Raw genomic sequence first — 41,489 nt, 5'->3', positions numbered from 1 at the left:
GGGATGAATTTACCACCGAAGTAGACATCGGCAATCACATAAGTGATTTCATCCCAAGGAATTTGAACGTAGTCTTGCAACTTCGTATCGTTGTAAAATTCGAAGGCCTTATCTCCGACCATGATATTTCCGTAAATAGGCCCTTCACGAAACCAAGTTCCCTTAGTTGTGTGAGCCATTTCGGTATTGAGCGATTTAACCATACCTTGCTCCGATTAGAGTACACCAATAATGTGGAGCACAATAGCTAGAACAAAGATACCCAAAATGATAACGATTGGAGAAACTTTTCTCTTAAGAAGGTACATACAGAGGAAAGTCAAACCAAGGGCAGCAAGACCAGGAATCAATTGGTTCAAGTTATCTTGCAATGTTGTTACCTTGTTGGCTTCGAGTGATTTACCAGCAGCTTGTTCTAGGAAGGCTGCTTTAACACCGGCAATACCTTTTGGAAGTTTATCCCAATCGATATAAGCACCTTCTTGTTGTTTAACAACAGAGACAACTGGTGTGAAGGTAATGCTTACCCAACGTTGGATAAGAGAACCGATAACGAACATCCCCATCATTGATGCGCCACGAGTTACTTGTTGGAGAAGGTTACCTGACAAGTCGTCTGTAATCGCAGTACCAGCACGGTAACCAAATTCTTGAGTATACCATTTAACAGCGGCAACCATAACGTTCCAGAGAACGAAGAAGACGATTGGGCCTAGGACGTTACCTGAAACAGCCAAACCTGCTCCTAGTGAAAGGAAGATTGGACGAAGGGTAAACCAGAAGAGAGGGTCACCGGCACCTGCAAGAGGTCCCATCATACCGACCTTAACCCCTGAGATAGCCGCATCATCGATCTCAGCACCGTTGGCACGTTCTTCTTCCAAGGCAAGCGTAACCCCAAAGATTGGGTTGGCCATGAAAGGTTGTGTATTGAAGAATTCCAAGTGACGCTTAAGCGCAGCAGCACGGTCTTCTTTAGTTTGATAAAGTTTTTTGATTGCAGGAATAAGGGTGTAAGCCACACCACCATTTTGCATACGTTCATAGTTGAATGAAGCTAAAAGGAAGTATGAGCGCAAGAAAGCTTTGAAACGATCTGCTTTTGTTAATTTAATTTTTGAATCAGCCATTTTCTTTCCTCCTAATTAAAAGTCTTCCAGAATTTCACCAAGGGGATCACCTGATCCTCCATCATTTGAAGAACCATTTGAACCACTAGCTTCAAGCGCAAGGTACATAACGGCAAGACAGAGGCCGATGATACCCAAGCTAATCAAGGTCAACTCTTTGAGGGCAGCCAAAGCAAAACCAAGGAAGAAGAATGGCCAAACTTCACGACTAGACATCATGTTGATAACCATGGCATAACCAACGGCTACAACCATACCACCACCGATTGTCATACCTGATTTTAACCATTCAGGCATAGCTTCAAGACCAGATTGTACGAGGTGAGCAGGAATCAAGAGCAAGAGGAGGGCAGGGATAGCAACACGGAGACCTTGGAGGGCCATACCGATAAAGTGCCATCTTTCAACACCAGCGATATCAGCAGCTTCTGCACGGCTATCCATAATATGAGCGATGAAGACAGTTGCTGTACGGACAACCATTGTCAAGGCAAGACCGGCAACAGCCAAAGGCACCGCAAGGGCGATGGCAGGACCAATCCCTTTAGTTCCTTGACCACCCAAGATAAGGATGATTGTAGAAGCTACAGCGGCAAGTGAGGCATCTGGTGCCATGGCAGCACCAACGTTAGCCCATCCCATAGTGATCAACTGTAAGCTACCACCCAACATTACGCCGAGTTCGAGATGACCAGTAACAAGACCGATAAGGGAACAAGCCACAACTGGTTGGTATGTTTCGATTTGGTCGTTAACTGAGCTACAACCGATGATGAAAGCAACAATTACGACTAAAATAATTTGTACTAAACTCATTTATGCATCCTCCAAAATTATTTCTTCTCTGCTAATTTAGTTTCAGCTGACTTAATCAAGGCATCAACGTTTGCTGGGCTATCACTTGGCACCCCACGAACGTCAAATTTGACACCCAATGATTGCAACTCTTTGATAGCATCCACATCTGTTTGGTCAAATGAAAGAGCCTTAGTAACGTTGACTTTTCCTTCTTTATAAGCTGAAGAACCAAGGTTGATTTCTTTAACATCAACACCTGCTTTAACAGCAGCAAGAGCATCTTCAACAGATTCAAAGAGAAGCATAGCACGTGTATCTCCAAAACGTGGGTCATTGTTTGCTTTAACCATGTTTTTAATTGGGATAACGTGAACTTGAACACCAGATGGAGCGGCTTGTTTAATCATGTTTGTACGAAGTTTATCATGACAAACAGTGTCTGAAACAACGATGATACGGTCTGGGTGAGTTGAGTGAGTCCAACCAGTCGCAACCTGACCGTGGAGGAGACGTGTGTCAACACGAGCCAAAACGTATTTGATTTTTCCATCACCAAGAACGGTTCCTTCAGGAATGGTACCTTTAGGAACAGAAGGCTTAGCGTCTGCTGGTTTAGTGTCTTCTTCAGGAATAAGGCCTTCTGGAAGGACTTTAACGCCTTCTTTTGTTTCCTTATAAATGTTAGCGACAATCTCTTCAACCCCAGCATCAGGAGCTACCATACGTTCTGTATATGCTTGGATAAGCATTGGCAAGTTGAGTCCTGTCACGATAACCATCTTGCGATCAGGATTTTCTTCCTTGATTCGGCTTGCCTGGTTAAATGGTGATCCAGACCAAAGGTCTGCAAGGACTAGAATTTCGTCGTCAGCGTCAAATTGAGCAATGGCATCTTTGAAGTGAGCGTACAAGTCGTCAGGACCTTCATTTGGCATGAAAGTAACCACTTGAACTTTCTCTTGTTCACCAAAAATCATAGAACCTGATTGGTGAATACCTTCAGCGAATTTACCATGGCTAGCAATAATAATACCGATACCCATTAGTGTTCTTCCTCCTTTTATATATTGCTTCTTAGGAATAGAAAAATGATTATTGGTATTATCATTCATGACATGAAAATGACAACAATATTTTTTTAGTCCCTCGAAAATTAGAACAATCTAATTGTAAAACGTTATCATAGATTTGTCAATGCTTTTCGTAATAAAAGTGTCATAAAATTGAAAAAAATATCAAATTATCGCAAATATACTTTCTTTTCAGACAATCAGACAAAAGGTGTTAGATATAGTTTGAAGCTATATTTAAATAGAGGAAATGGGATTATGATAAAATGAGATAAATGCTTGTAATAGCTAGTAATGGCTGCTATATTTTTGTCAATTAACTGTTTAATGTTAAATCTATAAGAAAAGAGGACCTCCTTATATCAGATTTACTAAGTATTTATAAAGAATTGCAATCTAAGAAATGGGTTGACTTGACCCACAAAATTAATGCAGAAAGTCCACACTTTCCAGCTCTCCCAGCCTTGAAACAAGAAGACCTTTTTACATTAAAAGATGGTTTCCATGTTCAAAAATTTACAGTGGTTGGTCAATACGGAACGCATATTGATGCACCGATTCACTTTGTAGAAGGTGGTCGTTGGTTGGATGAGATTGCCCTCAAAGATCTTCTTTTACCACTCTATGTTATCGACAAGTCTAAAGAAGTTGCTGCCAATCCAAACTTTATTTTGAGCAAACAAGATATCTTAGACTTTGAAGCAGAATATGGACAAATTACTGAAGGGGCCTTTGTCGCTTTTCGTAGTGATTGGTCGAAGCGTTGGCCAGATCAAGATGCTATGCGCAACCTTGATGAAAATGGGGTTCAACAGAGTCCAGGGTGGAGCCGTGAAGCTCTAGAATTCTTGATTTATGAACGTCAGGTTAAGGCTGTCGGTCACGAGACTTTTGATACAGATGCTGGCATTCCAGCAGCAGAACATGGTTTGGTAAACGAATACTACCTCTTGGAACAAAACATTTATCAGGTAGAAGTTTTGAATCAATTGGATCAAGTTCCAGCCGTTGGTGCTTTGATTTCGATTGCATTTCCTCACTGGGACAAGGCGACAGGCTCCCCAGTGCGTGCAGTGGCTATTTTACCTTAATCATAAGAAAAAACACCGAAGAAATTTTCGGTGTCTTTTGTTATTTATAAGAAGAGTTCCTGGAGTTTGCGAGCAACGCCATCCTCTTCATTAGTCCACTCAATTTGTTCGTTAGCGTGGGGGAGAAGGACAGAGCTAGCATTCTTCATGGCATAACCAGTTTTAGCAAGTTCCAACATCTCTGTGTCGTTGTGTTCGTCTCCAAAAGCAATCAGATCATCCGTTGATTTGCGCATAGCCTTAAGTAAGTAGTTTAGGGCGTAGGCCTTGTTAATACCTTTAGGTGAAAACTCCAAAATATTAAGCGGGCCACCCCAAGAATCAACTTCAATTTCTTCCTTGAAGTCTTTCTTGATATCATCGGCTAGCTGGTACTTATCTTCGTGACGAGTTTGCATAAGAAGAGCATTTGGGTTGCGCGTGATTTTAGTTGGTTCTAAACGCATAGCCTCAATAATTTTATCAACACCAAAGAGTTGTGGTTGGATACGTTCTGGGTGATTCATAGTGATATAGAAGTGTTTTCGATATTCACTAGCCAGAAAATCCATCTCTAATTCATCATGGCGTTGTAAGAGGCTAATCAGATATTTCTTATCTAATTTAACCGAATGCTCATAAGCCCAGTCTTGGTCTGGAAGATTGGTCAAAGAGCCGTTGAAGGTGATGAGTGGTGTTTCTAACCCTAGTGTTTTGTAATGCTCAATAGCCATACGATAAGGACGACCTGTAGCAATAACGACTTGGTGTCCTTTGTTTTGTACGTCTTTAATCGTTTTTTGTGTAAATTCTGAAATAGTTCCATCTGGGCGTAATAACGTTCCATCAAGATCTAGTGCAATCAATTTTTTTGTCATGTTCCTATTATAGCAAAAATCTGTCCTTTGTTGGTGATTAAGAAAGAGCTTTCTAAGAACGTTCGGTTTTTCATAAGAAAAGTCTCAGGAAATAAACCTTGCACCGTCAAATGATTTCATGTAGAATAGTAATGTTGCATTCTACATGAGAATGTTCCGAAATTATTCGGATTTTGACAATATTTTTTATTAAGGAGTCTAAACTTTCATGGAAAAGTTTTTCAAATTGAAAGAACATGGTACTGACGTCCGCACAGAAGTGACTGCCGGATTGACAACTTTCTTTGCCATGTCTTACATCCTCTTTGTTAACCCAGCGATGTTGGCCCAAACAGGAATGCCTGCACAAGGTGTTTTCTTAGCAACAATTATTGGTGCGGTTGCAGGGACATTGATGATGGCATTTTATGCTAACCTACCATACGCTCAAGCGCCTGGTATGGGGCTTAATGCCTTCTTCACCTACACAGTGGTCTTTTCTTTGGGTTACACTTGGCAAGAGGCCTTAGCAATGGTCTTTCTATGTGGTGTTATTTCATTGATCATCACGGTAACTAAAGTACGTAAGATGATTATTGAGTCTATTCCAACAGCTCTCAAATCTGCTATTTCAGCAGGTATCGGTGTTTTCCTTGCCTATGTTGGGATTAAAAATGCTGGTTTCTTGAAATTCTCAATTAATCCACATACCTACACTGTAGCAGGCAAAGGTGCTGACATGGCTAAGGCTTCAATTACAGCTTCATCGTCAGCTACACCAGGTTTGGTTGCTTTCAATAACCCAACTGTAATTGTAGGTTTGATTGGTCTTGCGATTGCGATTTTCTTTATTGTTAAAGGTATTCGTGGTGGTGTTCTTCTTTCAATCCTCGTGACGACTATCATTGCTATCTTTGCTGGTGTCGTTGATCTTGGAAGCATTGACTGGCACGCAGCTAGCTTGACATCATCTATTAAGGATCTTGGTCAGGTCTTTGGTGCAGCGCTTGGATCTAAGGGATTGGGATCACTCTTTGCAGATGTTTCTCGTTTGCCTGGTGTCTTTATGGCTATTCTTGCCTTTTCATTGACTGATATCTTCGATACTATCGGTACCTTGATTGGTACTGGTGAGAAGGTTGGTATCATTGCTTCAACAGGTGATAACAACGAATCAAAAGCTCTTGACCGTGCTCTTTACTCTGACCTTGTTGGTACAAGTATTGGTGCCATTGCAGGGACTTCAAACGTTACAACTTACGTTGAATCTGCAGCAGGTATTGGTGCTGGTGGACGTACTGGTTTGACAGCTCTTGTGGTTGCTGTACTCTTTGCCATTTCTAGTTTCTTTAGTCCAGTGGTGTCAATCGTTCCAAATGCGGCAACAGCGCCTATTCTTATTATTGTAGGTGTTATGATGCTCTCTAACCTTAAGAGTGTCGATTGGGAAGACTTGTCTGAAGCTATTCCTGCCTTCTTCACTTCTATTTTCATGGGATTCTCATATAGTATTACTTATGGTATCGCAGCTGGTTTCCTTACTTATACTTTGGTCAAAATCGTCAAAGGTCAAACTAAGGATGTCCACTTTATTATGTGGATTTTGGATATCTTGTTTATCCTTAACTTCATCAGTATGGCTGTGTTCTAAAGCTTGAAAGTTAAAAGTCTGTATATTTGTCAGGCTTTTTCTTTTGCGATTTTATCTGGGGAATGTGAGAGAGTTTTTTTGATTAACTTTCAAATCTATAGTAAGTTTTACAAAATGATTTCTAATCTATGAGTGGTTGATGTGGTTAAAATAAATTGAAGATTAAAATACACATCTTAACTTCTTACTTAAATGATTCGATATTTATAAGTTTCTACTGTATTTTTACAGTGGATTCTAGTCCATATTTTTATTTTTTGATATAATGAAAACATGATTTACAGTCAAAATGAAGAAGAATTGATTAGTATCGGCCAAAAGTTAGGTCGACTGCTCGATTCTGGAGATATAATTGTTCTCTCAGGTGATCTGGGAGCTGGCAAAACAACCTTAACCAAGGGGATTGCCAAAGGTTTGGATATTTCACAGATGATAAAGAGTCCAACCTATACTATTGTAAGGGAGTATGAGGGGCGGCTGCCACTCTATCATTTAGATGTCTACCGCATTGGTGATGATCCTGATTCTATTGATTTGGATGATTTTCTGTATGGTGAAGGTGTGACCATCATCGAGTGGGGTGAGCTCCTAGACGAGAGTCTGTTAGGGGATTATCTCCTAATTTCGATATCTCATCATGGAGATGGACGTCAGTTGCTTTTTGAATCTTTCGGTCCTAGAAGTAAGGAGATTCAGGAGGAAATGGTAAATGGCTGAGCAAGAATTAGTCATTGAGGAAGCTCAAAGAGAGGATGCTGCCTCTCTAGCTCGTTTACTAGAGACTGTAGCCTTGGAATCGGATTTTCTAGCACAAGATGATAGAAGTTCTATACTGAGTGTTGAACAGTTAGCCACTTATATTGAAAGTCATCAGCATAGGCTTAATGAGATTTGTTTGGTGGCAAAATTGGGTCATGAGGTCATTGGTGTTTGTAATGTTACCTCTGATCAAGATACTAAGACCAGTCATATCGGCGACGTATTTATTGCGGTTTCTAAACCCTACTGGGGGAATGGTGTTGGCCAGTTTCTTATGGAAACAATGATTGACTGGGCAGATCATACACCAACTATCCGCCGCTTAGAGTTGACGGTTCAAGCACGTAATGAACGGGCGGTTCATCTCTATCAAAAATTCGGATTTGACATTGAAGGCACTAAGAAACGTGGTGCAAGAACTAAAAATGGAGAATTTCTAGATGTTTACCTTATGGCTAAACTCATAGATTAGGAAAAAACATGAAACTTGGACGAAAAATTTTATTGATGTTGTTGGCGATTTTTGCAACGACAGTAGTAGCTGCTGGTATTTACCTAACGACAACTTATAATTACGCCACAGGCGAATTGTCAAAAACGTTTAGGGCTTCTAAAGCAACTTCAGGGAATAGTAAGGCTATTCAACAGACTAAGCCTATAACTATTCTCTTGATGGGGGTAGATACAGGATCCAAAGAACGTAAGGAAACCTGGGAAGGAAACTCTGATACCATGATTTTGGTAACAGTGAACCCTAAGACTAAGAAAACAACCATGACCAGTTTGGAACGTGACCTTTTGACAGATATTGAGGGGTCGGGTGAAGCAAAACTAAATTCAGCATATGCTGAGGGTGGTGCTGACTTGGCTATTTCAACCATTCAAAAGGTTTTAGATATTGATATTGACTATTATACACTGATTAATATGCAGGGTATGATTGATTTGGTAGATGCTGTTGGTGGTATTGAGGTAACGAATCATTTTGATTTTCCAATTTCGATTGCAGAAAATGAACCTGAATTTCAGGCAAAAGTTGAGCCCGGAACCCATAAAATCAATGGTGAGCAAGCTTTAGTCTATTCACGTATGCGTTACGATGACCCTGATGGTGACTATGGTCGCCAAAAACGTCAACGTGAGGTTATTCAAAAAGTTGTAGCTAAGCTCTTGAAGATGGACTCTATTGGTTCTTACAAGAAAATTTTGTCGGCTGTAAGTTCAAATGTTCAAACCAGTATCGATCTTGGTGATACCAATACTTTGCGTAGCTTGATGGGTTATAGTGATGCCCTTAAAAATATTAAGTCATACCAATTGGCTGGTTCGGATGCCATGATCAATGGAGGAAGCTATCAAGTAGCCTCCACTGAGGATATTCTTAAGGTGCAAAATCGCATTAAGCAGGAAGTTGGTAAGAAGAAAGTTTCTGAATCTAATCTTAAGACTAGTTTGGTTCTCTATGGTTCTGGTAGCTCTAACTATGGCTCAGATGATTTCGTTAATTCTAAAGGAAGTGCGGCTTCGAGTGAGGCATCTTCAAATTATGAGGGCGGGACATCTGAGGCAGCTGGTGGTGGGTCAGTAAGTACCTACAATGGAGGTACTACCTATAGCAATAACTATAGTGAAAACACAGGTAATTATGTTCAGGAACAAGGTACGACAACCCCTACATACAATAATAATGGATCGGGTGTGACTACTTATAGCACTGTTCCAGCGGCACAATAAATAAGGTTGAGTGATTCCCAACCTTTTTGCTTTGAAATGATAGCAATATGGTTATTCCTTGCAATGGCTTTTGACCTATGCTATAATATAGGAAAATAACGAAAGAGAGGCGGAGTAGAAACTTCGTCTCTTGTGTGTGTAAGGAGGTCATAATGTCGCAAAAAATTATTGATCTCGTGACGGCAGTCGTAGCTCCAGCTATTCCTGAGCCATACGAACTGGTCGATATCGAGTACGAAAAGCTTGGCGGTGACTATGTCTTGTCAGTTTTGATTGATAAGCCAGGAGGTATTACTGTAGAAGATACTGCAGACTTGACTGAAATTATCAGTCCCCTCTTGGATACTATTCAGCCTGATCCTTTCCCGGATCAATACATGCTGGAAGTTTCTAGTCCAGGGTTAGAGCGTCCCTTAAAAACCAAAGAAGCTTTGACAAATGCTGTTGGTCAGTATATCAATGTTAGTCTTTACAAGGCTATTGATAAGATCAAGATTTTCCAAGGTGACTTGGTGGCCTTTGATGGGGAAACCCTAACAATTGATTACCTTGATAAGACTCGCCATAAAACTGTTGAGATTCCCTATCAAACAGTTGCTAAAGCTCGTTTGGCAGTCAAACTCTAAAACTCTTAGTGTAAATAAAGAAAGGATGCCAGTTTTAGCCTTTAGAGGCTAAAACAACAAAGAATATGAGCAAAGAAATGCTAGAAGCCTTCCGTGTCTTGGAAGAAGAAAAACACATTAACAAGGAAGATATCATCGATGCTGTGGTTGAATCGCTTAAGTCAGCCTACAAGCGTCGTTATGGTCAGTCAGAATCAGCTGTAGTTGAATTCAATGAAAAAACAGGTGATTTTCAAGTTTATACTGTTCGTGAAGTTGTAGACGAAGTCTTTGATAGTCGTTTGGAAATTAGCTTGAAAGATGCCCTTGCTATCAGCTCTGCTTACGAGCTTGGTGACAAGATTCGTTTTGAAGAGTCAGTTGATGAATTTGGCCGTGTTGCAGCGCAATCTGCCAAACAAACCATTATGGAAAAGATGCGCAAGCAGATGCGTGAAATCACTTATAATGATTATAAGCAACATGAAGGTGAAATCATGCAAGGAACAGTTGAACGCTTTGACCAACGTTTCATTTATGTGAATCTTGGAACGCTCGAAGCTCAATTGTCACGCCAAGACCAAATTCCTGGCGAAAGCTTTAAGTCACACGACGTCATCGATGTTTATGTTTATAAAGTTGAAAACAACCCTAAAGGTGTTAACGTCTTTGTAAGCCGTAGCCATCCAGAATTCATCAAACGTATCATGGAACAAGAAATTCCTGAAGTATTTGATGGAACTGTAGAAATCATGAGCGTGTCTCGTGAAGCTGGTGATCGTACCAAAGTTGCTGTTCGCAGTCACAACCCTAACGTTGATGCTATTGGTACTATCGTTGGTCGTGGTGGAAGCAACATCAAGAAAGTTGTCAGCCGTTTCCACCCAACACGTTTGGATGCTAAGACAGGTATTGAAGTTCCTGTTGAGGAAAATATTGATGTTATTCAATGGGTTGAAGATCCAGCTGAATTTATCTACAATGCTATTGCACCGGCTGAAGTGGACTATGTTCTCTTTGACGAAGATGATAGCAAACGTGCGACAGTGGTTGTACCAGATAACAAATTATCTCTTGCAATTGGTCGTCGTGGACAAAACGTTCGTTTGGCAGCTCATTTGACTGGTTACCGTATTGACATCAAGTCAGCTTCTGAATATGAAGCACTCGAAGCTGAAAAAGCTGAGGCTGCTACTGAGGAAGTTGTTGACGAGATTGTTGCAGAAGATGCTACACCTGTTGAAGTCACAACAGAAGAAGTAACTGAAACAACAGAAGCAGAATAAGAAGAACATAGAGGTGTTTGATGGCTAAAACACGAAAAATACCTTTACGCAAATCAGTTGTCTCAGGAGAAATCATTGATAAACGTGATTTGCTCCGCATTGTAAAAACTAAAGATGGTGAGATTTTCATTGATCCAACAGGAAAGAAAAATGGCCGAGGTGCTTACATTAAACTAGATAATGAAGAAGCTCTCCAAGCTAAAAAGAAACGTGCTTTTAACCACAGTTTCTCCATGGATGTTCCTGAAAGTTTTTATGATGAACTCATTGCTTATGTGGATCACAAGGTCAAAAGAAGAGAGTTAGGTCTTGAATAACACAGAAAAATTGTCAAATATGTTGGGACTAGCACAAAGAGCTGGAAAGCTTATTTCTGGCGAAGAACTTGTCATCAAGGCAGTCCAATCAGGACAGGCGAGACTAGTTTTTCTTGCCAATGATGCTGGTAGTAACGTGACTAAAAAGACGACTGATAAATGTAACTACTATAATATAGAAGTCTCCACAGTGTTTAACGCACTGGAATTAAGCATGGCTATTGGTAAACCAAGAAAAACGGTTGCTGTAGTTGATGCTGGATTTTCAAAGAAAATGAGGACTCTTATGGACTAAAGAATAGGAGGACATCACGTGTCAAAGAAACGATTATATGAAATCGCAAAAGAGGTTGGTGTAGAAAGCAAGGTTGTTGTTGCAAAAGCTCAAGAACTTGGTCTTTCTGTGAAGAGCCATTCCTCATCAGTTGAAGAAGCTGATGCTAATCGTATCACTTCAAGTTTAAAAGGGGGAACAGCTAAGGCTGAAAGCAAGCCAGCTCCTAAAGCGACACCAACTCCTAAAGAGGAAAAGGTAGCGCCTAAGGTTTATAAGGTACCTGTTGCCAAATCAGCTCCAGCTAAAGAAACATCAAAGGCTGAAGTCAAAGAAGCCCCTGCGACTCCGAAAAAACCACAAAGCCGTAATTTTAAGGCAGAACGTGAAGCACGTGCCAAGGCAGAAGCAGAGCGTCGTCAAAACGGCGGAGGCCGTGACAACCGTAATCGTAACCGAAATCAACAAGGGAACGATCAAGGTAAACGTCAGAATAATGATCGTCGCAACCAAAATGGAAATGGTCAAGGCAACCGTAATAATGGGAACCGCGGTAACAATAGTAATCGTGACCGTAATTTCCAAGGTAAACAGCGCAATGATCAAGGTCGAAATAAACGTAACGATGCTGCCCGCAACAATCAGGCAGGTCCACGTATTGACTTTAAAGCGCGTGCAGCAGCCTTGAAAGCAGAGCAAAATGCAGAATATTCACGTCAAAGTGAAACACGCTTCCGTGAAGAAAAAGCTGCAGAGCAACGCCGTGCGAAAGAGCAAGAAAAGGCAAGAAAAGAAAAACAACAGGCTGAAGTCGCTGCTCAAAAAGCAGTTGCTGAAGCTAAGCCAGCTCCCAAACCAGCACCGGCTGCTCAACCAGCTCCAGCTGCGCAAGCACAAGATACACGTCGTAAAAAGGCACGTCCAGATAAATCACGTGATAATCGTCGCGAGAATGAAGATGGACCTAAGCAAACAAGAAATAATAAGTGGAATAATCAAAACCAAGTGAGAAATCAACGAAATAGTAACTGGAATAAAAACAAAAATAAAAAAGGTAAAAATAACCGTGGTAATTCAGCTCCAAAACCAGTAACAGAGCGTAAATTCCATGAATTACCAAAAGAATTTGAATACACTGAAGGCATGACGGTTGCAGAAATCGCAAAACGTATTAAACGTGAGCCAGCTGAAATCGTTAAGAAACTCTTCATGATGGGTGTTATGGCAACTCAAAACCAATCTCTTGATGGGGATACTATTGAGTTGTTGATGGTTGACTACGGTATTGAAGCAACCAAGAAAGAAGAAGTCGATAATGCTGATATCGAACGTTTCTTTGTTGACGAAGACTACCTCAATAAAGATGCTATGGTAGAACGTGCACCAGTTGTTACTATCATGGGACACGTTGACCATGGTAAAACAACCCTTCTTGATACCCTTCGTAACTCACGTGTTGCGACTGGAGAAGCTGGTGGTATCACACAGCATATTGGTGCCTATCAAATTGAAGAGGGTGGTAAGAAAATCACCTTCCTTGATACTCCAGGACACGCGGCCTTTACATCTATGCGTGCCCGTGGTGCTTCTGTTACAGATATTACTATCTTGATTGTCGCTGCGGATGACGGTGTTATGCCACAAACTATTGAAGCCATCAACCACTCTAAGGCTGCTGGTGTTCCAATCATTGTTGCGATTAACAAGATTGATAAACCAGGTGCTAACCCAGAGCGTGTAATCGGTGAATTGGCAGAGCATGGCGTTATCTCAACTGCATGGGGTGGGGATAGCGAATTCGTTGAAATTTCAGCGAAGTTTGGTCAAAATATTGAAGAATTGCTTGAAACAGTTCTTCTTGTGGCTGAAGTGGAAGAACTTAAAGCTGACCCAACAGTTCGTGCCATCGGTACCGTTATTGAAGCGCGTTTGGATAAAGGTAAAGGTGCGGTTGCAACCCTCCTTGTTCAACAAGGTACTTTGCATGTTCAAGACCCAATCGTTGTTGGTAATACCTTCGGACGTGTCCGTGCTATGACCAATGACCTTGGTCGTCGTATTAAGACTGCAGCACCATCAACACCAGTTTCAATTACTGGTTTGAACGAAGCGCCTATGGCGGGTGACCATTTTGCCGTTTATGAAGATGAAAAAGCAGCTCGTGCAGCCGGTGAAGAACGTGCCAAACGTGCCCTTATGAAACAACGTCAACAAACACATCGTGTTAGTCTTGATAACCTCTTTGATACCCTTAAAGCTGGTGAATTGAAGACTGTTAATGTTATCATCAAGGCCGACGTACAAGGTTCTGTTGAAGCCTTGGCAGCATCACTTCTTAAGATTGATGTTGAGGGTGTTCGTGTTAATGTTGTTCACTCAGCAGTAGGTGCTATCAACGAATCTGATATTACTCTTGCGGAAGCTTCAGATGCTGTTGTTATCGGATTTAACGTTCGTCCTACACCACAAGCACGTCAACAAGCGGAAACTGATGAAGTTGAAATTCGTCTTCACAGCATCATCTACAAGGTTATCGAAGAAATCGAAGATGCCATGAAAGGGATGCTTGATCCTGAATTTGAAGAAAAAGTCATTGGTGAAGCTATTATCCGTGAAACCTTCAAAGTTTCTAAAGTCGGAACAATCGGTGGGTTCATGGTTACTAGTGGTAAAATCACTCGTGATTCAAGTGCCCGTGTGATTCGTGATGGTGTCGTTATTTTTGATGGTAAATTGGCAAGCTTGAAACACTTTAAAGATGACGTTAAAGAAGTCGGAAACGCTCAAGAGGGTGGTTTGATGATTGAAAACTATAACGATATTAAAGTTGATGACGTTATCGAAGCTTACATTATGGAAGAAATTAAACGTTAATTTTGTTAGCTTTTAAGAAAGCTTACTTAGGAGACAAAGCTAGGTCATCTGGCCTGGCTTTTGTTCCATCATAATAAGAGAGAAAGGATAAGACTATGGGAAATTCATTTCGTGTAGACCGTGTTGGTATGGAAATCAAACGTGAGGTCAATGAAATTCTTCAAAAGAAAGTTCGTGACCCACGTGTGCAAGATGTCACTATCACAGATGTGCAAATGCTAGGCGATTTGTCAGCTGCTAAGATTTTTTACACTATTCATTCAACTTTGGCCTCAGATAACCAAAAAGCACAAACTGGTCTTGAAAAGGCTACTGGGACAATCAAGCGTGAACTTGGTAAAAAATTGACCATGTATAAGATTCCAGATTTGACCTTTATTAAAGATGAGTCTATCGAATACGGTAATAAAATTGATGAAATGCTTCGTAATTTGGAGCGTAAAGACTAAGAAAAAATTCCTGTCAGTTATGGCAGGAATTTTGCGTTATAATAGAATAAAAAGGAGGACTTCAATGAAAGTAACGGTCTATTTGGGAGCTAATATGGGTGATAATCCTAGCTTTAAGAAAGCAACGATTGCCTTGGGTCAGTGGATTGCTAAAAATGGGCATACCCTAGTCTATGGTGGCAGTAAGATGGGACTTATGGGAGTTCTTGGTGATACGGTTTTGGAAAATGGTGGACAGGCTCATGGCATTATGCCACAATTCCTCAAAGATAGGGAGATAGCTTATGAGGGGTTAACCTCAATGACGATAGTAGAAACTATGGCAGAACGAAAGACTGCTATGCTAGAGCAAGGAGATCTCTTTATCGCCCTTCCAGGAGGTCTAGGGACACTGGAAGAAATCTCTGAAGCTATTGCAGCTGCTCGAGTCGGTAAGTTGGACAAACCCTGTGTTTTCTTCAATCTCAATGGCTATTATGATGCTATGAAAACGATGTTAGATACCATGGTTGCTCATGATTTTTTGGAGGCTGAAACAGCAGCAAAATTCCTCTTTACAGATGATTTTTCAGAAATTGCAGCTTTTGTCCAGTCTTATGAACCACCTCAATTGAGACGTTATCGGTAGTATTGCTTTAATTTGTAAAAATGAGATGAATTAAAAAGATTCAATGACACATCATTGAATCTTTTTAATTAAATCTTTACAAATATTTCTTAGCGACTTCAATATCGCCAGCATAGTTATCACGTTTACCATTTACGATCTGGAAGGCATCAGCACCTTTACCAGCGATAACCACAGCGTCTTTAGAGTCTGTAGTCTCAGACATTGCTGTTTTGATTGCTTCCTCTCGATCAACAATGATACGAACCTCGCGACTGATATGGCTAGCAATTTCCTGACAGATAGCAAGAGGATCTTCCTTGTTAGGATCATCAGCTGTTAGGATGACATCAACATCAGGGTAGGTATTGAGGACATGTCCAAAGTCTTTACGACGACTTTCACCTTTATTTCCTGGAGCCCCTAGAATTAGACTAATACGACCATCTTGATGGCTGGTTACGACTTGTAAGAGCTTATCTAGGCTATCCCCATTGTGAGCATAGTCAACAAATGTCTTAGCCCCATTAGTTTGGGTTAGAACCTCCATACGCCCTGGAACAGAGGTTTGAGCGATTCCTTCCTTGATGTCTTGAAGGTTAGCTCCGAGACGTAGGCAGGCCAGACCAGCAGCCATAGCATTGTCCTGGTTAAAGTCACCGATAAGTTGGATATCATAGTCACCGGCTAATTTCCCACTTGCCTTAAAGCTAAAACCTGAGCCATGTTTAACAGCATTGTCGGAGTTTTTACCATAGAAGTCATGCTCTTTATCCGCAACTTCCTCAGCGATAAAATCAAAGTGATCCATACCGCTATTAACAATAACAACTCGACTGTTTTCCAAGAGGAGACGCTTATGGTAGAAGTAGTCTTCAAAGGTTGGATGTTCAATAGGCCCAATATGGTCTGGGCTGATGTTAAGAAAGACACCTACATCAAAAGTCAATCCATAGACACGCTTTGTCAGATAGGCTTGACTTGAGACTTCCATAATCAGATGGGTCATGTCATTAGCAACAGCTTCAGCCATCATACGGAAAAGGTCCAAACTCTCAGGTGTTGTTAAGGTAGACTTGAAGAAGGTTTTTCCGTCTAGTGTCGTGTTCATGGTTGAAAGCATAGCAGGTTTATGACTTTGCTTGAGAATATTGAAGGCAAAGTAGGCTGCTGTAGTTTTCCCTTTTGTCCCAGTAAAGGCTAGCAATTTAAGCTTGTCTTGAGGGTATTGGTAGAAGGCCTGAGCAACGAGGCTCATAGCCTGCTTGATATCTGATACGATAATGGCAGGAATTCCCACTTGATAATCTTTTTCAGCCACGTAGAAACGCAAGCCAGCTTTGACAGCATTCTCTAAAAATTCAGGCTTAAAGGCAGCCCCTTTGGCAAAGAAGAGGGAAGATGGTGTGACATCACGACTATCATAAGAAAGATGATCAAAAGTCACTCCAGTCCATGAATAGTAGTAGTTGTCTTGGTCGATAATATCTCTAAAATTATGGTCCTTTTTAAGAACCTCTAGAACTTGTTCAATAGTAATCATAGTTCCTATTTTAGCCTTAATGTTCTTGTTTTACAAGTCACAGCCAAAAGTTTATAATAAACTAGATTATATTTTATTCTCTAGAAAGAAAGTTATGACTGAAACTAAAACTGATACACAGCAGCAGCAGATGCTAAGAGGGACGGCATGGATGACAGCATCCAATATTATCAGTCGTCTATTGGGGGCACTCTACATTATTCCTTGGTATGCTTGGATGGGTAAACAAGGTGACCAAGCCAATGCCCTCTTTGGTCAAGGGTATAATATTTATGCTCTTTTCCTCTTGATTTCAACAGCAGGTATTCCAGTCGCAATTGCCAAACAGGTGTCTAAATACAACACTCTTGGAAAAATGGAGACGAGTTTCTTCTTACTCAAGCGTATCTTGTATTACATGATTGGTCTCGGACTGATCTTTGGCGTTTTCATGTACTTTGCTTCGCCGTGGATGTCTTACCTTTCTGGGGGAGACGAGGATCTGGTTCGCGTCATGCGTAGTCTTTCTTGGGCAGTTGTTATTTTCCCATCCATGTCTGTTTTACGAGGCTTTTTCCAAGGCTTTAACAATATGAAGCCTTATGCCTTAAGTCAGATTGCGGAACAGATTATCCGTGTTATTTGGATGCTGTTGGCGACCTTCTTCATCATGAAAATTGGGACAGGCGATTATGTGACAGCAGTTGTCCAATCGACTTTTGCCGCTTTCATCGGTATGTTGGCTAGTTATGGGGTGCTTTTCTTTTACCTTTGGAAGGAGGGGAAACTCAAGAGTCTTTTTGGCAAGCAGGCTGTTCATCCGGATATCAATCCAACTGCAATTGTTATTGAAACCTTTAAGGAAGCCATTCCTTTCATTATCACTGGATCTGCTATTCAGCTTTTCCAACTGATTGATCAATGGACCTTTATCCGTACTATGGAGAAGTTTACAAGCTATAGTAACAGTCAACTTCAGGTTCTCTATGCTTACTTGTCTTCAAACCCAAGTAAGATTACCATGATTTTGATTGCCGTTGCTCTTTCTATTGCCGGGGTTGGGATTCCACTCTTGACGGAAAATATGGTTAAGAAAGATCTTAAGGGAGCGGCTAAACTGATTATCAATAACTTACAGTTGCTTTTGCTCTTTATTGTTCCCGCCATTGTAGGATCAGTGATTTTAGCTAAACCACTTTATACAGTCTTTTATGGTGCGCCAGATAGTCAGGCCCACTTGCTCTTTGTAGCCAGTCTGATTCAAGTTATTTTCTTGGCCTTGTATAGCGTTTTAGCACCAATGCTTCAGGCAATCTTTGAAACCCGTAAAGCTATCAACTATTTTGCGATTGGGGTTTTAGTTAAGGCAATCCTACAGTTACCATTGATTATTTTCCTAGGAGCCCTTGGCCCGGTTATTTCAACAGCCATCGGTTTAGGTGTTCCGATTGCTCTCATGTATAATCACCTCCACACTGTTACGCACTTTAGTCGTAAGACAGTGTTTAGAAAAGCCTTGCTCATCTGTATCCTTACAGTGCTCATGGCTATTCCAGTTGCGATCTTCTATTGGTTGTTCCAGTTTGTACTGTCACCAACAAGCCGTATGGGTAGTGTGATTTACTTGGTCATTGGAGGAGGCCTTGGAATCGGTGTCTATGGCGTTCTTGCTCTTGTAACTCGTATGGCTGATCAATTGCTTGGTGCCCGAGCAGCTAGCCTACGTGCTAAATTACATATTAAATAAAATCTAAACCAAGTCATGTGGCTTGGTTTTTTTCTTTTTAACAATTTCTGAAAAAAGAGTATAATGAGGGTGAAAAAATGAAATCGTTTTAATGATTTAGAATCGAGGAAAGGATTATGGTTGATTCTAGACAAGAACATATAAAATTAGGGACCTATCCTCCTGAACAAGTTTACAAAGTCTTGCAGACAAGCCCTCAAGGTTTGAGCTCACAAGAGGTTAAGGAGAGGCAGGCGACTTATGGCCCTAACCAATTGAAGGAAAGTAAGAAGGAGCCTATTTGGCTGACCTTTTTCAGACATTTTACTAGTCTTATGGCCCTCTTATTGTGGGTTGGTGGCTTTATCGCCATGCTTTCTCATAGCTTAGAGTTGGGGATTGCAATTTGGTTGGTCAACATTATTAATGGTCTCTTTAGCTTTATTCAAGAATATAGGGCAAGTCAGGCTACGGCAGCTCTTAATAAGCTTCTTCCATCCTATGCGCGAGTTCTTCGTGATGGTAAGGAGGATAAGATTCTAGCTCAGAACTTGGTACCAGGTGACTTGGTTTTCATTGAAGAAGGGGACCGTATTTCTGCAGACGGACGCTTGGTCGCTGTGACAGATTTGCAGGTTAACCAGTCTGCCCTCACTGGTGAGTCTAATCCTATTTATAAGTCAGATCAAGCGGATTTGACTCCCGACAAGACTGAGTTAGAGTATGACAATATGGTATTTGCAGGGACTACTGTCTCTTCTGGCTCTGGACATTTTATAGTATCTGCTATCGGGATGAAAACTGAGTTTGGACAGATTGCGGATTTGACACAGAATCTTGCTCAGGAAAAGAGTCCCCTTCAGAAAGAATTAGACCATTTGACTAAACAGATTTCAGTTATTGCGGTGTCTGTAGGTCTCTTCTTTATGGTGGCAGCGACTCTATTTGTCCATCAGCCTTTGTCTCAAGCCTTTATTTTTGCATTGGGGATGATTGTGGCCTTTATTCCTGAAGGACTTCTTCCCACAGTTACTCTATCTTTAGCCATGGCCGTTCAGCGCATGGCTAAGGACCATGCTTTGGTTAAGAAGCTGTCTTCGGTTGAGACGCTGGGAGCAACTTCTGTTATTTGTTCGGATAAAACAGGGACTTTGACGCAAAATGCCATGACGGTTAACCATCTATGGACCTTGTCAGATAGTTATGAGGTAACTGGGCTGGGTTATGCATCAGAAGGACAGATTGAGCAGGAAGGGCAACCTGTTTCTCTTAAAGAAAATGAGCTTCTTAATCGTTTGGTCCGATTCTCTCATTTGGCTAGTAATGCTCAAGTTGTGGCCCCTAGTGCTGATAATCCCAATTTTACAATTTTAGGTGATCCAACTGAGGCTTGTCTTAATGTTCTCGCCGAAAAAGCAGGAATTAATTTAAATGACAATCATACTTGGGCCCCTCGCCTCAAGGAAATCCCCTTTGATTCTGATCGTAAACGGATGACAACAGTGCATAAGCTTGATTCAGGATTGGATGGCAGTCATCATATCTCCATCACAAAAGGTGCTCCCAAAGAAGTGATGGAGCTTTGCTCAGACTATTATGATAATCAAGGAATGATTAAATCATTGACAGCTACTGAGCGTCAGGCTATCCTTGCGGCCAACGACCAGTTTGCCCGAGACGGTTTACGTGTTTTAGCTGTGGCCTATAGACCTTTAGACAGTGAGCATGTTGGAGAAGACAAATGGGACATGCAGACCTTGGAGGACAATATGGTCTTTCTAGGCTTGGTTGCCATGAGTGATCCGCCACGTCAGGGTGTGCGTGAAGCCATTGAAAAATGTCATAGAGCTAGTATTCGTATTATCATGGTGACAGGTGATTATGGCTTGACAGCTCTTAGCATTGCTAAGAAAATCGGAATTGTACAAGGAGACGATGCGCGTGTTGTTTCAGGCCTTGAACTAGCTGATATGGATGATAATCAGCTCAAGGAAGCTCTTAAAGGCGAAATCGTTTTTGCTCGTGTAGCACCTGAACAAAAATACCGTGTGGTCAACGCCCTTCAAGAACTTGGCAAAGTTGTCGCTGTTACTGGTGATGGTGTTAATGATGCCCCTGCCCTTAAAAAAGCTGATATCGGTGTAGCTATGGGGCTATCAGGAACTGATGTTGCCAAGGAATCTGCAGATATGATCTTAACAGATGATCATTTTGCTTCTATTGTTCATGCTGTTGAAGAGGGTCGTGCAGTTTATAGAAATATTCAAAAATTCCTGACTTACATTTTTAATTCCAACACACCAGAAGCTGTACCCTCTGCTTTCTTCTTGTTCTCTTTGGGACGTATACCTCTTCCCTTAACGGTTATGCAAATCCTAGCCATCGACCTGGGAACAGATATGATGCCTGCTTTGGGGCTAGGGGTTGAACCGCCTGAAGAGGGCGTTATGGACAGACCACCAAGACGTCTTTCAGATCGCTTGCTCAATCGACAATTATTGATTAAAGCTTTTGTCTGGTATGGACTGATTGAAGCAGCCTTAGCTATGGGGGCTTTCTTCCTTAATTATTGGGTTAATCAAGGTAATTTAAACCATTTGGCCAGCTCAGGTCCTCTCTATCGAGAGGCAACTACCATGACCTTAGGAGCTATTATCTTTACTCAAATTGGTATGGCTATGAATAGTCGTAAAGGTAGAGGGTCTATATTCCAAGTTAAACCATTTGCTAATCGGATTATTAGCTTAGGGATTGTTTTAGAAATTGTCCTCTTTATTATCCTGTCTTACGTGCCTTTCTTCCACACGCTATTTAACACTGCACCCATTGGACTTGATGATTGGCTCTATTTACTTGCTTGTCCGTTTGTTATTATGGCTTTGGAAGAAATCAGATATCGCTTATTTGATAAAAAGTAAGTCAGTGGCATACCTTAGATTGAAGCAAGACTTTTAAATCGTTTTTTAGTGCTTGAAACTATGATGTTTCAGGCACTTTTTGATGCTTGAAAATCTACTTTAGACAATCTCAAAAATTGGCCTTATTTTAAATTAGAGTCAGTATCTATCTGTCTTTTTAGGTTATAGAAATAAACTATAACTAACTATCAAGAATCCGTATGATGAACTTACCATTATTTTCAGAAAATAGTGATAAAATAGAGGTCATAGATATGGAGTATATCCACTTTACCATGTAGAAAGGGCACATTATGACACAAGAATATCAATTAGAAACCATTTTGGCACACGCAGGAATCAATTCGGATGAAGCAACAGGAGCCTTGGCTTCACCAATTCATTTTTCAACAACTTACCAACATCCAGAATTTGGCCATTCTACTGGTTTTGACTATACACGAACTAAAAATCCAACACGCGCAACAGTGGAAAAAACACTTGCAGCTATTGAAAAAGCAGATTATGCTATTGCGACAAGTTCAGGGATGAGCGCCATTGTTTTGGCTTTTGAAATTTTCCCAGTAGGCAGTAAGGTTGTAGCTGCGCGTGATCTTTACGGGGGTTCTTTCCGTTGGTTTAATGACAAGGAAAAAGAAGGTCGTTTCTTTTTTGAATACACAAATACAGAAGATGAGATGATTGCGGCTATTACAGAAGATACCGATATTGTCTACATCGAAACACCGACAAACCCACTTATGATTGAGTTTGATATTGAAAAAGTGGCCAAAATTGCTCATGACAAGGGTGCGGTGGTTATTGTTGATAATACTTTCTATAGCCCAATCTATCAAACCCCGATTACTCAAGGTGCTGATATCGTTGTCCATTCAGCTACTAAATACCTATCAGGGCATAATGATGTTTTGGCTGGTGTTGTTGTGACCAGCAACCAAGAATTCTACGATAAACTTTATTATAACCTCAATACGACTGGTCCTACCTTGTCACCATTTGATAGCTATATGCTCATGCGTGGTCTTAAAACCTTAAAACTTCGAATGGAGGCATCGACAGCCAATGCTCAAGAAGTTGTAGCTTTCTTAGAAAAGTCACCAGCTGTTAAGGAAGTCCTCTATCCAGGCAAGGGTGGTATGATTTCCTTCAAAGTGGCTAATCAAGACAAGATTCCAACCATTATCAATTCCCTAAAAGTCTTTACCTTTGCGGAGAGCCTAGGTGGTGTTGAAAGCTTGATTACCTACCCAACGACACAAACCCACGCAGATATTCCAGGTGATGTGCGTGCTTCCTATGGTTTGACAGACGACTTGCTTCGTCTTTCAATTGGTATTGAAGCAGCACAAGATTTGATTGCTGACTTGGAAAATGCCCTTAGTCTTTAAGGAGTTATCTATGACACGTTATGATTTTACAACACAACCAAATCGCTTGGATCAAAATACCATGAAATGGCACGAAGCCGAAAGTAATCCAGAACTGCTTGAGCTTTGGGTTGCTGATATGGACTTCCTACCTGTTCCTGAGATTAGGGATGCAGTTATCAACTATGCTGAGACACATATTTTTGGTTATCCTTATCCAAGTGAAGAGCTTTACCAGTCAATCATTAATTGGGAAAAAAATCAACACGGTTACGTCGTTGATAAAGAGAGTATTGTTCTCATTGAAGGTGTTGTTCCAGCCATTTCAACAGCTATTCAAGCCTTTACCAAAGAAGGCGACGCTGTTCTCATCAACACACCAGTTTATCCGCCTTTTGCTCGTTCGGTCCGTTTGAATAATCGTCGATTGATTGAAAATAGTCTTGTTAAGGTTAATGGGCATTTCGAAATTGATTTTGAACAATTGGAACGTGATATCGTCGAGAATGATGTTAAACTTTATGTTTTTTGTAGCCCACATAATCCAGGTGGGCGTGTCTGGACCAAAGAGGAATTGACCAAGGTAGCAGATTTGTGTCAGAAACATGGTGTCCTCTTGGTATCTGATGAGATCCACCAAGACTTAGCCCTATATGGGAATAAGCACATCTCTATGAATACCATTTCAGATGCTTACAAGGACTTTACCTTGGTGCTTAGTTCGGCTACTAAAACCTTTAATATTGCTGGTACCAAAAACAGTTTTACTATCATTGAAAATGAAGACTTACGTAAAGCCTTTAAACAAAAGCAGTTGGCAAATAATCAACATGAAATTCCAACCATTGGTTTGATTACAACCCAAGCAGCTCTGACCTATGGGCAACCTTGGTTAGAGGAATTGAAGACTGTCTTTGAAACTAATATTGACCTTTTAACCAAGGAACTTAGTGAAAAGACTAATATCAAAGTCATGAAACCTGAGGGAACTTACTTGGTTTGGCTTGATTTTTCAGCCTATGATCAAGACCATAATGAACTTGGACGTTTGCTTAAAGAAGAAGCCAAGGTAGTGCTAAATGACGGTATTACTTTTGGTTCTGAAGGAGAGAAACATTTCCGCTTTAACGTAGCTACGCCAACTACAGTTGTTGCTGAAGGAGTTAAACGTCTCGTTTCTGTCTTTGGAAAATAATAAAAGTGATGCAAATAGCATCACTTTTATTATTGTTATGAGTGTACATCGTAGATTTTCAAGTTTAATAGTAGATCTTCCTGAGTGGAGAAAACCTTGACATCCTGCTTGCCAGAGGTATTAAATCTGGCTAGAGTGTAGGTTTGGCCATTGGGGAAGAAAATTTCCAAGCTACGATTGTCTGTAATAAGCGTTATAGTGATATTATCATTTTCCTTATAGAGACTGTCAGCTTTATAACCTTGACCGTTACCTAAGAGTCCATCGTAATAGTAAGAAGAGGCAGTTTGACTACCATCCATGCTGTTGTTCAGTTCAGCAGCATAGGTAGAGACCTGATAGGTACCACTTGTTATTTGGTAGGCGATTTTAACGTAATCAGAGCCTTGCCAGATATCAATGTAGATATAGCCTCCTTCTTTCTTAATATTTGAAAAATGCAGTTGGTAATACCCCGCACTATTTTTTTCAGCAAGGTCAAGAAGGCCATTAGCATTCTGATTGTGACTTTTATCAATCCAAGGTTTTCTATTGTCACTGGTGAGTGGTCTTTGACTCGAAATGTTGCCGTTTTGATTTTTGAGGGTTAATTGTTCATTTTTATAGAGGGGAGCAGACTGAATAATACCGTTCTTATCCAGTTGTAGCTGTCTGGGTGTAGTGTAAAAACCGATAGTTTTTAGAAAATCACTCTTGGCCTCTTGGTCACTGTGAATGCCTGACGTGAAGTAATTCCAATTACCAACCCAGCCAAGACTGATAAGGTTATGATTGCTTTCTTCGATTCGATTGCTTCCAGTGAAGTTAGCGCCATAATAGTCTGAGCCTTGATCTAAGCGTTTTGTTTCTGTATCTGCAATAAATAAGCCGTTACCATCTAAATGCCCTACAGTATAGTAGGTTCCAGTTGTTTCGCCTGAAGCTGTATCCTTAGCTCCAAAAAAGAGAACTTGCTTGTCCTGACCGTCAGTTGTTGTCATTGTTTTGAGAACGGGACACTCGATAGGAGCGTTGTCCTGCCAGTTACGACCCTTAAAAAATGTTTCGGGTAGGATTTTGGAGTCTCCCTTGCTATCTTCTTTGGTCCAGTTGATACCATCTTGAGATTGATAAATACCTAAGGCGTTACCTTCAGCGACATACATGAGTAATTTGTCTTTGAAGTGGAAGACATAAGGATCGCGGAAATCTTTACCGTTATAGGATTGTTCCTTTGTCAATAAAGGTTTACCATCTTTTAGGGAATTAGTAAAGCTAGCTCCCTTGTCATTTGATGCACTAGCATAGATTGCCTGGCTTCCATCATCCATGAGTCCAGTAAAATAGGCGACAGGTTCTTCGTTTTGGATACCAGAAATCCCCTGACTATCTGTGACTACACTACCTGTCCAAGCAGAATGCCACCCCTCTTTAGGGTCACCACCCTTTGCTGGTATAGCAGTCTCTTGTTTACTATAGGTGATAAAATCTTTAGTCGTTGTATGTGTCCAATCTTGACCGTTGGGTCCAAAAGGATCAGTAGCCCCATCCACAGAGTGTAGAAAATAGATATCATAGTAATTTTTTTCTTGATTCCACACGATAGTCTGTAGGTCGTTAGACCATCCTTTATGAGATGCTAGATGAAAGGTTTGACTCACAGAAACCTTATTTGTTTTTTGGGAAGGATTGTTAGCGTTCTCATTTTTTATTATAAAAACAAAAAATAAAATTAAAAAAACGAGAGCTAAAATTAGAGGTGAATATTTTGATTCCATATAGTGATATTTCCTGATAAAATTACTTATTTTGTAGTTATTATTTTAACAAAAAAATAGTTTTTTACAAAAAATATCAATTTGTCATTAAAAAAAGATTGGAATTTAGATTAAAAAATGATAGAATAAAACATGTAAAAACCTAAAAGGAGAGTTTTATATGGATAGTACAGTTAATTCACAGTCAAATACAGTAGCACCAAAGCAAGCAGAGTGCAAAAAGATGCGTTATAGCATCCGTAAGGTTGCCGCAGTAGGGGCAACATCAGCACTTGTTGGTACCTTGGCATTTTTAGGTGCCACTCAGGTAAAAGCTGATCAAGTTACAGAAACAGCACCAGCTGTAGCTACTGCGACAGCAACACCAGAAACAAGCACAGCATCTCTAACGGTAGCCAGTGAAACAGCAACAAGTGTGGCAACTTCAGAAGCAGTTGAATCTTCAGTTGCACATTCAGAGGTTACAACTACACCAGTTACAGAGACACAACCAAGCAACACAACTCCATCAGTAGTCGAAGAAAAGGCGTCTAGCACAGTAGTGACATCTTCATCAGATGCAACAACACCTTCATCAACAGTTGCTGCGGTTTCTGCTCCAGCTCATACATCAGAGGCTGCAGTAGAAGCACCAACTTCAACAGCAAGCTCAGAAACAGCTGATACACATACTGAAGTAGCCCTTAAACCTACTGAAAACAGCGCTGCTAATGCAAACCTTAGCAAACTTAACGGTCGTATCAAGTCTATTGTTGAAGATAATATGACCTCAGATCAAATCGTTGCCTTGACTGAGGAAGAAATTAAAGCACTTAATAAAGTTGACTTTAGCGATGATGCTATCAAGGGTACAGGTACTAGCTTGACTTACCGTAACTTGAAAGATATCGTTGCTAGCTTCTTGAAGCAAGACAGCAAATTGGCAGTTCCTTACTTTAAAGCAGATACAATCATCAATATGCCTGCTTTCAACACTGTTGATGCCCAAACGATGAAAAAAGAAGAAATCGACGTTTGGGATTCTTGGCCAGTCCAAGATGCTGAGTCAGGTGTAGTAAGCAACTGGAACGGTTATCAGTTGGTTATCTCAATGGCCGGTGCACCAAATAAAAACTCAAACCACATTTACTTGCTCTATAGTAAATACGGAGATAATGACTTTACGCATTGGAAAAATGCGGGTCCAATCTTTGGTTATAATGCCCTTGAAGATGACCAACAATGGTCAGGTTCAGCGACGGTAAACTCTGACGGTAGTATCCAACTTTACTACACTAAGAATGATACTAGTGGCGGTAAATTGAACTGGCAACAATTGGCTAGTGCTACACTTAACCTAGCTGTTGAAAACGACGAAGTTGTTATTAAGTCAGTTGAAAATGACCACATTCTCTTTGGTGGGGATAACTATCATTATCAAAGTTATCCAAAATTCATGAGTACTTTCAACGATGACCACAACCACGATGGAAATCCAGACCGTACAGATAACTACTGTCTTCGTGACCCACACATCATTGAAGATAACGGTAGCCGCTACCTTATTTTCGAATCAAATACAGGTGACGAAAACTACCAAGGCGAAAAACAAATCTACAACTGGTCAAACTATGGAGGAGATGACGCCTTTAACCTTAAGTCATTCCTCAATATTGTCAATAATAAACACCTTTATAACCTTGCTTCATGGGCAAATGGTTCTATTGGTATCTTGAAACTTGACGACAATGAGAAAAATCCATCTGTAGCTGAACTTTACACACCACTTGTTACTAGCCACTTGGTTACTGATGAAGTAGAACGTCCAAGTGTTGTTAAGATGGGTAACAAGTATTACCTCTTCACTGCTTCACGTATCAATAAATCTACGGATGCTGAAGGTACTGTAGCAGCGCGTGAAGCTGTCGGTGATGACGTTGTCATGCTCGGATTCGTATCAGATAGCCTCCGTGGAGAATATCGTCCACTTAATGGCTCAGGTGTGGTTTTGACAGCCTCTGTACCAGCTGACTGGCGTACATCTACCTATTCTTACTATGCGGTTCCTGTTGAAGGCTCATCAGATACTCTTTTGGTAACTTCTTACATGACTAACCGTGGTGGAATTGCCGGTGCTGAGAATAAATCAACGTGGGCTCCAAGCTTCCTTATCAAGATGAATGCAGATGATACTACAGAAGTTCTTCCTAAGATGACGAATCAAGGTGACTGGATTTGGGATAAATCTAGTGAAAGCTTGGTACACGTAGGCGATCAAAACAGTGCTAAATTGCCAAACGAGGACTTTAATGTAGATTATTATGCGGTATCGGGTTATGGTCTTAAACCACATACTTATCCTACAGTTGATGGTTCAACAGGCGTTTCTGAAGCTCACGGTGTCTTGACTGTAACTGTTAAAGATGGTAAAGACAAGAAGGCAGATAAGCCAGAAACACCAGTAAGTCCAACAGAAGGTAATCATTCTGTTGATGATAAGTCTAACAAACCAGATACACCTTCTAAACCAGCAGACAATAATCAACCATCAACTAATAAAGAAGATAAACCAGCAACGCCGACGAATCCAGATTCTCCAGTTCGTAATCCGTTCCCTTATTTCACAGATCGCCCATCTAATGATAATAATTCATCAGATGATCATCATGTAGAGGTTCCTGCGAAACCTTCAACAGAGGGTTCTGTGGGTGACCGTCGTCCAGTAGCTCAAGCTACAGAGATTGCGTCACCAGTACCAGAGGCTATTGTAGCAACTGGACCAACTGTTTCAACGACTCCTGTTAAAGAAGAGTCTGTCACTGAAACAGAAGCTCCAAAACCAGCGAAGTCTGAAGAGGAAGTTCAGTCTCACGGAGTCGCTAAAGCTGATGAAGTAACTAAGTCTGATGAGTCAAGTAAAGACAACAATACTAAAGTTGCTGCCAAACTTGCTACGACTCCTAAGACACCAAGTGATTCAGAAGGTTCAAAGAGCAACATTCTTTCAATCTTGGCGACTATCTTTGCAGCAATTGCAAGTCTAGCTCTTCTTGGCTATGGTTTGGTCACAGGAAAGATTCATTTGCCTAAAAAATAATCCTTTTCAAAAACGTTTGCAGTAAAGCAAGCGTTTTTTTTGCCTTTTTGATATAATGGAGTGAGTATAAAGCAAAGGAAGAAACTATTATGGGTAAATTTCAAGTTATTTCACATCCACTGATTCAACATAAACTTTCAATCCTCCGTCGTGAGGATACTTCTACTAAGGACTTCCGTGAGCTAGTTAATGAAATTGCTATGCTCATGGGTTACGAAGTGTCTCGTGACCTTCCTCTCGAAGAGGTTGAAATTCAAACACCAATTACCAAAACTGTACAAAAACAACTTTCTGGTAAGAAATTGGCGATTGTTCCAATTCTTCGTGCGGGTATTGGTATGGTCGATGGTTTCCTTAGCCTTGTACCAGCAGCTAAAGTTGGTCATATTGGTATGTATCGTGACGAGGAAACTCTTGAGCCGGTTGAGTACTTGGTTAAATTACCAGAAGACATTGATCAACGTCAGATTTTTGTAGTAGACCCTATGCTTGCGACTGGTGGTTCAGCAATCTTGGCAGTAGACTCACTTAAAAAACGTGGTGCAGCTAATATCAAGTTTGTTTGCTTAGTTGCAGCACCAGAAGGTGTCAAAAAATTGCAAGATGCTCACCCAGATATCGATATCTACACAGCATCTTTGGATGAGAAACTTAATGAAAACGGTTATATTGTTCCAGGTCTTGGAGATGCAGGTGACCGTCTCTTTGGTACAAAATAAGTTGAAAAGGGAAAATTTCCCTTTTTTTACTAGATTAATAAGTTTTAAGTGAGATTGGTTTAGGAGAGTTTAGCACTCTTTTAGAAAGAGTGCTAAGAATGATGTTTTTTATTTGACCTAATTTGACTAAAATCATATAATAGTATCAAGACAATATTAAAAGGAGGATTCATATGATTCCTGTAGTAATTGAACAAACATCACGCGGTGAGCGTTCTTACGATATTTACTCACGTTTGCTCAAGGATCGTATCATCATGTTAACAGGTCCTGTTGAAGATAATATGGCAAACTCAATTATCGCCCAACTCTTGTTCTTGGATGCTCAAGACAATACAAAAGATATCTATCTTTATGTTAATACAACAGGTGGATCCGTTTCGGCAGGTCTTGCCATTGTTGATACAATGAACTTCATCAAGTCTGATGTTCAGACTATCGTTATGGGGATGGCAGCATCTATGGGAACAATTATCGCTTCAAGCGGTACAAAAGGTAAACGTTTCATGTTGCCGAATGCAGAGTACATGATTCACCAACCAATGGGTGGTACTGGTGGCGGTACGCAACAAACAGACATGGCTATCGCAGCTGAACACTTGCTCAAGACACGTAATAACTTGGAGCAAATCTTGGCAGATAATTCTGGACAACCAATTGAAAAAGTTCATGTAGACGCTGAACGTGACAATTGGATGAGTGCTCAAGAAACGCTTGAATATGGTTTCATCGATGAAATCATGGCTAATAACCAATTAAAATAAACTGAGCTTGTCTTAAACAAAAGTCAGATGCAAATCGGTTGTATAAGGACCGTTTCATCTGGCTTTTTGTGTTATAATAGAAAACATGTTAATAATCAATGAGGAGTTGCTTGCGATTGATCAAGCTATAGAGTATCTTGTTTCGTATTTTCTAAAGCTACCTGAGGTAGAGAATTATCGTTTAAAACGCCAGAAATTCGAAAATGATAGAGAACTTCAAGAGCAACTCTTTGCATTTCAAAAATTAAAGGATAGCTATGATACTGCTAAGGCGTATGAGGCTTTTAGACCAGATGTGAGAGAGTTGAAACGTCAGGTTTTGCGAATGAAGCGTCAAATTGATTTAAACGAGGTGGTTATTGGCTATCGTCAGGCAGAGTTCGATTTACAGACTATTTTAGCCAATCTTGGTGAGGAGATTGCCCAAGCTGTTTCAAATCAGATTTTTATTGATACTGGGCTACCTCTTGCCCCTCATAAACCACATCATAAAAAGGGAGACACTAACATAAAGGAGAAGATGAGTCATGATTAAGCGTCAAGGCATTATTGTTTATTTATACTACAATAGAGACTTACGTAAAATTGCCAAGTTTGGGGATGTTGTCTACCATTCTTTTAAGATGCGTTATGTGCACCTTTATGTAGATGAGGACAAGGTCGAGGATATTTTGAAAGAGCTCGATGGAATGAAAGCAGTGAAAAAAGTTCTGCCTTCTTACTATTCTGATATTGATATGGACTTTGTAGGTAGTCTGGAACGTTACGACACCTCAGTCCCTGAACCGTTTAAGAACTTTTCTCTTTAATAAGAGAAAAGTTTTTTTCTTTTTAAAGAGTTATTCTTAAAGTAATGGAAACGATTACTGTCGCTAAAGCTTAGTTATGTGTAGTTGACAATTGTCTGATAATTCTGTAAGCTATAAGATGAACTTTTTTAAGAAAATATTAAGGAGAAATCTTATGTCTAAAAAGATCACACTTATTGTGTTAGCCTTTTTTGCTTCCATTTTCTTGGTTGCCTGTGGCAAGTCACCAGATGTGACTGCTAATGCCAATGGTACTAAGATTGGCGATACAATCAAAATTGGTGTTAACATGGAGTTGACAGGTGCCGTTGCAGCCTATGGTAAGGCGGAGCAGAATGGTATTAAGTTGGCTGTTGACGAAATTAACAAAGCTGGTGGCGTCGATGGCAAAAAGCTTGAGCTTGTCACAAAAGATAATAAATCTGAAAATGCTGAAGCTTCAACATCTTCAACGAACTTGGCTATTCAGAGTAATGTAAATGCTATCGTTGGTCCAGCGACATCAGGTGCTGTTGCTGCGGCTAGCCTCGTATCACAAAAAACAGGGGTTCCTTTGCTGACACCTTCAGGTACGCAGGACGACCTTACGGTAGATGCTAAAGGTACGAAGAAATTCGTTTTCCGTACAACCTTCAAGGATAGTTACCAAGGTAAAGTTTTGGCAGCTTATTCTTACAATAATTTGAATGCTAAGAAAGTAGTTCTCTACTATGATAATGCTTCAGATTATGCCAAAGGTATTGCGGATGAATTCAAGCGTGAGTATAAAGGTCAAATCGTTACTGAAGCTACCTTTGCTTCAGGGGACAAGGATTATCAGTCAGCCTTGACTAAATTTAAAGACCTTGATTATGATGCTATTGTAATGCCTGGTTACTATACTGAGACTGGTATTATCACTAAACAAGCACGTGACCTTGGAATTGATAAACCAATCCTTGGACCTGACGGATTCAGTGATGCGAAATTTACTGAGCTTGCAGGTAAAAATAATGCTTCAAACGTCTACTATGTATCAGGATATTCAACAAATGTTGCTCTTTCTGACAAGGCATCAGGATTCATCGAAGCATATAAGAAAGCCTACAACACTGACCCGAATATGTTTGCTGCTCTAGCTTACGATTCTGTTTATATGATTGCAGAAGCATCAAAAGATGCGAAAACATCAGTTGATATTGCTGATAACTTAGCACAATTGAAAAACTTTGTCGGGGTTACAGGTAAAATGACGATTGATAAGGATCATAACCCTATTAAAGCAGCTCTTATGGTTAAAAGAGATAATGGTGAAGAGGTTTCAGCGGAAGCCGTTGAAATTGAAAAATAATCTGTTATCTATACTAAAAATGAACTAGAAAGTTTGGTTAAATATGTTTTTTGAACAACTTCCCCAACAACTAGTCAATGGTATCATCTTGGGTAGTATCTATGCCTTACTTGCCCTTGGATATACCATGGTTTATGGGATTATCAAATTGATTAACTTTGCCCATGGAGACATCTATATGATGGGTGCCTTCGTTGGTTACTATGCGATTAATAGCCTCGGAATGAATTTCTGGGTTGCCCTTGTCTTTGCTATGCTTGTCTGTGCGATTTTAGGGGTTGTCATTGAGTTCTTGGCTTATCGCCCACTCCGTAATTCGACACGTATTTCTGCCTTGATTACGGCTATTGGTGTCTCATTCTTCCTTGAGTACATCATGGTTCTCTTTGTAGGTGCAGATACACGTTCATTCCCTCAAAAGATTGCAATTGAGACTTATCATCTTGGATCAATCTCTGTAACAAATGTGCAATTGCTTATCTTGGTAGTTGCCCTTGTCCTTATGGTTGCTCTTCAATTGATTGTTAAAAAGACTAAGATGGGTAAAGCTATGCGTGCCGTATCTGTAGACAGTGATGCAGCTGAATTGATGGGTATTAATGTTAATAACACTATCAGCTTCACTTTTGCTCTTGGATCATCACTAGCAGGGGCGGCGGGTGTCCTTATTGGTCTTTACTATAACTCTATCGAACCTCTTATGGGTATGACACCAGGTATTAAAGCCTTTGTTGCTGCCGTTCTTGGTGGTATCGGTATTATCCCTGGTGCAGCACTTGGTGGATTTGTTATCGGTATTTTGGAGACATTATCAACTGCAATTGGTTTGTCAAGTTACCGTGATGCCATCGTTTATGGTGTCTTGATCGTTATCCTTTTGGTTCGTCCAGCGGGTATCCTCGGTAAAAATGTGAAAGAGAAGGTGTAAGACATGAAGAAAAATCTAAAAGTAAACCTTATTTGGTTTGGTCTTATCATTGGGCTCTTCCTTATCTTGAAAGGTCTTGAACTTTCAGGTATCATGAACCTTTACTACATCCAAATCTTAATGGGGATTGGAATCTCAATTCTTATGGGACTTGGTACTAACCTGGTTCTTGGTTTCTCAGGACAATTTACACTTGGACAAGCTGGTTTCATGGCAATTGGTGCCTATTCATCAGCTATCATCACTGGTATGATGCCAACATATGACGGTTTCTACCTCTCAATGGTTGTCGGTGTCATCATCGCAGCTATTGTTGCCCTTATCTTTGGTCTACCTACCCTTCGTTTGAAAGGTGACTACCTTGCCATTGCAACTCTTGGTATGGCTGAAATCATCCGTATCATTATCGTTAATGGTGGTGAATTGACTAATGGTGCCGCTGGTTTGACAGGTATCCTTCCTTATACAAGTTGGCCTGTAATTTATTTCTTTGTCGTTATCATTACAATTTTGGTACTCAACTTCTTGCGTTCAGCAACTGGACGTCAAGCAATCACTCTTCGTGAAGATGAAATTGCTGCTGAGTCAATGGGTGTTAATGTCACAAAAATGAAGGTTCTTATCTTTGTTATTGGTGCCATGATTTCAGCGATTGCTGGTTCACTTTATGTCAGCTACATCGGTACAGTTGTGCCAAAAGATTTCACTATCATGAAATCAATTGATTACCTTATCATTGCCGTTCTTGGTGGTCTTGGATCTATCACAGGTACTATCATTGCCGCTGTTGTTCTTGGTATTATCAACATGTTCCTCCAAAACGTTTCAAACCTTCGTATGATTATTTACGCCTTGGCTTTGATTCTTGTAATGCTCTTCCGTCCAGGTGGACTTCTTGGAACAAAAGAACTCTATCTCTCAAAATTCTTCAATAAATCTAAGGAGGGCAAATAAAAATGGCACTTCTTGAAGTTAAAAATCTAACTAAAAACTTCGGTGGTTTGACTGCCGTTGGTGATGTTTCAATGGAACTCAATGAAGGTGAGTTGGTTGGGCTTATCGGACCAAACGGTGCTGGTAAAACAACCTTGTTCAACCTTTTGACAGGTGTCTATGAGCCAAGTGAAGGAACGGTTACACTTGACGGTACAATCCTAAATGGTAAAGCACCTTATAAAATCGCTTCACTCGGTTTGTCACGTACTTTCCAAAATATCCGTCTTTTCAAAGACATGACTGTGCTTGAAAATGTTCTTGTTGGTTTGTCAAATAAGCAACCTTCAAATTTCTTTGCATCTCTTTTGCGTTTGCCTAAGTACTATTCAAGTGAAGAAGAGTTAAAAGCAAAAGCTATGGAACTCTTGGCTATCTTCAACTTGGATGGAGAGGCAGATACACTTGCGAAAAACTTGGCTTACGGACAACAACGTCATTTGGAAATTGTTCGTGCGCTTGCAACAGAACCAAAAATTCTTTTCCTTGATGAACCAGCTGCGGGTATGAACCCACAAGAAACAGCTGAATTGACTGCTCATATTCGTCAAATTCAAAAAGACTTCGGTATTACAATCATCTTAATTGAGCATGATATGAGTTTGGTCATGGATGTTACTGAGCGTATCTATGTTTTGGAATATGGACGCTTGATTGCAGAAGGAACACCTGATGAAATTAAGAATAACAAACGCGTTATTGAAGCTTATTTGGGAGGTGAAGCATAATGGCTATGTTGAAAGTTGAAAATCTCTCAATTAAATATGGATCTATTGAAGCTGTTAAAAACGTCAGCTTTGAAGTTAATGAAGGTGAAGTTGTAACTCTAATCGGTGCTAACGGTGCAGGTAAGACATCAATTCTTCGTACAATCTCAGGTCTTGTTCGTCCAACTGAGGGAACCATTTCTTATCTCGGAAATGATATTCATAAAACACCTGCACGTAAGATTGTTGCTGAAGGTTTAGCTCAAGTACCTGAGGGACGTCATGTATTTGCAGGATTAACCGTAATGGAAAATCTTGAAATGGGAGCTTTCCTTCATACAAACAAAGAAGAGAACACAGCTCTCTTGAAAAAAGTCTTCCAACGTTTCCCACGCCTAGAAGAACGTAAGAATCAAGATGCAGCGACACTTTCTGGTGGTGAACAACAAATGCTTGCAATGGGCCGTGCCCTTATGAGTCGTCCAAAACTTTTGCTTTTGGATGAGCCTTCAATGGGACTTGCTCCAATCTTTATTCAGGAAATTTTTGATATTATCGAAGATATTAAGGCACAAGGGACTACCGTTCTTTTGATTGAGCAAAATGCCAATAAGGCTTTGTCAATTGCAGACCGTGGTTACGTTCTTGAAACTGGTAAAGTGGTTCTTTCAGGTACTGGTGAAGAACTTCTTGCATCAGATGAAGTTCGTAAAGCCTATCTTGGAGGATAAGAAAAAGCGCCCGAGGGCGTTTTTCTATCGTCTCATACTAATTGTAAAATACTAATTTTTCAGTAAAATATTGCAATCGGTTACAATTAGTGTGGTATAATACAAGTAAGAAATCATTCGGAGGAAAATGAAATATGGCAGTAAAAGATTTTATGACGAAACGTGTGGTTTATGTCTCACCAGAAACAACAGTTGCAGTAGCTGCAGATATTATGCGTGATAAAGGGTTGCGCCGTTTGCCGGTAATTGAACACGATAAACTTGTTGGGCTTATTACAGAAGGTACAATGGCGGAGGCTTCACCATCAAAAGCAACAAGCTTGTCAATTTATGAAATGAACTATCTCCTTAATAAGACAAAGGTAGGAGATATCATGATTAAGAATGTCCTCACTGTTTCCAAATATGCTAGCCTTGAGGATGCAATCTATATCATGCTTCAAAATAAAGTTGGAGTTCTTCCGGTTGTGGACAATGACCAAATTTCAGGAATTATCACAGATAAAGATGTCTTTCGTGCTTTCTTAGAAATTTCTGGTTATGGTCAAGCTGGAATTCGTATTGGGTTGGAAGTTCCAGATACTCCACGTGTTTTGGAAAAAATTGCGAACCTTATCGCTAGCGAGAATCTCAACATCGAACGTACAATTGTTGCGCCTAAAAATGACACTGTACTTCGTGTCGAACTCCAAGTTGAAGGAGAGATTGGAATTGACCAACTCAAGAAGGTTTTTGTAGAAGCAGGATTTACAGTTACTGAAATTGCAGAAACAGAAGCAAAAGAGTTAGACTAATAAAAAGGATAAAACAAACTAAATTCTTAAGACTTTAGTTATCCCAAAAAATAGAAAGTTTGTAGGAACAGTTCAGTGGAAATGAGATAATAATCTTTGCTTTTTTCTAGTAATTAATGAACTACAGGCTTGAACTTTATACAATAAAAAGAGGCTAGAACATTATGTTCTAGCTTCTTTTTTATTAGTCTTGAAAATCGTAAAGTGTTGTAGAGAGGTAACGCTCACCATTGTCAGGCAAGAGTGTCAAGACTTTTTTGCCTTCGCCAAGCTCAGCGGCAACTTTAAGGGCAGCAGCAATAGCAGCACCTGATGAGATACCAGCTAGGAAACCTTCTTGGCTACCCAATGTACGTGATGTTGCGATAGCTTCATCAGAAGGAATACGCACAACACTGTCATATGATTTTGTGTCCAATGTGTCAGGAATGAAACCAGTTGAGATACCTTGGATTTTGTGTGGTCCTGGTTTATCACCATTCAAGACGGCAGATTCGTCAGCTTCAATACCATAAACCTTGATATTTGGATTGGCAGCCTTAAGGGTTTTTGAAACACCTGAAATAGTACCACCAGTACCGATACCAGCAACAAAGGCATCTAAACCTTCTGCACCAAAATCTTCAAGAATTTCTTGACCAGTTGTAGCTGCGTGGACAGCTGGGTTTGATGGGTTGGCAAATTGAAGTGGTACCCAACCGTTGCGTTCAGCAGCAACTTCTTTAGCCTTAGCAATCGCACCCTTCATTCCTTCGCTACCAGGAGTCAATACAAGTTCAGCTCCATAAGCTTGGATGATTTTACGACGTTCAACACTCATTGTGTCAGGCATTACGATAACAACTTTATAGCCTTTAGCAGCACCAACCCAAGCGAGACCAATACCAGTGTTACCTGAAGTTGGTTCAACAATGGTATCACCAGGTTTAATCGTACCAGCTTTTTCAGCATCTTCAATCATACGAAGAGCAATACGGTCTTTTACTGAAGAACCAGGGTTAAAGGCTTCGAGTTTTACGTAAACATCTGCTGATCCTTCTGGAACAATAGAGTTAAGTTTAATAACAGGTGTTTTTCCAACAAGTTCAGTGATTGAGTTGTAAATTGTCATATTTAAAATCCTCTTAATCTTTGATTGATGGTTTTAAGTATACGACGGTAGGCTCAACTTGTAAAATACATCTTCTTTATCACTGTGATAACGTTTGACTATCAGATTGGAATTTCAACGATTTTCTTTCCAGATTTTTCATAATTAACTTTCCCCTGATAGAATTCGGTTAGTTCCTGACCAAGTCTTTCAATATCAGACTCTTCGACAAATAAAGTAGTAGAAACATCTGATAAGAAAGTTGTATCAAATTCTTGGAGTCCTTCTTTTTCAAGGAAGTTGGAGAAAACTTGGTACTGAGAGTAGGTTAACTCTACGGTTAGTCCTGTTAATTCCTTGACTTCGACTCGACCAATTTCTTCAATAGCATGAGCAACGCTACCAGAGTATGCGCGGATAAGACCACCTGCCCCAAGTTTGATTCCTCCAAAATAACGAGTCACAACTGCTACGACATTAGTAAGTCCTTGTTTTTCTAGAACAGTAAGCATAGGCACACCAGCTGTTCCAGAAGGTTCGCCATCATCACTCGAACGCTTAATTTGACCATCATCTCCAACAATCATTGCAGAGCAAGAGTGATTGGCCTTGTGATGCTCTTTCTTTATCTGAGCGATGTACTCTCTTCCTTCCTCTTCACTACTAATACGTTTCAAGTGACAAATAAAACGAGATTTTTTTATTTCTTCTTCAACGATTCCATCGTTGGCAATAGTTTTGTAATCCATAAAAAAATTTTATCATAAAAAGATGAATTCAAACATATTTTCGAATAGAAAGATATGGTACCTAAAGAATATTATGGACGACTATTTACGAAAGAGCAGTTGCCAGTGAACTATCACTCAGAGGCTTTAACATTAGAAAGTATGATAAAGATCGATAAACAACTTAGATGTAAAAGATGTTACAGTCGGATAGAGGAAGATTGGCAATTACCGGGAGGTCAGTATTATTGTAGAGCATGTATTGTCTTTGGTAGAAACCAAGAAGGAAAAGAACTTTATTATTTTCCTTCCAAAACATCAGAAATTGAATTTCCTGTTTTGAAGTGGTTTGGAGAACTGACTCCCTATCAAGCTAAGGTCTCAGAGAAACTTTTGAGAACTTATCAAAAGCAGAAAGATAGTCTCGTACATGCTGTGACCGGTGCTGGTAAGACAGAAATGATTTATAACATCGTTGCCTATGTTCTGGAAAATAAAGGTCATGTAGCTATCGCAAGTCCTAGGGTTGATGTTTGTCGAGAATTATTTCTACGTATGAAGAGGGATTTTACTTGTAGTATTTCCCTGCTTCATGCTGAGAGTGAACCATATGATGGTAGTCCGCTTGTAATAGCTACTACACATCAACTACTAAAGTTTTACCAGAGTTTTGACTTAGTTATTGTAGATGAAGTAGACGCATATCCTTTTGTAGGAAATGTCATGTTAAATCATGCTGTAGAACAGGCGAAGACCGAAACCGGTCGATTTATTTACTTAACAGCGACTTCAACATTATCTTTAGAAGAGCAAGTTCGACTTGGGACTTTAGAAAAACATCACCTTGCTAGACGTTTCCATGGAAATCCTTTAGTACTTCCTAAATTCTTCTGGCAGGGCAGATTACAAAAATCTCTGACAAGAGGCAAGCTTCCAAGACCTCTTCTTTATCAGATTAAAAAGCAACGTAAATCAAAATTTCCTCTATTAATCTTCTTTCCAAATATAGCGATAGGTGAAAAGTTTACAAGTATTCTACAAAAATATCTTCCAGATGAAAAAATGGCCTTTGTTTCCTCAAAAAGCGAGGAGCGTTCAACTATCGTAGAGAAGTTCCGAGAAAAAGAACTGTCTATCTTAGTTACAACAACTATCCTCGAACGTGGTGTAACCTTTCCACAAGTAGATGTTTTTGTTTGTATGGCAAATCATCACTTATATACTAGTTCGAGTCTTATTCAGATTGGAGGTCGAGTTGGAAGATCACCAGATAGACCGACAGGAAAGCTTTATTTCTTTCATGAAGGACTATCCAAATCAATGCTTCGGTGTCGAGAAGAGATAAAGGTTATGAATAAAAAAGGAGGGTTTAACAATGAAGTGTCTGCTATGTAATGATTGGATTGAATCGCTACCAAAATTAAGAGACCTCATTATGTTTAACCAAAGAAAAGAGTACTCTTGCCGATCTTGTAAACATCAGTTTAAAAACCTCTCAAAAGAAAGATGTCAAAATTGTAACAAAGAGTTATATGGAGATGCTTGTATTGATTGTAAACTTTGGATGAAAAAAGGCTATATTCCTAAGCACCTTGCTATTTATCGATATGAAGAAAATATGAAAGAGTATTTTAGTCGCTATAAATTTATGGGAGACTATTGTCTTAGAAAAATATTTCAACAAGATATTAAAAACAACTTAAAACCATTTTTGAAGAAAGGTTATACCATAGCACCAGTCCCATTATCGGAAGAACGCTTGGCAGAAAGAGGATTCAACCAAGTTGAGGGATTGATAGAGGGAATTCCCTATCGGGATATCTTTGAGAAAAGAGATATTGAGAAGCAATCCTCAAAAACACGCGAGGAGCGTCTAAGTCAAGATAATGCCTTCTGTCTCAAGGAAGGTATAAATCTACCAGATAAGATTATTATAGTGGATGATATCTATACAACGGGTTCCACTTTATATCAGATGGTTCAACTGTTAGAAGGTAGAGGTATTAAAGAAGTTTTGACCTTTTCACTAGCTAGATAATAAAAATCCTTGCAAATTTTCATGAAAAGGATATAATAAAGATAAAGAAAACGCTAACAAGCGAGAAAGAGGTCTTTTATGATTAAATATAGTATCCGTGGCGAAAACATCGAAGTAACTGAAGCACTTCGTGACTATGTTGAAAGTAAACTTAGCAAAGTTGAAAAATACTTCAACGAAGACCAAGAATTGAATGCACGTGTAAATCTTAAGGTTTATCGCGAAAAGACAGCTAAAGTAGAGGTTACTATTCCAATAGGTTCTGTAACACTAAGAGCAGAAGATGTTTCGCAAGATATGTATGGTTCTATTGACCTAGTGGTTGATAAGATTGAAAGACAAATCCGTAAAAACAAAACAAAAATTGCACGTAAGCATCGTGAAAAAGTTCCAACAGGAGAAGTGTTCTCAGCTGATTTTAATAACGAACAAGTTGAAGAAGCACCAGCTGTTGAAGTTGTAAGAACTAAAAACATTGAGTTGAAACCAATGGATGTTGAAGAAGCTATCCTTCAAATGGAGTTGTTGGGGCATGACTTCTTTATCTATACAGATAGTGAAGATCATACAACTAATGTTCTCTATAAACGAGAAGACGGAAACTACGGTTTGATTGAAGCTAAATAAATAAAAAGAAGGGAAGTAGGTTGAGAGACATGCTTCCTTTATTTTTTTCAAAAAACCTATTGACAAGCATTGATTTGGGTGATAAGATATAAAAGTTGTCTTAACTGACTTGCCACAAACTTGAAAAGGTTCCAAAACTTTAAAAAAGTTATTGACAAGACAAGTGAGAGATGATATTATAAATAAGCT

At 39.9% G+C, this 41,489-nt stretch carries 39 protein-coding genes; 30 read left to right on the top strand and 9 right to left on the bottom strand.

The window, feature by feature from the left end; genetic code table 11:
- From ADH51_RS02980 to ADH51_RS02965, 4 genes are all read right to left on the bottom strand, one after another.
- The coding region (locus ADH51_RS02980) for a DUF956 family protein (RefSeq protein WP_048674287.1) at positions 1 to 203 on the bottom strand (203 nt) is incomplete at its 3' end.
- 12 nt (positions 204 to 215) lie between these two features.
- Positions 216 to 1,130: a PTS system mannose/fructose/sorbose family transporter subunit IID gene (locus ADH51_RS02975; protein ID WP_014633903.1), complete on the bottom strand. Its 915-nt coding sequence runs from the start codon at positions 1,128 to 1,130 to the stop codon at positions 216 to 218.
- A gap of 15 nt (positions 1,131 to 1,145) precedes the next feature.
- Complete coding sequence (locus ADH51_RS02970; protein WP_002886606.1) at positions 1,146 to 1,946, bottom strand: PTS mannose/fructose/sorbose transporter subunit IIC; 801 nt, start codon at positions 1,944 to 1,946, stop codon at positions 1,146 to 1,148.
- Positions 1,947 to 1,963: 17 nt separating this feature from the next.
- Positions 1,964 to 2,971 (bottom strand): PTS sugar transporter subunit IIB, encoded by a 1,008-nt coding sequence (locus ADH51_RS02965; protein ID WP_048674285.1) that lies wholly within the window; start codon positions 2,969 to 2,971, stop codon positions 1,964 to 1,966.
- A 386-nt stretch (positions 2,972 to 3,357) separates the two neighbouring features.
- Between ADH51_RS02965 and ADH51_RS02960 the strand changes: the two genes are divergently transcribed.
- Positions 3,358 to 4,089: a cyclase family protein gene (locus ADH51_RS02960; RefSeq protein ID WP_037599032.1), complete on the top strand. Its 732-nt coding sequence runs from the start codon at positions 3,358 to 3,360 to the stop codon at positions 4,087 to 4,089.
- Between the two features lie 44 nt (positions 4,090 to 4,133).
- Here ADH51_RS02960 and ADH51_RS02955 read toward each other — a convergent pair whose 3' ends face one another.
- Positions 4,134 to 4,946 (bottom strand): Cof-type HAD-IIB family hydrolase, encoded by an 813-nt coding sequence (locus ADH51_RS02955; RefSeq protein ID WP_037599033.1) that lies wholly within the window; start codon positions 4,944 to 4,946, stop codon positions 4,134 to 4,136.
- Between the two features lie 208 nt (positions 4,947 to 5,154).
- Between ADH51_RS02955 and ADH51_RS02950 the strand changes: the two genes are divergently transcribed.
- The 11 genes from ADH51_RS02950 (at position 5,155) to ADH51_RS02900 (ending at position 15,502) form a co-directional block, all read left to right on the top strand.
- Entirely contained in the window at positions 5,155 to 6,576 is a 1,422-nt protein-coding gene (locus ADH51_RS02950; protein WP_037599034.1) for an NCS2 family permease, read from the top strand.
- A gap of 273 nt (positions 6,577 to 6,849) precedes the next feature.
- Positions 6,850 to 7,293: a tRNA (adenosine(37)-N6)-threonylcarbamoyltransferase complex ATPase subunit type 1 TsaE gene (gene tsaE, locus ADH51_RS02945; protein WP_014633907.1), complete on the top strand. Its 444-nt coding sequence runs from the start codon at positions 6,850 to 6,852 to the stop codon at positions 7,291 to 7,293.
- The gene (locus ADH51_RS02940; RefSeq protein ID WP_048674282.1) at positions 7,286 to 7,807 is read left to right on the top strand and encodes a GNAT family N-acetyltransferase; all 522 of its coding nucleotides are present in this window, start codon (positions 7,286 to 7,288) and stop codon (positions 7,805 to 7,807) included. Before tsaE ends, ADH51_RS02940 begins: the two co-directional genes overlap by 8 nt.
- Before the next feature lie 8 nt (positions 7,808 to 7,815).
- Positions 7,816 to 9,069 (top strand): biofilm formation/cell division transcriptional regulator BrpA, encoded by a 1,254-nt coding sequence (gene brpA / locus ADH51_RS02935; RefSeq protein WP_048674280.1) that lies wholly within the window; start codon positions 7,816 to 7,818, stop codon positions 9,067 to 9,069.
- 152 nt (positions 9,070 to 9,221) lie between these two features.
- On the top strand, positions 9,222 to 9,695 hold the full coding sequence (gene rimP, locus ADH51_RS02930) for a ribosome maturation factor RimP (protein ID WP_002883745.1): 474 nt from the start codon (positions 9,222 to 9,224) through the stop codon (positions 9,693 to 9,695).
- Between the two features lie 65 nt (positions 9,696 to 9,760).
- Positions 9,761 to 10,960: a transcription termination factor NusA gene (gene nusA / locus ADH51_RS02925; RefSeq protein WP_002886615.1), complete on the top strand. Its 1,200-nt coding sequence runs from the start codon at positions 9,761 to 9,763 to the stop codon at positions 10,958 to 10,960.
- A 20-nt stretch (positions 10,961 to 10,980) separates the two neighbouring features.
- On the top strand, positions 10,981 to 11,277 hold the full coding sequence (gene rnpM / locus ADH51_RS02920) for an RNase P modulator RnpM (protein WP_002883779.1): 297 nt from the start codon (positions 10,981 to 10,983) through the stop codon (positions 11,275 to 11,277).
- Positions 11,270 to 11,572, top strand: coding sequence for a YlxQ-related RNA-binding protein (locus tag ADH51_RS02915; protein WP_002883776.1), 303 nt, complete (start codon positions 11,270 to 11,272; stop codon positions 11,570 to 11,572). Before rnpM ends, ADH51_RS02915 begins: the two co-directional genes overlap by 8 nt.
- Before the next feature lie 18 nt (positions 11,573 to 11,590).
- The gene (infB, locus tag ADH51_RS02910) at positions 11,591 to 14,425 is read left to right on the top strand and encodes a translation initiation factor IF-2 (protein WP_038675312.1); all 2,835 of its coding nucleotides are present in this window, start codon (positions 11,591 to 11,593) and stop codon (positions 14,423 to 14,425) included.
- A gap of 95 nt (positions 14,426 to 14,520) precedes the next feature.
- Positions 14,521 to 14,874 carry a 30S ribosome-binding factor RbfA gene (gene rbfA / locus ADH51_RS02905; RefSeq protein WP_002883798.1) on the top strand — a complete coding sequence of 118 codons (354 nt, stop codon included), beginning with the start codon at positions 14,521 to 14,523 and terminating at the stop codon, positions 14,872 to 14,874.
- Between the two features lie 64 nt (positions 14,875 to 14,938).
- The gene (locus ADH51_RS02900; protein ID WP_048674278.1) at positions 14,939 to 15,502 is read left to right on the top strand and encodes a TIGR00730 family Rossman fold protein; all 564 of its coding nucleotides are present in this window, start codon (positions 14,939 to 14,941) and stop codon (positions 15,500 to 15,502) included.
- Positions 15,503 to 15,578: 76 nt separating this feature from the next.
- On the opposite strand, the gene ADH51_RS02895 is transcribed toward ADH51_RS02900, so the two are convergent.
- A complete protein-coding gene (locus tag ADH51_RS02895; RefSeq protein ID WP_048674276.1) occupies positions 15,579 to 17,024 on the bottom strand; it encodes a UDP-N-acetylmuramoyl-L-alanyl-D-glutamate--L-lysine ligase in 1,446 nt (481 codons plus the stop codon).
- A gap of 94 nt (positions 17,025 to 17,118) precedes the next feature.
- Between ADH51_RS02895 and ADH51_RS02890 the strand changes: the two genes are divergently transcribed.
- The 4 genes from ADH51_RS02890 (at position 17,119) to ADH51_RS02875 (ending at position 24,209) form a co-directional block, all read left to right on the top strand.
- On the top strand, positions 17,119 to 18,750 hold the full coding sequence (locus tag ADH51_RS02890; protein ID WP_037597440.1) for a putative polysaccharide biosynthesis protein: 1,632 nt from the start codon (positions 17,119 to 17,121) through the stop codon (positions 18,748 to 18,750).
- A 116-nt stretch (positions 18,751 to 18,866) separates the two neighbouring features.
- A complete protein-coding gene (locus ADH51_RS02885; protein WP_048674274.1) occupies positions 18,867 to 21,647 on the top strand; it encodes a cation-translocating P-type ATPase in 2,781 nt (926 codons plus the stop codon).
- Between the two features lie 293 nt (positions 21,648 to 21,940).
- Positions 21,941 to 23,035 carry a cystathionine gamma-synthase gene (locus ADH51_RS02880; RefSeq protein WP_002890005.1) on the top strand — a complete coding sequence of 365 codons (1,095 nt, stop codon included), beginning with the start codon at positions 21,941 to 21,943 and terminating at the stop codon, positions 23,033 to 23,035.
- A gap of 10 nt (positions 23,036 to 23,045) precedes the next feature.
- The gene (locus tag ADH51_RS02875) at positions 23,046 to 24,209 is read left to right on the top strand and encodes a MalY/PatB family protein (RefSeq protein ID WP_021151464.1); all 1,164 of its coding nucleotides are present in this window, start codon (positions 23,046 to 23,048) and stop codon (positions 24,207 to 24,209) included.
- A 35-nt stretch (positions 24,210 to 24,244) separates the two neighbouring features.
- Here the strand turns inward: ADH51_RS02875 and ADH51_RS02870 are convergent, their stop codons facing one another.
- Positions 24,245 to 25,966 carry a glycoside hydrolase family 32 protein gene (locus tag ADH51_RS02870; protein ID WP_048674271.1) on the bottom strand — a complete coding sequence of 574 codons (1,722 nt, stop codon included), beginning with the start codon at positions 25,964 to 25,966 and terminating at the stop codon, positions 24,245 to 24,247.
- 160 nt (positions 25,967 to 26,126) lie between these two features.
- On the opposite strand from ADH51_RS02870, the gene ADH51_RS02865 reads away from it, so the two are divergent.
- From ADH51_RS02865 to ADH51_RS02815, 11 genes are all read left to right on the top strand, one after another.
- Positions 26,127 to 29,042 (top strand): glycoside hydrolase family 68 protein, encoded by a 2,916-nt coding sequence (locus tag ADH51_RS02865; protein ID WP_037599043.1) that lies wholly within the window; start codon positions 26,127 to 26,129, stop codon positions 29,040 to 29,042.
- A gap of 89 nt (positions 29,043 to 29,131) precedes the next feature.
- On the top strand, positions 29,132 to 29,761 hold the full coding sequence (gene upp / locus ADH51_RS02860; RefSeq protein WP_002883819.1) for a uracil phosphoribosyltransferase: 630 nt from the start codon (positions 29,132 to 29,134) through the stop codon (positions 29,759 to 29,761).
- Positions 29,762 to 29,934: 173 nt separating this feature from the next.
- Positions 29,935 to 30,525 (top strand): ATP-dependent Clp protease proteolytic subunit, encoded by a 591-nt coding sequence (locus tag ADH51_RS02855; RefSeq protein ID WP_048674269.1) that lies wholly within the window; start codon positions 29,935 to 29,937, stop codon positions 30,523 to 30,525.
- A gap of 85 nt (positions 30,526 to 30,610) precedes the next feature.
- Positions 30,611 to 31,060 carry a YlbF family regulator gene (locus tag ADH51_RS02850; protein ID WP_037599044.1) on the top strand — a complete coding sequence of 150 codons (450 nt, stop codon included), beginning with the start codon at positions 30,611 to 30,613 and terminating at the stop codon, positions 31,058 to 31,060.
- Complete coding sequence (locus ADH51_RS02845) at positions 31,053 to 31,334, top strand: DUF2129 domain-containing protein (protein ID WP_037599045.1); 282 nt, start codon at positions 31,053 to 31,055, stop codon at positions 31,332 to 31,334. Before ADH51_RS02850 ends, ADH51_RS02845 begins: the two co-directional genes overlap by 8 nt.
- 154 nt (positions 31,335 to 31,488) lie before the next feature.
- The gene (locus ADH51_RS02840) at positions 31,489 to 32,664 is read left to right on the top strand and encodes an ABC transporter substrate-binding protein (protein WP_048674267.1); all 1,176 of its coding nucleotides are present in this window, start codon (positions 31,489 to 31,491) and stop codon (positions 32,662 to 32,664) included.
- Positions 32,665 to 32,707: 43 nt separating this feature from the next.
- Entirely contained in the window at positions 32,708 to 33,592 is an 885-nt protein-coding gene (locus ADH51_RS02835) for a branched-chain amino acid ABC transporter permease (RefSeq protein WP_002890014.1), read from the top strand.
- Positions 33,593 to 33,595: 3 nt separating this feature from the next.
- Positions 33,596 to 34,546 (top strand): branched-chain amino acid ABC transporter permease, encoded by a 951-nt coding sequence (locus tag ADH51_RS02830; RefSeq protein ID WP_002883720.1) that lies wholly within the window; start codon positions 33,596 to 33,598, stop codon positions 34,544 to 34,546.
- Positions 34,547 to 34,548: 2 nt separating this feature from the next.
- Positions 34,549 to 35,313: an ABC transporter ATP-binding protein gene (locus ADH51_RS02825; protein WP_048674265.1), complete on the top strand. Its 765-nt coding sequence runs from the start codon at positions 34,549 to 34,551 to the stop codon at positions 35,311 to 35,313.
- Complete coding sequence (locus ADH51_RS02820; protein ID WP_014633927.1) at positions 35,313 to 36,023, top strand: ABC transporter ATP-binding protein; 711 nt, start codon at positions 35,313 to 35,315, stop codon at positions 36,021 to 36,023. The genes ADH51_RS02825 and ADH51_RS02820 overlap by 1 nt, the downstream gene beginning before the upstream one ends.
- A gap of 134 nt (positions 36,024 to 36,157) precedes the next feature.
- Positions 36,158 to 36,817: a CBS and ACT domain-containing protein gene (locus ADH51_RS02815; protein WP_048674261.1), complete on the top strand. Its 660-nt coding sequence runs from the start codon at positions 36,158 to 36,160 to the stop codon at positions 36,815 to 36,817.
- Between the two features lie 184 nt (positions 36,818 to 37,001).
- On the opposite strand, the gene cysK is transcribed toward ADH51_RS02815, so the two are convergent.
- Positions 37,002 to 37,928, bottom strand: coding sequence for a cysteine synthase A (gene cysK, locus ADH51_RS02810; RefSeq protein ID WP_002883742.1), 927 nt, complete (start codon positions 37,926 to 37,928; stop codon positions 37,002 to 37,004).
- Positions 37,929 to 38,029: 101 nt separating this feature from the next.
- A complete protein-coding gene (locus ADH51_RS02805) occupies positions 38,030 to 38,656 on the bottom strand; it encodes a YigZ family protein (RefSeq protein WP_048674260.1) in 627 nt (208 codons plus the stop codon).
- Between the two features lie 54 nt (positions 38,657 to 38,710).
- On the opposite strand from ADH51_RS02805, the gene ADH51_RS02800 reads away from it, so the two are divergent.
- The 3 genes from ADH51_RS02800 to hpf all read left to right on the top strand — a co-directional run bounded on the left by ADH51_RS02800 (position 38,711) and on the right by hpf (position 41,300).
- Positions 38,711 to 40,030, top strand: a complete 1,320-nt coding sequence (locus ADH51_RS02800; protein WP_048674256.1) for a DEAD/DEAH box helicase — start codon at positions 38,711 to 38,713, stop codon at positions 40,028 to 40,030.
- The gene (locus ADH51_RS02795; RefSeq protein ID WP_048674254.1) at positions 40,011 to 40,673 is read left to right on the top strand and encodes a ComF family protein; all 663 of its coding nucleotides are present in this window, start codon (positions 40,011 to 40,013) and stop codon (positions 40,671 to 40,673) included. The genes ADH51_RS02800 and ADH51_RS02795 overlap by 20 nt, the downstream gene beginning before the upstream one ends.
- A gap of 78 nt (positions 40,674 to 40,751) precedes the next feature.
- A complete protein-coding gene (gene hpf, locus ADH51_RS02790; RefSeq protein WP_048674252.1) occupies positions 40,752 to 41,300 on the top strand; it encodes a ribosome hibernation-promoting factor, HPF/YfiA family in 549 nt (182 codons plus the stop codon).
- The last annotated feature ends 189 nt before the right edge of the window (positions 41,301 to 41,489 follow it).

Source organism: Streptococcus sp. 449_SSPC (genome assembly GCF_001073005.1).
Taxonomy (GTDB): domain Bacteria; phylum Bacillota; class Bacilli; order Lactobacillales; family Streptococcaceae; genus Streptococcus; species Streptococcus salivarius_F.
The sequence above is the reverse complement of the archived record's forward strand: the minus strand, read 5'-3'. Positions and strand labels throughout refer to the sequence as shown.

Coding starts and splice junctions, on each gene's coding strand:
- ADH51_RS02955 (WP_037599033.1), bottom strand. CDS start 4,946: ATGACAAAAAAATTGATTGCACTAGATCTTGATGGAACGTTATTACGC.
- ADH51_RS02820 (WP_014633927.1), top strand. CDS start 35,313: ATGGCTATGTTGAAAGTTGAAAATCTCTCAATTAAATATGGATCTATT.
- ADH51_RS02865 (WP_037599043.1), top strand. CDS start 26,127: ATGGATAGTACAGTTAATTCACAGTCAAATACAGTAGCACCAAAGCAA.
- brpA (WP_048674280.1), top strand. CDS start 7,816: ATGAAACTTGGACGAAAAATTTTATTGATGTTGTTGGCGATTTTTGCA.
- ADH51_RS02795 (WP_048674254.1), top strand. CDS start 40,011: ATGAAGTGTCTGCTATGTAATGATTGGATTGAATCGCTACCAAAATTA.
- ADH51_RS02835 (WP_002890014.1), top strand. CDS start 32,708: ATGTTTTTTGAACAACTTCCCCAACAACTAGTCAATGGTATCATCTTG.
- ADH51_RS02815 (WP_048674261.1), top strand. CDS start 36,158: ATGGCAGTAAAAGATTTTATGACGAAACGTGTGGTTTATGTCTCACCA.
- ADH51_RS02850 (WP_037599044.1), top strand. CDS start 30,611: ATGTTAATAATCAATGAGGAGTTGCTTGCGATTGATCAAGCTATAGAG.
- rnpM (WP_002883779.1), top strand. CDS start 10,981: ATGGCTAAAACACGAAAAATACCTTTACGCAAATCAGTTGTCTCAGGA.
- ADH51_RS02900 (WP_048674278.1), top strand. CDS start 14,939: ATGAAAGTAACGGTCTATTTGGGAGCTAATATGGGTGATAATCCTAGC.
- rbfA (WP_002883798.1), top strand. CDS start 14,521: ATGGGAAATTCATTTCGTGTAGACCGTGTTGGTATGGAAATCAAACGT.
- ADH51_RS02965 (WP_048674285.1), bottom strand. CDS start 2,971: ATGGGTATCGGTATTATTATTGCTAGCCATGGTAAATTCGCTGAAGGT.
- ADH51_RS02845 (WP_037599045.1), top strand. CDS start 31,053: ATGATTAAGCGTCAAGGCATTATTGTTTATTTATACTACAATAGAGAC.
- ADH51_RS02950 (WP_037599034.1), top strand. CDS start 5,155: ATGGAAAAGTTTTTCAAATTGAAAGAACATGGTACTGACGTCCGCACA.
- ADH51_RS02875 (WP_021151464.1), top strand. CDS start 23,046: ATGACACGTTATGATTTTACAACACAACCAAATCGCTTGGATCAAAAT.
- ADH51_RS02805 (WP_048674260.1), bottom strand. CDS start 38,656: ATGGATTACAAAACTATTGCCAACGATGGAATCGTTGAAGAAGAAATA.
- ADH51_RS02825 (WP_048674265.1), top strand. CDS start 34,549: ATGGCACTTCTTGAAGTTAAAAATCTAACTAAAAACTTCGGTGGTTTG.
- upp (WP_002883819.1), top strand. CDS start 29,132: ATGGGTAAATTTCAAGTTATTTCACATCCACTGATTCAACATAAACTT.
- ADH51_RS02885 (WP_048674274.1), top strand. CDS start 18,867: ATGGTTGATTCTAGACAAGAACATATAAAATTAGGGACCTATCCTCCT.
- ADH51_RS02880 (WP_002890005.1), top strand. CDS start 21,941: ATGACACAAGAATATCAATTAGAAACCATTTTGGCACACGCAGGAATC.
- ADH51_RS02975 (WP_014633903.1), bottom strand. CDS start 1,130: ATGGCTGATTCAAAAATTAAATTAACAAAAGCAGATCGTTTCAAAGCT.
- ADH51_RS02855 (WP_048674269.1), top strand. CDS start 29,935: ATGATTCCTGTAGTAATTGAACAAACATCACGCGGTGAGCGTTCTTAC.
- ADH51_RS02890 (WP_037597440.1), top strand. CDS start 17,119: ATGACTGAAACTAAAACTGATACACAGCAGCAGCAGATGCTAAGAGGG.
- hpf (WP_048674252.1), top strand. CDS start 40,752: ATGATTAAATATAGTATCCGTGGCGAAAACATCGAAGTAACTGAAGCA.
- ADH51_RS02830 (WP_002883720.1), top strand. CDS start 33,596: ATGAAGAAAAATCTAAAAGTAAACCTTATTTGGTTTGGTCTTATCATT.
- ADH51_RS02895 (WP_048674276.1), bottom strand. CDS start 17,024: ATGATTACTATTGAACAAGTTCTAGAGGTTCTTAAAAAGGACCATAAT.
- ADH51_RS02940 (WP_048674282.1), top strand. CDS start 7,286: ATGGCTGAGCAAGAATTAGTCATTGAGGAAGCTCAAAGAGAGGATGCT.
- ADH51_RS02870 (WP_048674271.1), bottom strand. CDS start 25,966: ATGGAATCAAAATATTCACCTCTAATTTTAGCTCTCGTTTTTTTAATT.
- tsaE (WP_014633907.1), top strand. CDS start 6,850: ATGATTTACAGTCAAAATGAAGAAGAATTGATTAGTATCGGCCAAAAG.
- nusA (WP_002886615.1), top strand. CDS start 9,761: ATGAGCAAAGAAATGCTAGAAGCCTTCCGTGTCTTGGAAGAAGAAAAA.
- cysK (WP_002883742.1), bottom strand. CDS start 37,928: ATGACAATTTACAACTCAATCACTGAACTTGTTGGAAAAACACCTGTT.
- rimP (WP_002883745.1), top strand. CDS start 9,222: ATGTCGCAAAAAATTATTGATCTCGTGACGGCAGTCGTAGCTCCAGCT.
- ADH51_RS02800 (WP_048674256.1), top strand. CDS start 38,711: ATGGTACCTAAAGAATATTATGGACGACTATTTACGAAAGAGCAGTTG.
- ADH51_RS02970 (WP_002886606.1), bottom strand. CDS start 1,946: ATGAGTTTAGTACAAATTATTTTAGTCGTAATTGTTGCTTTCATCATC.
- ADH51_RS02840 (WP_048674267.1), top strand. CDS start 31,489: ATGTCTAAAAAGATCACACTTATTGTGTTAGCCTTTTTTGCTTCCATT.